We start from the raw sequence: 57,671 nt of genomic DNA on the forward strand, positions 1-57,671 counted from the left end.
GAACGGTTTGTATAATTAGTCTCATCGCGCAAATAATAGTACCCATTATCTCATTTTACATTGCTACCTATAATGCTAATAAATATATCGAGCAAAATCCAAATTCACTTAGATGCGGAATGGAGTTTGTTGGACTTTTTATGTTCACGCTTATTTTTACGTTTGTCCTGATAGTGGTTATAATCATTCAATACTTCATGAAACGATCTTACGAAAAGTAATTTTTTCATGATACTGCTAATTTACAAGCAACATGATAAATGTCATTTATTATCTTTTTATAACGCATTAATATTGCCCTTCATCTTAAACATTTAAAATTTTGAATGAAGTCTTGCAATAGTCTCGAGGGAATAATCCTGATTTCAACATAAATTACACAGCGGATAACCAGATTAGCTTCTTAAAAAAAACATAAATCTTCATCTGCTATTCATAAATCATAACTACCTTTGCACTGTCAAAAAAACATACTATGAACATACAACATATTCCACAAATTAAGCATACTGAAAGCGGCAACTTCTTTTTATTAGCAGGACCTTGCGCTATTGAAGGAGAAGAAATGGCTCTTAGAATTGCAGAAAAATTAGTTGGTATTACCGACAACCTTCAGATTCCTTTTGTATTTAAAGGATCTTTTAAAAAAGCCAACCGTTCAAGAATCGATAGTTTCTCAGGAATTGGTGACGAAAAAGCATTAAAAATATTACGAAAAGTTTCAGAGACTTTTAACGTTCCAACCGTAACTGATATTCATACCAATGAAGATGCTGCTATGGCCGCACAATACGTTGACGTTTTGCAAATTCCAGCCTTTCTGGTTCGTCAAACTGATTTGGTTGTTGCTGCTGCAAACACAGGAAAAACCGTCAATCTGAAAAAAGGACAATTCATGAGTCCGGAAAGCATGAAACATGCGGTACAAAAAGTACTGGATTGTAACAACGAAAATGTTATGGTGACAGATCGTGGTACTATGTTTGGTTATCAGGATATGATTGTTGATTATAGAGGAATCCCTACTATGCAACAATACGCTACTACAGTTCTGGATGTAACTCACTCGTTACAACAACCTAACCAGACTGCCGGTGTTACGGGCGGAAGACCGGACATGATCGAAACAGTTGCCAAAGCAGGTATTGCTGTTGGTGTTGACGGTATCTTTATCGAAACTCATTTCGATCCTGCTAATGCCAAAAGTGATGGTGCTAATATGCTTCATTTAGACTATTTCGAAGGCCTAATGACCAAATTAGTAGCGATCAGAAAAACGGTTAACTCATTTTAATTTCTTAATACCATTTCATTGAAAACAACTTATTTATTCTTCTTTTTGCTGTGTTTTTCAGTAAACACTTTCGCACAGGAAGAAATTACAGTACAAAGATATACTGCTCATAATAAAGGTAAGTTTTTTGTTTCCTGGGGAGGAAACAGAGAAAGCTACACTAAATCTGATGTAAATTTCAGAGGAAAAGACTACAACTTTACAGTTGATAATATGAGAGCTCATGATAAACCAAAAGGATGGCATATTGATTATGTTAACCCGGTCAACATGACGATTCCGCAAACCAACTTTAGAATGGGGTATTTTTTTAGTGACCATTACAGTGTTTCTGTTGGTTGGGATCATATGAAATATGTGATGGCTCAAAATCAGATAGCAAATGTAAATGGTTATATTAATTTACCTGCTGATCAGACCGGATCTATTTACAATGGTGTTTACAACAATAGACCTGTAGACATGTCTCAGGGCGGTGCTCAGGAAGGTGGTTTCGGAAAAGGTGAGATCCAACAAAATGGTCCCGCTTTTTTAATGTACGAACATACAGATGGCTTGAACTATATTAATACAGAGGTTTCCAGACATGACGATATTTCGCAATGGTTTGGCTTGCCAAATACTGACAAAGTACAAATTAACTTAACAGAAGGTTTAGGTGTTGGAGTTTTATATCCTAAAACCAATACGACTCTTTTAGGAAAAGAACGTCACGATGATTTTCATATTTCAGGCTATGGTCTTTCAGCAAAAGCAGGAATCAACTTCACATTCTTCAAGTATTTCTATGTACAGGGTGAGTTAAAAGGTGGCTACATCAACATGCAGGATATCAGAACTAGTCAAAGTAATGAAGACAGGGCGTCACAGGACTTTTTCTATTTACAGCGAATTATTGCGGTTGGAGGAATTTTCAGAATCTAATATTTCTTAAAATTATACTTAAAAATAGTTATCATTTTGGTAACTATTTTTTTTTGACCTTTATTTGTCCCGCTAATTAGTAGATGGGGTTTCAGGTTACAGATTTCAGGTTACAGGTTTCAAGTTTCAGGTTTCAGGTTTCAGGTTACAGATTGCAAGTTTCAGGTTTCAGGTTACAGGTTTCAAGTTTCAGGTTTCAGGTTTCAAGTTTCACATCTCACATTTTACATCTCACATTTCACCTTTACAAAATGAAAAAATCAAAATATCTCTTTCCGATTATTACTTTCTTACTCAGTTTTGGCTGTGCTTTGTTTGTTGCTCTGAAGGTTTTTCCTAACAATCCGTTTTCCCCTACCAAAACCAAGAAGGAAAACACTTTACAAACTAAAATTCAGGATGGAGATATTATTTTTCAAACCTCTCAATCTCCACAATGTGAAGCCGTACGAATTGCCACAAATTCTAAATTTTCTCATTGTGGCATCATTTACGATATCAACGGAAAATGGTTTGTTTTTGAAGCTGTTCAGCCTGTAAAACTAACTCCTTTTAACGAATGGATTCAGCACGGAAAAGAAGCCAAATATCTTGTGAAACGATTAAAAAACTCCGCTAAAGTTTTAACTCCTGTAGTGCTGCAAAAAATGAAAGAATACAGCCAGCAATTTGACGGAAAAGAATATGATGCTTATTTTGAATGGAGCGATACCAAAATTTATTGCTCTGAACTGATCTGGAAAATTTACAAAAATGCCGCAAACATAGAATTGTCAAAACTTAAACAGTTGAAGGATTTTAATTTAACCGATCAAAGGGTACAAAAAATAATCAAGGAAAGATATGGAAATAGCATTCCGCTCGACGAAAAAGTGGTCGCTCCTGTTGATTTGGCCGATTCTGACCTCCTAAAAACGGTAATTGACACCTACTAAAAGCCTTTTTTTGTCAGTATCGACGAATAAAACAAAAATACTTCGTTTCTAAAAACTTACATTTTTAACCCCCTGATAACTCTTCAACGTATTAAAATGTTTTTAAACGAATATTTAACAAAATAGTTAAAATCAAAACATAAATCTAACATTTTAATACTATTTTAGCAGAATAAATTTTAAGTTAGGTTTAAACTATGATCGATAGCGCACCTAAATATTCCCAAAATAATCTGCATTTTTTCCCGCAGTTCGAAGATTTTTTTGACTCTTCACCCGATTTATTGTGTATTGCCGGTTTTGACGGCTATTTTAAAAGAATAAACCCAGCCATGACTAAGTTACTGGGTTATACTGAAGAAGAAATACTCTCAAGACCTATAAACGATTTTATTCTTGAAGCCGATAAACTGACTACTACAAATGCCCGCAAAGAACTTACTCAGGATATTGGTTTGTATAATTTTGAAAATCGATATGTGACTAAAAGTGGTGCTATCGTTTGGCTTTTATGGAGTTCTTTTCCGGTTGCCAAAGACAGACTCGTTTATGCTGTTGCTAAAAACATCACTTTCAGAAAAGAGATGGAACAGGAAAGAAATCTTCATTTGGCAGAACTTACCAAACTCAACAAGGAACTCAGACAGCTTACTTATACTACGGCACATGATTTAAGGTCTCCAGTAAATAACATACTGGCCGTTTTTGATCTCCTGGACAAATCAACTATTACAGATCCCGAAACGCTCGAATTAATCTCCATTATTGAAATTTCTACACAAAGTTTAAAGAAAACATTAATTGATCATGTGGCACTTCTGGATAAAAAAAATGAAGAAGACGATCAGTTGGAAGTCCTGCATTTTGAAGTTGTATTGAAAGAAGTTTTAGACTCCATTAATTCCTTAGTCCACAATTCGAAAGCCACAATTTCAATTGATTTTTCGGAGGCAGAAACGATTCTTTTCAACAAAACCTCCTTAAAAAGTATATTCCTGAATCTGATTACCAATTCGATTAAGTACTCAAAACCCGGTTTTTTACCATTTATCCGTTTTAATTCTATCCATTTTAACGAAACCACACAGTTGATTATTTCGGACAACGGAATTGGTTTTGATATGGAAAAAGTAAAAGACAAAATTTTTGGGTTGCACCAGAAATTTAATTCAAATAAAGACAGTAACGGAATCGGTCTTTATCTGGTTTATAATCATGTAACGAATCTTGGCGGTCACATTGACGTGGAAAGTACCCCCAACAAAGGGGCAAAATTTACGATCACGTTTAAAAGTTAATCACATAAATTTCTAAATAAAAAAATTCCAAATTCCAATAAGGTCAGCCCTATTGGAATTTGGAATTTGAATTTGATTTTTGCAATTTAGTTTGCAGCCGGAAGAACAATTCCCCCCTGATCCATTAAATACATCAACGTTGTCATGGTTGCAGCTCCAAGCTCCAATTCTCTTTTATTAATAGCATCAAACTTATCGTTTGCCGCATGGTGATAATCAAAATAACGTTGTGAATCCGGTTTTAAACCTGCTTTCACAATCGATTTAGAGGTCAAATGATTGATATCTGATCCTGCATGTCCAATAGTGAAACTATGCACCAAATAAGGCTCAAAAAGGTCTTTAAATCCAGCTATTTTCTTAAAATTAGCGTCATCTGCTTCAATTGAAAATCCTCTTGGAGAAAATCCACCAGAATCGCTCTCTAATGCAAAAATATGATTCTCTTTCTTTTGTTTTGAAACTTCTTCATACTTAGCACCACCTTTTCCTCCATTCTCTTCATTCATAAACAAAACGACGCGAATCGTATTTTTAGGCTTATAGTTTAAGTTTTTCAAAATTCGAACTACTTCCATACTTTGAACCACTCCTGCTCCATCGTCGTGCGAACCATCTGCTAAATCCCAGGAATCTAAATGCCCTCCGACAACCATAATGTTGCCAGGGTTTTCTGTTCCGGTCATTTCTCCAATCACATTATACGATAAAACATCCGGCAAGGTCTCACAGGATTGTTTGAAATAAAATTTCAACGATGGATTTACTTTCAAAGATTTACTTAACAATTCTGCTCCATTGGTACTGATTGCGGCAGTTGGAATGTATTGATCTTTTGGTAAGTCGCCATAGCTTTGAGCTCCTGTATGCGGAAAATCGTCTAAACGCAAGTTCATCGAACGCACAATTGTTCCAACTGCACCTAATTTTGCCGCTTCTTTTGCACCGGCATACCTTTGATCTACACAGGCTCCGTAAGATTTAAAGGTTTCGATATTTTCCGGATCCATTGGTCTGTTATAAAACACAATTTTACCTTTTACTTTGTCGCCTAATTCTGCCAGTTCTTTGATTCCCTTTACTTCGATTACTTCAGCAGTAAGTCCTGTTTTAGGGGTAGCAACTGATCCTCCTAAAGCACAAATTGGCACTACCGTTTTCGTTTTATTATCTAAAATATAAGCGGTTTCTTTTTCGCCACGCACCCAATGCGGAACCATTACTTCCTGTAGATAAACTTTGTCAAGACCTAGAGTCTCCAATTGCCTTTTAGTATACTGCACTGCTTTTTCGGCACTTGCAGAACCTGATAAACGGCTTCCGATATCGTTAGACAAATATTCTAACCAGGTATAACATTTAGACTCGGTTAGGGCCTTTTTATAAAACAATTTAATGTTTTTCTCATCATTTGACTGCGCAAAAGATGTCAATCCGTTTAAAACTAATGCAGTTAAAAGAATCGTTTTTTTCATAGGTTGTATAGCATTTTTTGGTTGTTAAACAAAGGAACAAAATTCTTTAGAACTGCCATCGCTTTTATTTAACGATTTGAAAAAAAAATCTTTCACTTATAGAAGGAGTATGTATGTAAACAAAATAAAACCTCTTTTTTATAGATAGAGAACCTATAACACTCCTATGCTTACGAAATTATTACTAGAAACCAATTACATACGTAACAAACAGAAGCAAGACCTAACTTAAGAGTTTTGAAAAGTTGAAAATCAAGAATTAAATTCCTAAGTAGTCAAGAAAAAGAAATTAAGCTTGAAATTGCGGGAATTATAAAGGCCCATACTGAGTTAAATGCCGAAAAAAATCAAATAACTTTCACGCCCCGAATTGGAACATTAACAGTGGTTATTATTCTCTTAAAAACTAATGGTTTTAGATTGATACAAAATAAAAACAACTGATCAGCTATAGATGGTTTTTTCTTATTTAAATTACCCGATCTTTTTTTGCCTAATCCTTAACTTTTGAATAGGAGCCATCGCAGGTCATAAAAAATGCAGCTAGAAATAACTACCAGTCCACCTCTGCATCGTAACTAAAAAACAGGACCTTTTAATTATATAACTCAATCATCTACGGTTATTACACAGAACATACCACTTATTAAACATTACACTTTTTTTCTATGAATCAAGGATAAGTTTGCTTAAACTTTTTGGTTTAATTGTATAAAAAACAATTAAAGCAACAGTGGTTATTTTGAAAAAAGATTAGTCATAATCTACAAATTTTTAGTTTCGATATGTTAAAATTACCTGCCTTTTTTTTTAGAATCAATTATTACCAGATCAAATATCTAATTATACTTTTTTCTTTATTCGCTTCTTTTTTAAACCCTATATACGGTCAAACCAATTTGTATACGAACGCTGATTTTATTAAAAAACTGTATAACGATCCAAATTACTTGATTTTTAAAGAAAAAATATACAAAGAATTTAAACATTCGCATTCAGTATATTGGGGAGAATTTATAAAAGGTGTTAATGAAGATTTATACACTAAACAAAAAATAATAGCATTTACTTTTGATGCTTGTGGACGAGAGAAATCATACGCTTACGATTCACAATTAATAAATTTTCTTCGAAAGCAAAAGATTCCGTCGACTTTATTTATTACCGGTCAATGGATTGATGAAAATTATGAAACCTTTTTAGAACTATCAAAAGATCCATTATTTGAAATAGAAAATCATGGATTTTATCATAGACCTTGTTGTTCAAATGGAAAATCAATATACGGAATTCAAGGAACAAAAAATATTTCAGAAGCAGTTGATGAAATAGAAGCTAATGCTCAAAAGATAGAGCGAATTACAGGGAAAAAACCTCGATTTTATAGATCCGCAACTGCTTATACTGATGAAATTTGCACAAAAATAGCTAAAAAAATAGGTATTACTATTGTTAGTTATCATGTACTAGCCGGAGATGCTATTCCATTTGCACCAAAATCTGCTATTATAAAAAATGTTATTCATAATCTAAAATCTGGTCCAATAATCATTATGCATTTTAACCATCCTAAATGGAATACTTATGAAGCTATGCAAGAAATTGTTCCAGAATTAAAAAGACAAGGATATAGTTTTGTAAAACTTGAAAATATTTCCCCTAAAAAAAATAACACACAGAAACATAGACTCCCGATATAAAAAAAACTACAAAAGAAATAGGAATATTTCAGTGAAGTGGAACGTCTTTTTTACAGATACGAAACCTATGTTACTCTATGTGTTAAAATGAATTACAACCAATAAGACAAAATGAAAATTATTTTACTTCTACTACTTCATTTTTCATACCTATTCCGTTTTCATTAAAAGCTTCAATGGTAAAATAATAAGTGGTTCCTTTATCCAGACCTCTAAAATCATACGAACTTTCGTCATAAACCATAATGCTGTTATACAATTTGTCTGGTGCAATTCCGTAATAAATATTGTAACCGGTAGTGTTCGCCTGTTTTTTCCAGGAAATCATAGCGTTTCTTGCATCGGTAGTATTTCTGTCTACTTTAAAATCAAGAACGGGTTGTGGTTTTTCTGCCAATCCGTTTCCAAACACTCTGAAATCTGAAATCGCAAACAATCCGGAGGCATTATGAACGTTGACCATTTTAATGTAACGCGCTTTTATTGCTTTAGTCAGCTCGACATAATCATGCGGAACGTCTTTTGCATTTTTAGATTTATCGACTACCAATTTCCAGTTTACAGCGTCATCCGACATGAAAATTTTGTACTGATAATAGATATCCATTGCCTTATTGAACTGTGTTGCTTTATGATCGGCATAGTTGATCTGCAAGGCATTGATCTGCATTTGTCTGCCTAAATCAAGCTGTAACCATTCACCCGGATCGGCTGTTTTTGCAGACCAGTAGGTTTGAATATTTTCGTCGGTTAAATTCACAGCTCCGTAACAAAACTTCTCGTATACTTTTTTGCCTCCATTATCCATTCTGTGGGTTTCTACTTCCATACATTCTTCTGAAGTGGAAACAGTGACAGGCTTTTTATACGAAAGCAGCATCCAGCCGGAAGAGGCTCCTTTTTCCTGATTGCGTTTTTTGGAGGGAAGAACAATTGGAAAATCCCCATAAGAAGTAATAGAATACATCACATCGTCTTTATCAAATCCGGCAGGAAACATATCAATGCGACGCTCGAAACGGTCTTTGATTGAGATCTTACAGGTTCCCGTATTCCAGTAATTCCCATAATTGTCTGCGAAAGTGTTTCCGTGTCCCGCTCCGATTACAAATCCTCCCGGTTTGTATGACATGGGATTGTGTTTTTGATAGGTGAAGGGTCCTAACGGGCTGTTACCAACATGAACTCCATTGGCATAACCTTTAAATTCTGTGGCTGGAGCTCCGTATTGCATATAATATTTGCCATTGTGTTTGGTCATCCAGGCTCCTTCTATAAAATTCCCCCAGGGCGCGGGTTCCATATCATTATTGGGGCCAAAACGTTCCCAGCCGTGATTGGCAGGATCTAAACCTACTACCTCTTTGATCTCACCATAAGCACGCTGAATATCTTCTACTTCAGTGGCTTTGTACAGTTTTTCATAAGCTGCCTGATTGCCTTTCGGAAGCCAGGTATTATAATCAACTTCTACACCTACAAGTGGCAATTTTCCACTTGAGCCGTAATACATGTATACTTTTTTATCATCATCCTGAAAGATGGCAGGATCCCAGGTAGGCAGCATCGCTTTATCAACATGTCGCAGCCATTGTCCCGATTTTGGATCTGCAGTTTTCCAGATTGGATGATCTCTTTTCCAGGTTGACCCCACATAAAACAAGGTATCGTTGACTACCCAGGCGGCAGGGGCGCATTGATCGTCATCGGCTGGCTTGCGTTGGAAACTTCCGTATACAAATTTCCAGTCTGACAGGTCTTTACTCCAAAAATATCCCGCCTGATTAGTCGCGAACAAATAGTATTCGCCTTTGAATGTAATAATTACCGGATCGGCACTGGAACGTCTGGATTCCGGAATACCATTGTGATTTTCGGTGGTATAATTGTACCCAATATTGATTGGATTACAATAGGTCGTTGCTTTTTTATTGGGGTCAAACCATTCTGTTTTACCGGGAATTTTAGTATTTTGAGCGAGTATTGTATTGCTTAAACTAACTAGCATCAGCATAACAGTTACTATATGTATATTTTTCATAGGATGATTTTTATATAAAAGATTTTCTCCAAAAGAGAAAACACAGTTTCAATAGATCTATTTTTTCTGTTTTATCCTTTGTTCTAACAACTCAGGTTCGTTGGTAGTGATATAATTGAATTTATGATCAATTATCCAGTCCATATCGGCCGTTTCGTTTACTGTCCAGGCATTTAAAATAACCTTATACTCTTTAGCTTCTTTGATCCATTCCGGATGCTTTTTAAATACTGAATAATGATAATCAACGCCGTTTATACGGTCTGCTTTAACTTCTTTCGGAGATTTGTTTCCTTCGAGATACTGTAAACTTGTTCGGGAATCAACTTCTCTGATTTGTTTCAGAATTTCGTAATCAAAACTAATGTAGCAGGTGTTTTTATTTGCTTTAAGTTTTTGAATTGTTTCTACAGTCCTCAACGCCGTTTTTCTTCCTCTTTCTTTACTTATTTCCGAAGGTTTTATTTCGCAAGCCAAAAGTGTACGTTTATTATTTCGCTTACCTTCAGCAATATACTCGTACAAGGTTGGAAGCTTCTCTCCGTTTGAAAGTTTAAACTTTACGAGATCAGCATAATTGGTTTCCTCAATAGGCAATTTGTTGTAATGTGCGTCATGATTGATTACAAGTGAATCATCGGCTGTTCTCCATACGTCAAATTCTGAACCGGGAAGTTTTAAGTCGATGGCATGTCTTAGAGCGGCTATAGAATTTTCAGGAAGATTGTTCTTTTTCCATGCCCCGCGATGTGCCACTATTGCATTTTCTTTAACACAGCAGGACTGAAAAGCAATTGCTACTGTTAAAAGCCATGATATCCGAAATGCTTTAGTTGTATTCATTATTTTTAATTTATAGTAAACCTAATATTGTAAACTTCATTGACTATCCTGATACCCAAAAGGACTATTGATTCATCTGTTTGGGAAGATCGCAACTTCCTTTGAACACCTGATATTTTAAACTTTGATTGATACAAATAAATACCTTATTTTATAATTTGTAAGAAATAACTTGTTTTATTTATTTTATAACGTAATTTTGTAGTATTATTAATCTAAAAAAAAATAAAAAAATGAAAGATCAAGAGAATTTAGGAACGTATCCTGTTAAAACTGATGGCGACGATGGTGCAACTATAAATACCGTTTTTTCCGCATTAGTAAATACTACTCAAACAACATTTGACCCTCTGACCTATGAAGGGAAAGACTATAACTTTATTTTTGATGCCCTTAAAGTATACACTCAGTTTGTCATGCAACTTCAAAATAGCGAAGGCCAAACAATTCATGTGACCTATAAGTACGATGATGATAGTGGACTATGGAATCAGGATGGTGATCCAAATTATCCTGTTTACAATGATCAAGTTTATAATTCCAATAATGTGAATTTTATTTGATTATGAAAATAGCTAAAAAATAGCTCTATGATCAAAGGAAATAATCCAAAAAATCTGTCTTAATTATATCCAAAAATATAGTCATTGACAATACAATTGAAAATAGTGATAAATATCTTAAAAAAAGCCCTTCGCTAACCAATTACGAAGGGCTAATTACTAATCAATAAACCAACTTAATTAGTTAATACAAAACTAACTTTCTTTTCGGCATTTGAATTTCCACCAACGAAAACCTCAAACTGTCCAGGTTCTGCCACAAATTGTAAAGCAGAGTTATAAAATTTTAAATCTTCCACTGTGATCTCGAATGTCACGGTTTGTTTTTCTCCTTTTTTAAGAGTTATTTTTTGGAAATTTTTAAGTTCTCTTACCGGTCTTGTTACCGACCCTACTACATCCCTAATGTACATTTGAACCGTTTCTTTTCCATCATAATTTCCTGTATTAGCAACATCTACCGTCACTTTTAGCTTTTCGCCTGAGTTCATTTTATCAGATGAAACCTTCAGATTTGAATACTCAAAAGTGGTATAACTTAACCCGAAACCAAATGGAAACAACGGCTCGTTTCTTTCGTCAATATAGTTCGATCTGAACTTTTCGAACTTACCTTCTGTGTTAACCAACGGTCTTCCTGTATTTTTATGTGCATAGTAAATTGGCAACTGACCAACACTTCTTGGAAAGGTTGATGTTAGTTTTCCGGAAGGGTTTACATCTCCAAACAAAACATCAGCAATAGCATAACCCGCTTCTGTACCTGCGAACCAAACATTTAAAATAGCCGGAACAGTTTCGTTCTCTTCCTTAATTACTAACGGACGACCATCAAACAATACTAAAACAACCGGTTTTCCTGTTTTTAGTAAGGCGTTTAATAAATCTTTTTGGGCCTGTGGAATTTCCAGATTGGTACGGCTGCTTGATTCACCGCTCATCTCTGCAGATTCTCCAAGTGCCGCAACAATTACGTCCGACTGATTGGCTACTTTTAAAGCTTCTGCCAGTAATTCTTCTTTTGAACGTCCGTCACGGTGTAACGTTTTACCAAACATGGTTGCTTTAGTCTCAAACTCTTCATCGTAATCTAAGTTGCTTCCTTTCGCATATAAAACTTTTGTTGATGCTCCTGCCACTTCTTTGATTCCTGTCAAAAGTGAGATTGCATTTTCCATTCTTGTAGCTACACTCCAGGTTCCCGGCATGTTTTCTTTGGCATCTGCCAAGGGTCCGATTAAAGCAATTGTTCCTGATTTTTTAAGTGGCAACAATTGATTTTGGTTTTTTAACAACACCAATGATTGTGCTGCTGTCGAACGCGCTTCTTTTCTGCTGTTTGCAGTGAAAATTTCTGTTTTTGCTCTATTAGCATCACAGTACTTATAAGGATCGCTAAATAAACCTAAATCGTATTTTGCTTCCAGAATAAGTTTAACCGCATTATCGATGGTTTCTATCGTTACTTTTTTCTCGTCTAACGATTTTTTCAAAGTTCCTAAGAAACCTTCACCCACCATGTCCATTTCAACACCTGCATTTAACGAAAGTGCTGAAACAGCTTGTAAATCTCCCATTCCGTGCTCGATCATTTCAGGAATCCCTGTAAAATCGGTAACCACGAAACCTTTAAAGCCCCATTGTTTTCTTAAAATATCTGTCATCAGCCATTTGTTTCCTGTTGCAGGAATTCCGTCAATCTCGTTGAAAGAAGCCATTACTGAACCTACACCTGCATCAACAGCAGCTTTGTAAGGGGGAAAATAATCGTTAAACATTCGGATATGACTCATATCAACCGTGTTGTAATCACGACCTGCCTCCGGTGCTCCGTATAAAGCAAAGTGTTTTACACAGGCCATAATCGAATTGTTTTTAGAAAGATCGTTTTGCTGGTAACCGTTTACCATTGCTTTTGCGATCTGGCTTCCCAAATACGGATCTTCTCCTGAACCTTCAGAAACTCTTCCCCAACGCGGATCACGAGAAACATCAACCATTGGAGAGAATGTCCAGTTGATACCATCTGCACTCGCTTCCTGAGCTGCAATTCTGGCACTTCTTTCGATCAGATTCATGTCCCAGGTACAAGATAATCCTAACGGAATCGGGAAAGTAGTTTCGTAACCGTGAATCACGTCCATTCCGAAAATCAATGGAATTTTCAGACGACTTTTTTCCACTGCAATTCGTTGCACTTCTCTAATTTTTTGAACAGATTTAATATTGAACAAACCTCCAACTTTACCTTCAGCAATTTTTTTCGCCACATCAGAACTGTTTGCCTGTCCTGTAGTAATATCTCCAGAGGTTGGTAAATTAAGCTGCCCTAATTTTTCATCCAGTGTCATCTTTGACAATAACTCTGCTACAAACTCCGATTTTGGTTTTATTTTTACTGTATTCTTAGTGTTCTTTTTCTGAGCATATCCCAGAACAGCACATCCTAAAAACAGTAAGACTAATTTGTTCTTCATTCTACTATATTTATTTGTTTGTGTTCGTTTTTTATTGGTTTAAATGCCCGGCCATAAAATGCTGGACTGTCATAAGCTCCTGTTACTAGAATCCGTACTTTCCGGATTTAAAACCAAGCTTAACCAAACCTTGTTTTACTTCGGGAGCATTCATGAATAATTTCCAAAGCAAACCGGTACGATAATTTTCAATCATTACGACTTCAGGTCCCTGGTCAATAGCCAGGTAACGTTTTGCAACCCAATTATTCTGTAGACTAAGCGCATCATAAAAGCCTGCCTCTCCAAAAGTTTCCTTTTTATGATTTTCGTATAAATTTCTAATTACAGCGATTGATTCTTTTGGTGTATACACAATTGAACTAATGGCTGCAGTTGGAGAGATAACTCCTTTATCGTTGCTTGGCATGTGAGCATCGTACCCAATAGATCCGTCAGGGTTTCTGGAATAAGATGCAGTTAAACCCCAATAATCGGCTCCGTATCCTTTAAATTTCCCCGGATTTTCAATGCAATACTGGTAGTCTATTTTTACCTGATTGACATTCAGATCCCAATAGTTGGCATACTTGTCTGTCAGCTGGTTCGGATCAAGTCCTACATACGAATAATGTGCCCAGAACAGTGGTCCGCCAAATTCCTCGGCTCCATTGTGTTTTAGAATTAGAGGAATATTGTATTTTGTTTTAGAAGAAACTATTCCGCCGCTTCTCGCCCAGCCTTCGTGATACGCTTTTGCATCGATCGCGTGTGTTGGCGAAGAGGCTGCCATGACATAGGTAATCAAACATTCGTTGTAACCTTCAAGAGCAAAATTCATTTGCCAGTTGTAAGTTGGTGACCAATGCCAGTACAAAACATTTTTATTATTAGTGTACCACTGCCAGTCTACTCCTTTCCAAAGTGCATCGTATTTTTGAGCTACCGCTTTTTCTTTCTCTGAACCGTCTTTTAGATATTCGCGAACGGTAATCATTCCTGCAACCAAAAATGATGTTTCGACTAAATCTCCACCATTATCTTTGGTTCCAAAAGGTTTTACTTTTCCTGTATTTCCATCTATCCAGTGCGACCATGCTCCATGAAAACGATCAGCTTTGCCTAAAAAATCAGCAATTTTATTCAGTCTTTCAACTCCTTTTTCTTTCGTTACATATCCTTGTGACATTCCGGAAACAATAGCCATCAATCCAAAACCGGAACCTCCTGTGGTTACGATATGTGCATCGTTTTCAGGGTAAATTCTATCCGGATGGTAACGTTCTCTTGCTAATCCTGAATTGGGCTCAGCATAATCCCAAAAATATTTAAACGTCTCTTTTTGAACCACAGCTAAAAGCTGATCGTCTGTTAATTTTACTGCAGATGATGAGGCCTTTTCTGTTTCTTTTTTTTCTTGTGCATTACAGCCCAAAAAAGTAAAAGCTAATAGTAAAACTGAAATTTTAACCATTATATTTTTTTTAATATCAGTGAATAAAAACCACTTCCTTCAAAAAAAAGAAGGAAGTGGTTTTAAAAAATTATTTAGTAACCTCCCGGATTTTGTTGCGAAAGTCCACCCGCTTCTCTTAAGAATGTAGTAGGAATTGGAAATAATTCATGTTTACCAACAACAAATGTTTTTCCGTCGGCAGCCATAGCAGCCTGAGCTTGTCCCGTTCTTACAAGATCAAACCATCTGTCATGCTCGAAAGCCATTTCTAATCTTCTTTCTTTCCAGATTGCTTTTCTAACATCTGTTTGAGAAGTAAAAGGAGTATCTCCTAAACCTGCTCTTTTACGAATCATATTCACTAAAGGAATTGCTGCTGATGTTTGTCCCAATTCATTCAAAGCTTCTGCCTTCATTAATAATACCTCAGCATATCTTAAATATCTAAGATTGGTATCTGTAAATTCCTGATTGTAGAAATCCGAAGAATAAGCTTTGTAATTGTACATTGGATTTGCGACAGTAGCCGGTACCGGTCTTCCATCGTATAAAACGGAACCTCTGAAAATAATCGTTGCTGCTCTTCTTACGTCGCCTGCTTCATAAGCATTTGCTAACCCCTGAGTAGGTGTATTGAAACCCCAACCCCATCCTCCTGCACCACGTGGTGCCTGAGAAACAGAGTAGTTTCCAATTCCAAAACCAGGGCTTGAAGTTGAACCAATTCCATTAATTTCAAAAATAGACTCAGGACCAAATTCTCCTGCTTTTTTATATTGTAGTGCATAATCAGCTACTAAAGAATATCCTGTTACTTTATCACAATTGTCAATTACTTTTTGCCAATTTTTTTGATATAAATTTACTTTTGCTAATAAAGCATAAGCAGACCCTTTAGAAACACGACTTTTGTCTTCTGCTGCGTAAGCTGATTTCTCCGGTAAATTTGTAATGGCATCATTCAAATCTTTCTCGATAAATGCGTAAACTTCAGCCGGTGTTTTACGGGTTAATTGCATAATTCTGTCACCCTCTGAACCCGGAATTGGCAAATGATCAATAATTGGAACCCCACCATAACCTTTTACTAAAGTGAAATACATAAAAGCTCTGAAAAACTTAGCTTCTCCTTCTAATCTTACTTTTAAAGCAGGTGTCACCTTATCCAATTTTGGAAAAATAGCCAAAGCCTGATTACATCTGTTTATTCCGGCATACTGAGCATCCCACGTAGACTGAAATGAAGGAGTCGAAGCATTATACGTTAAAGCATCAACAATATCCTTATCGCCACCGGTGTCTCCGGGATCAGAACCTTTATCAGCATCATCAGAGATAATACTTGAAACTGCATTCCATCCAAAAGAGGACATCTCCCAACCTAAAAACTGATTGTAAATTGCCGTTACAAAACCTGAAGCTCCTGCATCGTTATTGACCAATTCTACATCGGCAGGAATTGATTCTGTAGGATTTACATCTAAAAAATCATCTGCACATCCTGCAAAAAGCAATCCGGACAGTACAAACATTGATATATATATTCTTTTCATGATATTAAAATTTTAAATTAGCACCGATAACAAATGATCTCAATGACGGGTACGCATCTAACTCAACCCCCTGAGTGCCTTCAACTAACTTACCATCTGACACTACATCAGGTGAAAATCCTGAGTATTTTTGGCTGATAAATGGGTTAATTGCATTCACATAGATTCTGCAATAGTTAAAAAACAAATCCTCTTTCAATGGCAATTTGTATCCTAAGCTCATGTTGTTGATTCTAAAATAATCTGCCGATTCCAGGAAAAAAGTAGAGGCATAAGGAATCTCATTAGAAGGCACCGGATTTGAAGCCGTTGTGTTAGTTGGTGTCCAGAAATTGCGAGCCACGGATGCTTCTATATTTTCACCACCAAAACGTTGTGCTTTTTTTCCATTGTATACTTTTGCTCCTCCTGTTCCGTAACCGTCAACAGAAAAATCAAAGTTTTTATAATTTATCCCTAAAGTGATTCCGTAAGTTGAAGTTGGTAAAACCGTTCCAACATATTTTTTATCGGTTCTCTCGTTTAATGCCGTCTGAACTACTTTATCACCAGTAGCGGTATAGTACAACATTTTACCATTTGACGGATCAATACCAGCAAACTCATACATATAGAAGCTTCCTAAAGGTTGTCCTACTGAAGTATTATCCAGTATTTTAGTATTTTGTCCATTTCCTAAACTTCCTCCAAGAGTTGGAGCAATTTGAACGTTTTTAAGACTGGAAAGTTCATTTTTGTTGTGAGAAAAGTTTCCTCCAACCCAATAACTTAAATTATCGCTTATTTTATCGTCCCAACGCAAAGAAACTTCATATCCTTTGTTTGATACTTCTCCGATATGTGAATAAGTTGAAATATTGTATCCTGAAGTTGCGTAAGGTCTAACATTCAAAATGGTATTGGTTGTTTTTTTGTCATACAAATCAAAAGATCCTTTTAATCTGCTGTTAAACAATTCAAAATCTAAACCTCCAGAAAGTTCCTCTACTATTTCCCAAGATAAATTAGGATCTATTTGCGAATTAATTGTTATTCCTGAACCAAGTCCCGGTAAATCAACTCCTGAAGTAAAAACCTGAGTATTCAATGGTACATTCTGATTTCCTAATCTACCCCATGATCCTCTTAATTTTAATAAATTAAGTGTTTCAATATTACTTAAGAAACTTTCTTTTGATATAATCCAACCTAAACCAACTGATGGGAATGTTCCCCAACGTTTGTCTTCGGCAAACTGAGACGATCCGTCACGTCTTACAGTACCTGTAAGTAAATATCTGTCCATTAATTTGTACTGAAAACGAGCAAAATAAGAAGCTAATCTTCTCTGATTCAAAGCTTCATCTTTATAACCTGTTACTGAACTTGCAACATTAATATCTTTTAAAGACCAGTAGTTTGAATTTGGATTTACATTTTTTCGGTCAATCGTTAATTTTTCTCTGGTTCCTTGTACGTTGGCCTCTATACCGGCAGTAACTTCAACATCATGAATTTCTGCAAAAACTTTATTATAAGTCAGGTAATTAGATAAATTCCAGTTGAAATACTGATCTCTGCCTCTTGTCAAAGTATTTGTATTTAAACTTTTAGTATCGTAAGCAGATACTACACGAGTAGGATCTCCTGATAACCAAAGTCCTAAATTATCTACATAATTATATTGTTTGTAAGTAAAAAACTCCCCATTAAACTGAGAGGTAAATTTTAATGATTTGATAATATCATAATCCAACTTTAAACCTCCTTGTAAAATAACAGTCTCTTGTCTCTCATTTGTAAAATCCAACTGAGCCACCGGATTCGCAACATTATTGAAAGATGCTCCTGTTTCGGCAACCACTCCATTTGAAACAAATGGCACTCCATATTTCCCATTAGGATAACGTACAGGAACAAGAGGAGATTGTCTGTAAGCATTTGTAAAAGCGCTTAAAGGCATTGGAGTATTTTTGATGGTACTCACACTCATATTCTGAGTTAATCTAACTTTATCCGAAATTTTAAACTCATTATTATTTCGAATCGTAGTTCTACCATAATCAGATCGGTTCAGAATTCCTTTTTCTTCATAATTTCCAACACTAAAAAAGTACTTTACATTATCTGAAGACCCTGAAATGGCAATATTGTTTTGCGTATAAGATCCTGTTCTTGTAATTTCATCAAACCAATTGGTATTGTAAGGCTGATTGGCAGAAAATCTTCCTTGTGGAAAATCACCACTGTAAGCAATATTACTATAACGAACATATTCGTCACTATTTGCCATTCTAACCTTTTTCAAAGGAGTTCTAATTCCGGCAAAGCTTTCTACATCTACCGTAAGTTTTCCTTTTCCGGATTTCGTGGTGATCATAATTACACCATTTGCACCTCTTGTACCATAAATAGCTAAGGAAGAAGCATCTTTTAAAATCTCATACGATGTAATATCATTTGCATTAATGTTATTGATATTCTCCGTTGGCATACCATCTACTACATACAAAGGATTCTTTCCTCCCAAAGCACTACCGGCTCCTCTAATAATTACAGAAGGTGTACTTCCCGGTGCATCTGAAGCAGATACCTGAACCCCTGCCGCCTTACCTTGTATGGCCTGAGAAGCATTTAGTACCTTCATTTTTGTAATCTCTTCAGATTTAATAGAGCTTATCGCTGAAGTATTATCAATTTTCTTTCTTGTTCCGTATCCAATTACAACTACATCTTTTAATACAGTATCACCTGATTCTTTTAAAGTAATAGTCATTGGTGCGGAAGTTGCTGCCACAGAAATAGGATCAAAGCCCAACATCGAGATTTTTAGTATCTCTCCCACTTTGGCATTTATGGCAAAATTTCCGTCGAAATCAGCATCAGCAGAAACTCTTGAGTTTGAAGCAGCAATAATTGCTCCGGGAACTCCCATTCCATTACTGTCTACTACTTTTCCTTTAATTGCTTGTCCAGACATATAAGCCGGCAATAGCAAAAGCGCTAAAAAGCTAAAAATAAAATTTTTCATACAGTTCGTAATCGTTTAAGTTAGTAGAGCCAAATTAAACAATTACAACGTTGTAGTACATCAAATACCACTACTACATAGCTACATCATTATGTTAAAAACAGAATATAAAAGTTTAAATTTCAGCATGTTAAATGTTAATTTTATTTTATTAACATAACGTTATGATGTAGTAATGATGTATTAGAATTATACAATAAAAGAAGTAGAAAAATATAAGATATTTAAAAAAATAATCTCAATCTTACAGACTTAATAAAAACTTTGAGAGGTTTTCATCCTGAGTAAGCCCTAATTTCTTTCTCAAACGATATCTGTGCAATTCTACGCCCCTAAAAGAGATGTTCATCATAGGTGCAATTTCCTTGGAAGAAAGATTCATTTTGAGGTAAACACACAGTTTTATATCCTTAGGAGTTAAGTTTGGAAACTTTTTAGAAAGGTTAATGATAAATTCATTGTGAATCTGATTCAGATTGGTTTCAAAAATCTCCCATTCGTGTTTGTTCACCTCATTGATTTTAATTGCTTTTTTGATTTCACTCTTCAGTTTATTGAAGTCTTTTTCAGAATTCAAAATGTTCTGAATGTTATCAATCATTTCACTTTGCTTGGCAATGGACAATGATTTTCCGGCAACTTCTGAGGATTTTGTTTGCAGTTCCAGTTCTAAAATGTGTTTTTCATACTCCTGAACATTCAATTCATTCTCCGCTTTCAATTCCATTTCCAGAATTTCACGCTGATGTTTTAACTCTTCAGCTTGCAGCTTCAATTTTTGCATATAGCGTAGCTTGTTCCATTTGTAATAGAAAAACAAAACCGCTCCTACTACAAGCAGATACAGTAAAATCATCCAGAATGAAAAATACCAGGGTTCAGCCACTTTAAAATCAAAGTCCGTTACTTCTTCGTAACTCGCACCATCATGTTTGTAAACCACTATAGCATGTGAACCACTGCTTAAATTGTTCAATACAATCAGTCCGTCTGAAATTGGCAGGAAATCGCCATTTTTATTGATTTTATAAAACAAATTAGGCTTACTTGCCCCGTAAATTCCCGAAATTACATTTATTCTTATCTCAGTGTTGTATTTGATCTTATCTTCATTTGATATAAGATTTCCATCATTAAAAGCTTCTATTTTTACATGAGCATTTTGCTTGTTTTCATAAGTGAGCTGAAGCGATATAAATCCATCATCAAGATTGAGTAAATAGTGGTTCTGAGTTTTGAAAATCCTCAGATTATCATTGATCAGGGTACCTTTATAATATTTCTCCTGAATAATGTTCCAAATGAATTTATTACCCTTCGCATATATATGATACAAAATTCCATTCTGCAGCACTACAAAATGATCTTCATCAATTGAAACGACATCACTTATGTTCTTAAAATTAGAATTAAACAGTTCATTTTCTTCAAGACTGCCGCTAATCGAATTATAGGTATACCAAACATTATTGATTAGGAAAAGGATTTCATTTCTAAATTCAAAAATCTTTACACCAAAATCATTCTTAATTTTGCTCTGCTGTGTTATATTTTCAACTTTTTTAGTCTTATAGTTATCATCGTACAATACCCGATACAATCCGCGGTAATTATCTGCAGCCCAGATTTCATTTTTCTGATTCTGAGCAACATACTTTATAGGTTTTGAAAGATCATTAATAACTTTGTTCTCAGTAGGTACTGCGATATCATTGTAAGCCACAACACCGCTGTAAGTCGATTGAAAATAAGTATTATTGATACTGCTTTTTGTCAAGTTCCATCCTCCGCTTCTGTTATTGATTTTAACCAGTGAACCATTTTCGTAACAAAAAGTTCCATCATTATGACCTATAATATATTTGGTCCCAATTTTACTAATATTCCAGGCCTGCCCCTGTGTATTGGGCAACATATTAAACTTACCGGAAACAAATTCGAAAACTCCGTGATTTGAAGCAATCAGATATCCCTTATCAATAGCTGCGACAGAATAAACAGAACCCAGTAGTCCTGAATTATCATAAAAGAAAGAAATCGGAGAGTTGATTTCGACATGCGTAATACCATTATCCAAACCAAGCCATAAATCGTTCTCTTTATCGAAACCGATACTTAATACCGAATTATTCATTAAGACATTATTCCGGTTGATGTTTTTATAGGTATTCGTTTGAAAGTCGTAAATAAAAACACCTCTGTTCCCGGTTCCTACTACCAGTTTATTTCCTTTAATAAACTTAGCAACATTAATCGTTGCCGATTTTAAAACTTCATTCAACGGATTATTCCAGGGTTTTAAACCTCCTTTTTCTACAATAAAAATTCCTTTTTTCTGTGTAAAAATAAAGGTCTCGTTCTTGTACTTTTCAATAGCGTGAACTACGGTCTTTTTTAAAATATTCCAACCTTTCGGATTGGCTATTTTTGAACCGTCCATTCGAAAAAGACCTTTTGCAACTGAAGCAACATAGACATCATTATCCACTACAAAGCAATAGGATATTAGAAAAGGGAATTTGATTTTCTTAATGTGTTTTCCATCATAAATAAAAACATCATTAAAAGACTGGAAATAGACGGAACCTTTAAACTTGAAAATTTTCCAAATCTCTTCATTGTCCTTTTCGTCAAACAAACGCAGTTTTTTAGTGATGGAAACGTAATGCATCTTTCCCTCTTTTCGGTACCAGTAACCAAACTCTTTATACGAGCCTGAATAGATCTTATCGCCTTCGATCATGATCGAACGGATGATCGTTTTATTCGGTAAGGTGTACTTTTCCCAAATGACACCATCATAACGCAATAAATAGTGATTATTGGCAAAATACATGGCATCGTCATTGCCCTGAACCACATTCCAAATTTGATTGTCACCTTGGTAATCAGATTTATTATAATTTTCTACGAATGGAAGTAATTCTTGTGCCTGGATTTGAAAAGCAATGAAAAAGAAGAATATAAATTTAGGAAGTATCGATTTCAAAATATTCGGTTTTATCTTCAAAGATACTGACAAATATTGAATCTGATGGCATAAAAAAAGCTCCTCAACAGAGAAGCTTTCCATATAATAGTAAGTCTATTCTAGCTTTGAAGCAGCTGATAAACCTGATGAGCAATTTCGTATTCTTCATCTGTAGGGATTACCAAAATTTTTGCTTTTGAATTTGGTACATTAATCTCTCTGATTTCTTTAGAACGAATCTGATTCTTTTCATCATCCAGTTCAATTCCAAAATAATCCATATCAGTACAAACCAGCTTGCGCATATAAGAAGAGTTCTCTCCAATTCCCGCAGTGAAAATAATTGCATCCAAACCGTTTAGAGCTGCCGCGTACGAACCAATCGTTTTTTGAATTCTATAGGCATTCATTAACAGCGCCAATTGACAGTCTTTATTTCCTTTTTCAGCTTCGGCTTCAATGTCGCGCAAATCGCTGTAGCCTGTAAGTCCAAGCATACCACTTTGTTTCAATAAAATTGAATTTACTTCGTCTGCCGAATACCCAAGATTCTTAACCATATAAAAAATAACCGACTGATCAATATCTCCTGAACGAGTTCCCATGATAAGACCGTTTGAAGGAGAGAATCCCATGGTATGATCAATACTTTTCCCGTCTTTTATAGCGGTCATACTGCAGCCATTTCCTAAGTGAATGGTGATTATTTTAGAATTCTTTTCTAAATAATCAATTGCTTTTGCAGAAACGTATTTATGACTGGTTCCGTGAAAACCATAAACACGCACTTTATGCTCTGTTAAAAGATAATTTGGAATGGCAAACTTATAAGCTACTTCTGGCATCGTTTGATGGAATGCAGTATCAAAAACTGCAATTTGCTCTGCATCACTAAAAATTTCTTCTGCGACATTAATTCCTTCTAAATTAGCAGGATTATGCAATGGTGCCAGTTCAAAAAGTTCTTTGATTTTTAATTTTACCGCTTCATCAATTTTCACTGTATCGCTAAAGGCACTTCCTCCGTGTACCACGCGATGACCCACCGCCGCAATCTCCGAGGTCGATTTAATCACTCCCTTTTCGGCATCTAAAAGCATATTGGCTACTTTTTGTAAACCAACCTTATGATTAGCAATCGGTAGTGTTTCTTCAATGGTATCTGACAGGGTTTTGAAAATTACATTTGAAGTTTCCAATCCAATTCTGTCAATCATACCGGTACAAATTACCTCGTTTGTAGGCATAACCATTAATTGATATTTGATTGAAGAACTTCCTGAGTTTATGATAAGTATTTTCATTTTTTTTTAAGATTCTAAGAGATTGAGTCTCTAAGTTGCTAAGTTTTTTATTGTTTTTTTGTTTCAGGTTTCAGGTTGTACAAACTAACGTTTGAAACGATTATTTTTTTTACGCTGATTAAACGGATTCGCTATCGCGAAGACACGGATAAAACGGATTTTTTGAATACCTCATACTTTAAAATGCATAATTAATAATTCATAATTAACAATTAATTAAAGTCCTTGTGCCTGAATAGCCGTGATTACTACTGTGTTAATAATATCATCTACGGTACAGCCACGGCTTAAATCGTTTACCGGTTTGTTTAACCCCTGTAACATAGGGCCGATAGCCAAAGCACCGGTTTCACGCTGGACTGCTTTATAGGTATTGTTTCCTGTATTTAAATCCGGAAAAATAAGCACACTCGCCTGCCCTGCTACTTCAGAGTCCGGCATTTTACTTTTTCCGACAGCACGATCTACAGCGGCATCGTATTGAATTGGTCCTTCAATTTTTAAATCAGGACGTTTTTGTTTTACGATTTCAGTTGCGGTTCTTACTTTATCTACTTCATCCCCTTTTCCGGAAGAACCGGAAGAATAAGAAAGCATGGCTATTTTAGGCTCAATTCCGAACGCTGAGCTTGATTCTGCCGATGAAATGGCAATTTCTGCCAATTGTTCTGCTGTTGGGTTTGGATTAATGGCACAGTCTCCAAAAACAGAAACTCTGTCTTCTAAACACATAAAAAATACAGACGACACTACAGATGAATTGGGCTTGGTTTTAATGAATTGCAAAGCGGGTAAAATGGTATGCTGCGTGGTATGAGCAGCACCTGAAACCATTCCGTCCGCATGTCCTTTATACACCATCATCGTTCCAAAATAAGAAACGTCTTCCATTAAATCCCTTGCGGTAGTAATGCTGATATTCTTGGCTTTACGAAGTTCATAATAAGTGTTAGCATAATCTTCATAAAGCTCTGATTCAATAGGGTTAATGATAGTGATTTTAGAAAAATCCAATGTAATTCCCAATTCATTGACCTTCCCTTCAATTTGTTTTTTATCGCCAATGATCGTAATATCGACAACGTCCATCGACAACAATCTCGAAGCGGCGATGATAATTCTCTCGTCGTTTCCTTCCGGTAAAACAATATGTTTTCGGTGCTGTCTGGCTCTCTTAACCATGTTGTACTGAAACATTTTTGGTGTCATTCCTTCTGCTTCAAATGTGATTAACCTTTCAGATAAATCATCCATGGCAACATACTTTTCGAAAGTACTGATTGAAGTTTCTATTTTATGGGTATTATTGGCGTAGATTTCTGATCTGATGGATCCAATTTTGTTCGTGATGCCATAAGTTCCGCCATCAACTGCTATAATAGGTACGATGGATGAAAGACCTTCTATAAGTTTTAAAATACTTTCTTCAGGAACTATATTTCCCGTTAGAATAATTCCGGATATGGTTGGATAATTGGCCGATTCGTTGGCTTGTAAAGCTCCCAGAATAATATCCGAACGGTCACCGGGAGTAATCACCAATGCATTATCATGCAAATGGACCAGATAATTGTGTAATTGCATTGCTCCAACACTAAAATGCCCGATTTCATTATTCAGATAAGCACCTCCAAACAGTACTTTGGCATCAAGCTGATTGACTATTTCCTGCATCGTTGGATTGTTCAAACTTGAAATCAGCGGAATGGTATTGATAAGCACATTCGCCGGCAAACTTTTTTGCAATCCTAGTGTCACCAATTCTATGTTTTCAGGCTGTACTTTATTGGCAATAACCGATAAAACCTCAACTTCTTTCACTTTAAAGGAATCATAAACTAAATAAAGGCTGTCTACTAATTCTTCTAAAGTTTTACCAACTCCGGATCCGATAATAATAGTAGGAATCCCAAGGTTTTTAGCGATCAAAACATTCAAATCAAGTTCGATTGAAGTTCCTTCTCCGGTAAAGCTTGTTCCTTCTACCAGGACAAAGTCAAAACGCTCTTCAAGCTTCTTATATTTCTCAATAATCAAATCGAGAACTTCTCCTATTTTTCCTTTATTCTTTTTCTTGATTAGTTTGCTTTTGGTGATCGCAAAGGCATCTTCAAATTTAATATCCAGATTAAAATGTGACAGTACTGTTTCGATATGATTGTCTAACTCGCCATCTACAAAATCCTCCACAATAGGCCTGAAATAACCTACTTTAGCCGTTTTTCCAATCAAAATACTCATCAAACCAAGTGTTACAATTGATTTTCCGCTGTTTTGATCGCTCGTAGCTATATATATTGCTTTACTCATAATTTATGTATTAACTCAACAAATGTCGTATATAATCTATTTTCTAAAGATAAATAAACGTTAAAACCAACGTCTTTTTTTAAAATAAATAATTAAGGCTATGACCAATAAAAACATACTTGCCATTACAATGAAATAGCCGTTTCTCTCCTTTAATTCCGGCATATATTCAAAATTCATCCCATATACTCCAACAATAAAAGTGAGCGGAATAAATATGGCTGAAATGATGGTCAGGGTCTTCATAATCTCATTCATTTTTCGGCTTTGCTCCGAAAAATAGAAATTGGAAGCGCTTTCTAAAGAACTCATATCAGACTCAATCTGCTCCAGAAGTTCTAAACTTTTCTGATGCAGTCTAATGAAAAAATTAAAGGTTTCCTTCTGAATAAGGCCATTATTTTCATCATCATCTTTAATGGTCTTCAAATAATAAAGCGAATCACGAAGCGGAGTGATGGAACGTTTTAAAAAATTAAAATTATCGCGATGATTTTCAATTTTTTCCAGAATAATCGGATCTGCTCCTTTTTTGGTTAAATCTATAAGTTCTTCAATATTATCTTCTTCATCTTCGATTGTAATATAAAAGTTTTCCATTACGGCATCAAGCAACAAATAAAGCAGATAGTCTACTTTTTTAGTTCTTACAATTCCGGCATGGGTACGAAGGCGTTCGCGTATGTGTGTAAAGAAGTCACTTCTTTTTTCCTGGAAAGAAATCAATATTCCGTCTTTTAAAATAAAACTGAGCTGCTCGACCTTAAGACCGTCTGAGTATTCTGAAGGCAACAACGATTTTATGTTGAAAAACAAAACCTCTTTTTGTTCCTCAAGTTTGGTTCTTTTGGTCGTATTTAAAATATCAGCCAGTAAAAAATCATCTACTTTAAAATGATCCCCGATTGTTTTAATAAGAGCGATATCATTTAATCCGTGAATATTCAACCAATTGTTTTTAGTATAATCAAAACATGAATTTATGGCCAAAACCGTAAATTTCTCGTATTCAACAACATCAGTATCATTATAAACAAAAAGCTGCATTTCTGTTTCATGGCTTTTATGTGTGCCTGTGTACTCCAGACTTGTATGCTGCAACTTTCTGCCTTTCTTGTATTTTATCTTTCTCATTCAAAAATGATTTACAAAGTAATATTACGAAAAAGAATCTGAATGGGAAATGACAAATGTCATTTTGATCAGAAGACAATGTTAAGATATTCATAATAATAATTACTTTTATAAACAGCAATCTGTCTATAAAATATAAAGCCAAAATGACCCGAAAAATAACCATTTCAATACCAAAACCTTGTCATGAAAACTGGCATGAAATGTCTCCAACTGAAAAAGGTAAGTTTTGCAGCAACTGTCAAAAAAATGTAATTGATTTTACAAAATCTTCTAACAGAGAAATTCTTCTTGCTTATAATAAAAATGAAAATTTATGCGGTCGATTCATCGTATCGCAATTGAACAGGGATATGATTATTCCCAAAGAAAAAAGATCTGTGTGGATGGTCGCAGCAGCATCAATAATTGCATTTTTAGGATTAGGAAATCAAACAATCAAAGCACAAGAAAAATCAAAAACAGAACAAACAGACCGTAAACAACTCAAAGACAGCATAAAGTCAAAATCTAAAAAAGACTTTGTAACCTATACAGGAACTTTATATGATTCTCAAGATAATCCATTACCCGGGGTTAATGTTAAAGTAAAGCAAACTAAAGTTGAAACCAAAACTAATTTTGACGGAGAATTTACAATAAAAGCAAAAAAAGGGTACATTTTAATATTCCAACATGAAAATTTCTTAACCACCGAATTTAAACTTAATAACGATATTAAAATTAAACCGAAAATGAGAGATTATTTTCTTACCGGAGATGTGGTTCTGACAGAAACAGAAGATGATTAAATATCATTTTACTAATTATAATCCATAAAAAAACCGGATCATTTCTGACCCGGTTTATTTTGGAACATATTTACATTGCACACTTTTGATTTCTAAAAGTCTTCCATGTTTTTTCGCAAAAGCCTGTTTTAAATTATTTGTTTCTGCTCCTGATAAAGGGTTTCTGGAACTCACAATAAAACCGAATCTTTTCTCTTTAGGAATTCTAATTACACTATCTTCAAAAATATTTATTGTACTTATTATTTGATCTAAAGCAATCTTAACATCCTTTCCTTTTAATTCTACAAAATAAAAATCATTGTTAAAGTATCGAACAAAACCAAAATCACATTTTTGAACTTGTTGCGAAGTTATTAAACAATTATCTATTCTAATTTTTGTAAAATCTTCTTTTGAATCAATTTCAAATCTTTTTCCATTTTCAGAAGCTACTTTACTTTTTGAACAACAACCTTGATTTGCTATAATTAATTCATCAAAACTATTGTGCATATCGTAACTCTGTTAATTTGTCAAATTCCTCAGAAATAATATCTGAAACTCCATCAATTGCATTTGTATCTATACTACGAAATTCTTCATTTTTAATAGAATATATTTTTCCATCATTTTTAACTTCATACACGGAAATATCATCATAATCTATCCATTTATCTTCCGATACAATTGAATTTATTTTTTCTCTTAGATCAAGATGCTCGTTAAATGTGTTTTTTGCAAGCATCAAGGTATCTAGAGACGAAAGTACATATGGACTATGAGTTGTAATTACGACTTTATATTTAGTAGGATTAACACCTGTAATTATATAGTCAATTAATTTTTTTTGTTTAATTGGAAATAGATTCAACTCTGGCTCTTCTATTAAAAAAGATAATCTTGGTTCAATTCTTCCTCCTAACAATTCAAAATCCAAAACTAAAAGCAACGGGATCAACGACTGAATTCCACTGGAAGCCTGAACAAGAGAAACTTCTATTTCTCTGTTATCCCCGATCCTTACAAAATCCTGATTATGTCCATTAAAAAAATAAGCAATATCAAATTCTGGATATTTTTTCGTTCGTATTCTCTTTCTGGCTACTTCGAATTTCCCAGCAAAATCTTTAAAACAATTTGGAAGAGCCACATTATTCGCCCAAAGGCCTGATATAGAAGCACCTACCAAAGAAGTCAAAATTCTCTCCGCAGGAATATATATATTTTGTCCTCTCATAGATAAGGAACGAATAGCAATCTGCATTTCTTCATTTGACTCTATAATATTTTTATCTTTTACAAAATATTCGAGATCGTCTAATGTCATTTTCTTTCGGGAATCATTCAATACTGAAACTTCATTTCTAAACAATCTAATATGTAAATCAGTATCAAAGTAATCAATTATACTATTTTCACAATTAAAATCAATATTATAATTCTCAAGTTGATCTCTAAACGATGCAAGAAATTCTGAATTGTCGACTCTGTTATTTAAAACATTTGAAAATTCTCTAAAAATTGAAATCAGCTTCGCCAAAACACTTTTTCCAGTAGAAGTATCTCCAATAAACACAACATATTTAGTCAAATCTATTTCAGCTTCTTTAATAGGTCCAAAATTTTTAACTATTAATTTTTCCATGTCTTATTTTGTATTTACAATGTAAATATAACAAAAAAACCGAGTCATTTCTGACTCGGTTTCTCAATACTTAGTACTAATTACTTAATACTTATTTCACTTCTTCAAAACTAACAAATCCTCTATATCAACAACTTACAAATATATGGTACAAATAAGGTACAAAATAAATCCAATTTATTTCTAGAAAACAGGTACTGAATAGAAAAAACAAAACTATTAAATGAAAGATTTTTCCGCTCATCTGACTTATATTAGGACAAAACTCTATTATTTTTACAAAGTTATTTTATAATAGTCCTTAAAACAATTTAAATGTCCTTAGAAAAACACATAGATTTTAATCAATTAACCCCTGATCAGTTCGAAGAGTTATGCTTCGAGCTTTTGATTAAGCATGGCTTTACATCGATAACCTGGCGACAAGGTGGAGCCGATAATGGCAGAGACATAGAAGCAGATTTATCCATTTCGAATGGGGTGCTTGGTACATTCAATGAAAAGTTCTTTTTCGAATGTAAGAGATATGAAAAAGGGGTTCCTCCTTCTGAACTAAATTCAAAAATAGCATGGGCTGATGCAGAAAAACCGCAACATATAGTATTCTTTATTTCTTCGTACCTTACAAACAATGCCAGAGAATGGCTTGAAAAAGTTAAGAGAGACAGATTTTACAAAATTCATGTTATCGAAGGAAAGAGATTAAGTAAATTACTTGCCCAGCACGATGACCTGATTTCAAAATATTTTATAAGAAACAAGTTTATTAATCTTTTAGATGAAACAATAAGTAAGTGGACTCTACATAACCTTACACCAAATTTTTGGACTTACTATTATCTTTTAGATAACCTCGACAAAGAGTCGCTGACTACCAACCAACTTGTATATCTTTATGTTTTATATTTCACTAACTATTCTAAATTAGAGGAACTGGAAAATGAAATTTATCATGGAATAGAAATTTCAGATCACATAAATGAACTAAGTGAAATACTAAAGAAAAAACATTCATGTGACCATTCGGTTTTGATTGGCGAATTTGATTTTGATACCCTAAGTGATGAAGGCTATCTAAAAGCGGACGAGGAAAGCAACTTAAAATTCAAATATGATTTTATTGCTTGTGAGGCTTCAACAAAACAACCAGATGGAAAAAGCTACAAATTATGTTATTATCTATTTAGACGTTTATCAGAAAACGAAAGTATTGAAATAATACTTCATCATACTTCGTCATTAGATTTTAAAATCCGCTACTCCAACAGCTATAATTTTGAGCAATTCAGGGAAGCTCTAAACCTTGTCAACTTACGTCAACCATTTCAAGATGAAGTTTTAGTACTTAGTAGTAATATGAAATAGAATTAACTTCAGACTTTTCATTACTTCGTTTAATTTCACTGTTAGCTAATTAAATACAGAACATAAGGCAGAAATATATGTTTTTTTTTATATTTACTTAACACATTTTCACCAATCAAAATCAATAAATGCTACACGATTACGAAAAAAAGACTTTTGAAAGAATACAAACTTTACCTCAAGGATTTTATCTTTCTTATGATAATGACGAAAATGTAGTTCTTTCGATTAAAGCAGTTGCCGGTGTAGTTACTTCTATTGTAAAGGGTTGCCCTATCACTTTATATTTAATTAAAGATGAAAAACTGACTACTTTGTACATTATGGATAATCCACAAATGCCATTATATTTTAAAGGCCTGGATTTTACGGACAAACACAAAGAATTCCCAAATTTCGAGGAAGTTGTAATAGAGCTGATCAAAGCAGAAAGTTTTACATTAGTATTGTTGAACGAAGCAAATTATCAAATTGCAAATTCAAAAATCAACAAAGCAAATTCAATTAACATATTTAAAAAATGGCTTGGAGAAAGTGAGCAAGTTTTTGAAATCACACTGTCAAACACTAGCTTAAAAACTGAAAACATGCCAATGTACATTGATTCATTTCAAAATAAAATATGGGATAACAAACTAATTCACAACAAAGCATATTTTAAGTTTGATGAGTACACTATAGATGGAAAACATGGATATCATCAAGAGTTTTCATTTAGAAATATACTTTCAATTTACTATGAACCAAATAAGGAATTATTTCATTCTATCAAAAAATCAAATGGAGAGGAATTTACAGATTTCGTTCTAATTTATGAAAAAGCGGTAGTACTAATTGAATCAAAATACACTATCAGCTCTAAACAAACTATGTTTAATAAAGCTATAAGTAAAGCAGTAAAACAGCTTGCAAATGCGGAAAAAACAGCAATAGAAAAGCCAGACTCCATTGCAGACCCAAACGTGCGACAGGGGTTGTCAAATTTTGAAGCCCTTTTAAAAATATGCATTTTTTATGACGATGGAAGAGATTTATCAAACTCTTTTAAAAACATTTCTACAAGTTTTACCCCTGAAACTTTACCTCTTTTTATATCTATAGATATTTTTTATCAATTTGCATCCTACCTACAAATTCATAATGAGAATTATAAATATTATATAATTAAAAATCTGCTGAAAATTAGGGCCGAGTACTCAAAAAGAAATCAAATCATTATAATTAATGGGTTTAATATTAACACCGGTGCAATCGAACTTGTTAGATAGAACTTACAGACCTGCTACTGCTATCAAATTTCTATCAATCTCCCAAATTCCGACTTTTGTAAGACATAACATATCTAAATATTTTTTTATATTTTCTTCAAAAACTACAAATCTTTTTGATATTGTTTTACTTATCTTCGACTTCATCAGATGAAATTTTATACTCTGTGTGATTAACATCGTATACTACGCTTTTAATTTTCACAGACTTAATGTGCGAAACTCTAATTGAATCCAAATCAATTGACAATGTCCCTTCTCTAAGATCAGTATCGTTTTTTCCCCATTCTTGTCCGGGCAAATCCAAAGGAAAATGTTGGGAAGCTTTATTAGAATCTGGCTTTGATGGCATTCGTACCCAAACTCTATAATCATGCACTAATTCCTCACCATCCCAATCCATAAGGCTTACTTCAATAGAAGAACCATTGATAACTTCTGGAGTAATCACTTTGGAAGCAGAGTGAAATAAAGTAACATTAAGCCCTCCATCGGATTGAGCCGAAGGAAATATTATTCCATCAATTCTAAACTCTGATGCTAAAAATTCTGCAACAACTTGCGTCGCTAAATATTCAGCATGTTCGTCATCTGGCATTACCGGTTTAGTCAATCGCTGACTTAATTTTTTTAGAAACATTATGTTCGTGATTCGACGAGCATAGCTTTCATCAAAATAACTTCCCTCTATGTTTGTCAACTTGAGAGCGCTTAAATCGAGTACCTGTAATGTTCGCTTAATTTCAAAACGTGCTACCGCTACCTTGCAACCTACTGGAGGTCGAATTTCTGCCAACGCGGTTTCAGGATTGAACGATCCATAAAAAACTGAAATGCCTCTTGAGTTCATTCTTCCCGCGGTGGCATATTCTGAAGGTGGTGGACCAATTTCTTTATCGGGAAACTCTAACGCGAATTTAAGCTTTTTATCAGATTGAAATGCCCTTGCCCTAAAGAGATATTTCAATTGATTTTTAGGTCCAATTTTACGCACCACTGGTTTTCTTTTATGAGTATGTAAAGATTCAATGTCTTCAAAAATTGATTTTAGAAGCTTCTCATGATTTTTATTAAAAAAGCGCGTTCTAGTCTTAAGAGTATGCTCAAAATTTTCCCACTGCATCTGCCATTCAAAATCATCATGACCTTTAATTTCGTATGATGAACCGCTTTCAAACTCACTACTTTCACCCATTTCTGCTGCTGAATGATCATAATGTCGATCCGCCAATATTTCTTGAACATCTGCCGCCATTTCTTCTTCAATTTCTGCGGCATCCATAATTGCTTCAATTACCGGCATACCATTATTTTCCCAACCAGAATTTTGGAATTGATAAAAAGGCCAGTTTTCTAGAGGATTTTCCGGTGATTGTATGAAATGATGTTCAAATGCAATCTCTATTTTATTAGCTAAATCAATTAGTGAAAAACCTTCAAGCCCATCATTTTCACAATAGGAACATCTGATTTCTGAACCAGTGTTTTTTATTATATTTTTTAAATGATTTTCACCTACACAATCATAACAAATATATTTTTCTGTACTAGTATCCGAATTCATAACTACTCACATTTTAGAAATAAATTGATATTGCGGCTTTATATATAAATAATGAGCTCTTGATAAAAGTACTCATTAAGATGCTGTAATTGCTTTAAAAAGCTGAATCCACTTTTCAATATATTCTTTTGGAATAGCATCTGTTTTTTTATTTTTTAATTGTGTCTTAGCAGCCATTGATACTACCACTTTCCAACCTTTTTCCAAGATAACTCCGTTAGCTAATGCAAATTCTTCAATTTGACTAACAATTGGTCTTGCCGGCGTGTAACTATCTTCAAAATCTACTTCATCTAAAGAATTAAAAAGTTTGTCAATAGCTTTTTTCAACAACTGATAAGGTATCAAATCTTCTACTTCAGTTTGCTCAGTTCCGGTATATGCTTTCACTTCCAGTATTCTAGTTTCGAATCCCTTATATAATCCATCCAACAGCCTTTTCTTTGCATCTTCTCCACTTTTATCAGAATCTAAGATTATATGTGGCAAGTCATTTGCTTTACTTGATATCATACTAACCACTCCTGGTACTCCTTTTACTCCACCTGACGGTATAAATACAATTTCCTGTTCAGGAGTTAAAAGCGATTCTCGAATCAAAAACCCTTTAATAGCACTGAGATAAAATTGGTCAGATGGCCCCTCAACCACTACACCCTGACAACCTTGTAAAAGAACATCTGAAACACTTAATCCTAAAGCAGCATGAACTGCATAAATGGATTTTTCATTCAGAGCATCACTACCTTGTCTTAAATTACTTGATACGACTGTATATCCATCTTTGTCCATATACACTACTCTACATCTGTCAATATTAGAAGTATCGACAATAAATGGAGAATGAGTTGTGTTAATAATTTGATTATCCTCAGATAAATTATTAAAGAAAAGAGCAAGATCCTTTTGTGCTAAAGGATGTAAAGTAAGTCCAGCTTCGTCAAGTAATAATATTGCATCTTTGTGTTTTTCTTGACTCTCTACGAGAAAAATCAGATAAAAACTAATAAACCATTGCAATCCTGTACTTCTAAGTTCTAATGCTACTTCATCTGTCCTGATACTATCTGAAACCCAAATTCGAAAATAATCGCCATCTGCTTCAAATCTAAATTTATATTCACCTTGTTTCCACCATTCTCTAAATTTCTTAGTTAAATCTCCAGACGCTGATTGTAAAAGAATACTACGTTCTTCTTTATCATTTTCTGCATCTTTAATTTCAGCGCTCGTGGGTTGTACATTTGTATGTCCTCCATTACGTTGAATTGCCATTTCTTTTGGATCTTTTCCTAATTCTAAGATTTCTTGTGGATCTAACTTAACAAAGTCAAAAAGTACTCTCAATGTTCTAACTTGGTCTTCATTTATTTCAATACCGCTTACACTTTGACCGTTAAGCCATTTAATTACATTTGGAAGATAGATTTTGGATGATAAATTGCCATAATTTGAATAATAAACGAAAGACGGTAATACATCTAGAATTGCCTGATGTAAATCTGCATCTTTATATGGAATAATAGTTAATTCTTCTTGTTTTAGTTCTTCTTCACCCTCTACTTCTGCAGCTTCTTCTCCTTCAAAAATTTCGATGTTAGCTTTTTCCATTTTCGTTGATATTGGATTACCGCTCGGAAACTCGAATGTATAATGTCGATCATAATAACGTCTCACAATAACAGATTTATCTCCTTGTAAATTACATTCAATTTTGGATTCAATATAGGCTATGCTCTCATCATCAATTTCAAACTCAGCAGTTATAAATCCTATGTCTTGCGGAGTTTTTCGAAAGGTACTTAATTTAGAAACTGGCATATCGTGCAAGATATCAATACTTCCTTCTCTAGCAGGGTTTAATTTCCATAACGCTAAAAGTAAATTTGACTTTCCTGCTTCATTTATTCCTACCAATGTGGTTACATCATCGCAATCAATCCAACCACTATCAACAACTGACCGGAACTTTTCTACTTTATATCTTTTTAATATCATATTTAATAAATTTTTGAACAGGTTTGTTTCTTATTTTTAATCCAGAAGGATTGATCTTTTTAGAATTTATATCTTTTTTGTAAATGGCAAGAAAGGTAAAAGGACTTTTTCTACGAAAGAAATCGAAACAAGAAAACAAATTTTACAATCACACACAATACGTATTTTTACTTGATTTATTCTAAAATAAAATTTTCACATCAATATCTTAAAGAGTTGCAAAAATTAATTAGGAAAAGAATCGAGACATCCATTTATTGTCAACTCAAAAAGAATGTCCGATTCTTACTTAATTGTTTGTTTGACTTTACACTTCTTAATTTAGACTGCGTAACAAGGTACTATTTATAGGTGCTTTTCGAACTTGGTCCGGTACGGTTTCCCGGTATCACCGCTGAAATCACGAAATCAGGATAACTGACGGCCAGATTTGTTGAGGGTTTCAGGTGATGGATTCTAAACCAGTCTTTAAAATTAGCAGGCGCTTCTTTGGCTTTATCACTGAGCTCAAGGAGAACAAAAATTCCCAGCTGGTCATATCCGGAGGTATAGGTCTGGGCCTGTGCAATATAATTCTGCTCCAAAGCGGCCTGATCGGGTCTGAAGAGTGATTTCTTTAATTCGATTGGGATGGTAATAATGTCTTTTTGATAAAGTATATCCACACGCCCTCCGTCAACAAATTTTGCTCTCTCGTGCCCAAGCCCGTCCGCAATCTGGGAATGCTCGAAAAAAGAAATCATGCTCTCCTGCAAATCCTGCTCGCTGGCATCCTGTCCTTTTCCGTTTGTTTCTAACTTACTGTAAAGGAATGGAAAACGGCTTTTATCATTAGCTACAAAAGTGAGTCTGGCATATCTGATAACCTCTTCCAGTATTTTCAGAAATGCCGTTTTTCTCTCCTGATCGTAATTTGTAAGAAGGGAATCTATCTCTAATGACAGGGCAAGATAAACCTGCTCTCCATAAATGCTTCCGGTCTTAAAAGGCAGCTTATTGCTGATGTCATTCTTGAGAAGCTCCGCAATTGCTTTCTCCCAAGGCAGGTTTTTATTTATTATCTTCTGGTAGGCGGCAATTCCGTCGTCTCCAAATTTCTGCTGCAGGGAAATCAGAAGCTCGTAATTTTCTGGATTGGACTGCTCAGCATCGGGGAAAAACCCCGTTATTTTATCTATAAATTGTATAAGGTCTTCTTTAGCTGCGGATTTGAGCTTATTGAGCCTTATCTTTTCTGCCTGAAGATGGACTTTATAAATATGGGCTTCTACTGTACTGAAGAAATTGTCATCAATAGTTTTCATGAGCCCTTTGGCGTTACCATTGAAACTCCGGTATAAGCCGATCTCTGCATTGAGATTCATCAGAACGCGAACATTTGTGCTGAAGTCCAGCCACTCTTCTGATGAGCGCAGCATATCATAACTGGATTTGATATTTCTGATCATTTTAAAAATCAGAAAATCAAGCTCAAGCCCGTACCTTTCATAAAGGTTTCTGAGGAGCAGTGACTTTTCAAGAGCCGATAATTTTTCATCTGAATCTGTGGCATTATCAGCTATGGCGGCCAGTATCCATTGTAGCAGCAGCAGATAATAAGCCGCATCGTCACGATTTTCCACTGAATCTAATGCTGCCTGAAAATACCGCTGTGCCTGCTGAAGGTTTTCGATCAGCTCTTTTATATCATCGCCGTCTATATTTTCCGAAATGACGAACAATCCCAGACATATCAAACACTGGCTGGCTATATCAGCATTGGGGCTATCAGAAAGCCTTTTAAGGTTTTCCTTTGTCTGAGCCGTGAATACTTCTGGAAAATAGGGCAGATATTTCAGGCTTATAACCAGCAGTTCCTCCTGATCGCTGTTCAAAAAATCATCAACCAGCCCGGCAGTTTTAAATCTGTTGGCCAGCATTCCCGTTAAGGTCAGGTCACTGATAATTTTAAAGCAGGAGCGTCTTACATAGAGGTTTGGAGAGTTCTCTGCTCCCAAAAACAGAACATCGGACAGCTCCGATGCGCTTAACTGACTGGCCTCATCACCGGTGTAAAAGTTATCTAAAAACAAAACCTGCTCAAAGATGCTTCCTGTTTTAAAAAGGTCTGAGTGTTTCTGATAATTATCCATTAAAAAACAAATTCATCTGCGTTTTTCATAAAAGTGCGCTTTTTATCGGTGATCTCAGAGAATTCCCTTAAAGCAGAGCCCACAAATATCTGCAGTTCATTTTCAAATCTGTCATTCACATTTTTAAAAATTTCCGCTAGCCCTTTAAGATGCTGGGGCACCATTTCTTCGCTTCCGGGCGAGTCAAATATCAGAAAGCGCGGATGTCTTCCCAGACTGTGTTCAATATCGAGCTGGATCAGACTGAGATAAAAAGCCAGTTTTGCCCTGAGTTTTTCCCCTTCGCTTAAGTCATTAAAGCCGATCTGCACTTCATTCTGGGTGTATATCAATTCATATTTTTCATTAATGCTGACCTTTGTAATGCTTTTCAAACCAAAGGCATTCACTTCTTTGAGTATGAGTGTCTCCAGTTTTTCTAAAATATCCTGATTTAACCTGCTTCTTTTTTTTTCCAGCGAAGAGAGTGCAAACTCCAAAACAGCTCTTTTTAGATTCAGGCTTTCAAACTCTTCCGAAACTGGGCTGATTTCGGCGCGCTTTATTTCTTCAAGCTGGAAATCCAGCACGGCCTGTTCCTTTATAAGCTGTTCCTTCTTTTCGAGCTGCTCTTTGTGCTTTTCACGTTCTCTGCCTATCTGGGCAATATGTTCTTCTATTTCACTCATTCTTTTGTTGTCTGCTTCGGCAGATGGAAGCGAAGAAATCTTTTCATTGTAATTTTCCGCATTCTTTTTTGCCTCGCCTATAAGTACTTTTTTCTCATCGAGACTCTTAATTATTTTTTCCAGACGCTGCTGATGCGTTGTAATTTCCTGCTGGATCTGAGCTGATTTCTGGTCGATTTCATCCTTCTCTATCTTCTGATCCTTTGGTTCTTCTCCACACAGGCTGCAGACATGATACTCTTTCTCCTTTTCCTTTTTAGTCTCGCTTACTGTGATTTCACAGTGCGGACAAGACTTAATATCCAGATTGGTAAAGAAGCTCTGAGACTGGCTGTAAAGCTCCATGTTCAGGACCTGCCTTTGAAGCCTTACAATTTCCGCTTCCACTTTCTTCCGGTCGCTCTTCAGGTTATCAGATTCATCTTCAATACGGTTTTGCCTTGATTTTTCCCCTTGATAGGACTCAGTAAGTTCTCTATGCACTTTTCTGACTCTGGCAACCCTTTGCTGAACTTGGGCATATTCCTCCAATAAAGGGCGCTCCTGAAAAATAATTGCTACATTATCGATTCCTGTCTGCAGTTCCGCTGTTACTTCGTTATATCTTTTCTCAAGTCCCGCTTTCAAAGATTTGGCCGTATCGGCCTTTGTTCCGCTGACAAGCTTTAGTTGTCCAAGACTCACATTCACGAGGTCCTGCTGCACTTTTAGCATATTTATAGGATAAGTGAGTGGCAGTCCCAGAACCATTTCGAAGATTTTTTTTCCCTGCAGTCCAATGCCTTCCTGTTCGAAGAATAAATGCTTGTAATTACTGGATTCCAGATAAATTGATTTAAAATAGGTCGCCCAGCTCAGACTTGAAGTATTTAGGTCAACTGAATCCTTTGCGCTGTTTTTCTGGGTAAATTTCAAGACATAATATGAAAACTGCTCAAAAAAGAAACTCTGGAGTTTCTCTTCAAGTTCCAGTGCGCTTCTAAAAGAAAATTCAACCTGTTTATCCAGCGTATCGAGCTTAAATCCGCTTTTATAACTTTTGTACTGGTCAATGCTAAAACGGTAAAGGCTCCCCCTGTCGCGCCCGGTGCGATCAATATGGCAGGTATAAGTCACTTTACCTACGGTAAACTCCAGCAGAATTTCCTCTATCCAAGGCTTTATGTCTTTTTTGATGCTATCCTTTCCGGTAAGGGCAAATTTTATGATCTTGAATACGGTTGATTTTCCTTTCTGGTTATCGGCAATCCAGATATTAATTCCGCTGTGGAAAGGCTGGTCAAAATTTAACACAGCTCCGGAATTCCTTATCCCTGAAAAGACAAGCCTGTTCAGACGGAGCGCTTTACCTACAGAAGCCGGACTGTCTTTGTTGTAGCTTTCTTCCAGAAAAAGTATATCTTCTATTTCCTGAACAGATAATTTATCCTCGAATTGTTTGTAAACAAAAGCAACAAAGTCCCTGTAATTAATATCTGTACTGCTCATAATAACTGTTTATTAAATCTCTGCTCATAGGCGTTCCTTACTTTTGCATTTATATTCTGAATATGGCTCTTATAGGAGATATTGCTGTACTCTGCATAATTATATTGTCTGGTTTTGAGCTGGGAGCCCGTAAAGTGTCCGAAATATTTTTTAATAAGTTCACAGCGCTGGAAATACCACTGCACTGCAGGAATTGTCTTCAGATGGCTTTCGATCCTTTCGGCACAGTAACGGGTAACGTAATAATTTTTATCATATGTTTTTCCATCAGTTCTTCGTCTACTTTCGTGTTTAAGAAAACCAATGCTGACATGAAAGGCTACCGCTTCATCAATGCTTTCATAAGCCCCGTGGAAAAATTTCTCCATTTCTTCCACCCTTAGCTGGGGTTCATTATTTAAATAAATGCCTTCAATAACAGAACTTACTTCCTCTGAGGAAATAACATTATCGGTATCCGTCAGATCCATGAGTTCCATTGAAAGGAAATCGGGATATCTGAGCAGAAAATCCAGCGCCTGAATTTTTATTTCAGTGCGGAACAGTCCAAAATAAGGGGAACCGCCATCCTGGCTGCGCTCGCAGAAAACATACAGGATTATTATGATGCGCAGCCTGTCCCTGTATTTTCTGAGAAAATCCTCCATAAGATAAATAAATTACAAATAGTGTTTTTAAATAAATTAAGATTTTTCGCTAATATATAAATTATTGGCTATGTATTTAAAAATTAAATGTGTAATAAATCACACCAAATCGAGTGCCCAGTTTTAAAAAAGCGAAATTGAACAGGATGCTATTCCGACATAGAGCGCCTAAACACCATAATAAACTGAAGGCGCTACAAAGCGCCTTCATCTACAAAGGAATAATAGGTTTCGGGAGTAATGATAATATGATCCAGCAGTGTGATATCCATAATTCTGCCTGCTTCTTTTACTTTATTAGTTATCTGCTTATCCGCCTCAGAAGGCTTCACCTGTCCTGAGGGATGGTTATGAATCATGATCAGTGATACTGCATTGGCTTTAATTGCTGCAGCAAAAATCAACCTGAGGTCAACTGAAGTGCCGGCAATTCCTCCCGATGATACTTCGTACATGCCCAATACCTTATTGGACTGGTTCAAAAGCAGGATCTTAAACTCCTCAAAAAATTCGATTGTATCTGGATTCCAGAACTGGAGCACCAGCTGGTAAACTGTTTTGGAGGAACTAATATAAGGTCTGTCTGATGCTTTTACTTTTGTTTTGTAGACCAACTGTATTTCTGCCACCTGATTCCAATTTTGAAGTGTTTTTGAAGTTTCCATGATTTCTTAAGTTTAAAAATTAATAATGGAACCTGCACCGGGAATGAGAAAGCGAGCGAAAAAAGCAACGCAATAAAGCAGGTTTTTCCGCCTGCATTTATGGGGGAATTTTTTTCGGCGAACCGACTTTCCTTCCCGAACTTTGTTTCGGAATTAAGCCTGAACCCCTAAGGCAATATCCCCGCCTGTAAGTGTCTGCTCGCCGATATTGCACAAAAAAGCCGAAAACTAAATTTCGGCTCTCTTTTCTTTTTTGTTTTGAAGTCGCTTCTTTATCTGATAGAGGTTCTGATGAAGAAGCTTCAAAATCTGCTTATGATGCGGGGAAACCCTGTTTTTGTCTCCCCTGCACTGCAGAACCTCAAGTGAGGGAAGCGCCACCTCTATGGTCTCCACAGGCTTGTTCTCGAATCTAGCCGACAGGATAAGGGAGTTTCTCTTCTTGTAGTATTCATTGGCAAATACGCAGTGGCGGAGCATATCGCCCTGTTCGAGAAAATCTTGCACACTTTCCATCACGCAGATGGAAAGATTCTCACGAGTGAACTCCAGTCCGAAAAACTGTTTCTTCTGCTCTTTATAGCCAATCTGGGCCTGCTGTATTTCTTGGCGAAGCTCTTTTATATGCTGACGCCTTTGGATTATGCGTTTTCTCTCCACAAGCCTGTCGTGCACCTTTTCCAAATTCTCAGGACATACATTATCTGCATTATTCAAATCCTTTTTGAACCATCTGAGCAGGGAGATGTAATCTTCCCACATTGTAAAATCCTTTACCTTGTAATGGTTCTTAGCGCAGGTTTTGACTGCCTGCCAGTTCTCTCTTATGTGCTGTGAGTGCGAAACTAAATAATGGGCAAGAAAATCGGTCTGTCCTGTCTTTAGGAGCGTCTCTGCATGTGAATCTTTCAAAAGGGCGGTAAAGAGAATCTGCGGAGCAATGCCGTAGAAACTGCCCTTGAAGCCGTTTCTTTTCAATACCGAAATCGCCTTTGAAGATGAATAAACCTTATAAGGATTAATGCGGTATTTTGGGGAACTCTCAAAACTTTTCGGGCGGATTTCAAGGGAAGTATAATATTTCCATGCATCATAGGCCTGCGAGAAAACATTGGTGCCGAGAGAAAGCGTTCGTACCTCCGCTTTCACGTTTATCCAATGCTGCATCACTTCCTTATGAAAATAAGTCGGCATACAGTTCTTTTTCATGTCCTTGTGCGAACAGATGATGCGCACCACCTGAAATCCTCCGCACACATCCAAAACAGCAAAATATTCTATTTCTTTGAAATGCACCTGATTATATTGCTGCATTTTCAGCCTGCCTCTGCATGCTGTACAGTTGATATACTTTTGGCAGGATGCTTTCTGAGCATCAGGCTTCCACGAGTGTGCACAGTCAAGGCAGTGGAATTTCCCTCTTGAAGGCACGCCCCATTTGATGAAAATATTTCTCTCTGCCCAAACCTGCATCTTTTGGGTTATAGGGGCAAGGGTCTCACTCAGGGACACAATCTGCTTTTCGATGATGGTTTTAGGTATCATAGGTCAAAAAGTGTCAATGTTCTTGATTCGGCTTTGGGAGCAATGACTGCCGTTTTTACTACGGCAGTATTCTGCGGAAGTTCGGGCATAGTAGTAAACAAATCAGCCTTTGCAGGCGGACTAGCCACTACCCTGCAAATAATTGGATGAGGCTGTCCGATGCTGTCATCGGTGTAGTATTTGACCGCCATGTCAAATATTTCCTGATTGTCAAAGGCGCACAGTCCTGTTTTTTTTACCTCGCCGAAAATGTAATTGCAACAGTTTTCCAAGTTTTTGGATTCCTTGGCGAAGTCCTTTGCAAAGACAGCATCGGCAAGGGCGGTCTGATTGAGGTAATTTTCTATAGCGGTCTTAAAGTTTTCTGAAGCTTTCATAAGACATGATTTAAGATGAAACAAAAAGTTTATTCAAAAGAGGTTCTGTAGATGTCATAACAGTATTCTTCAAAACAGAGCCAACACATAAAGGTGTAGTGAGGCAGATCGTAGCGGTCTTTTACAGCTTCCCCAAGGAAATCTTCCATTTCTTTTCTGATGTCTTCCAAATCGTCTAGATGTTCGATGTAGAATTTTTTACAGTCGGCATGATAAATAAACTGGGATATCATACCGCTGATGCATCCCCCTTTCTGCATGTCTTCAAGGAATGCTTTTAGCTGTTCTTTTTTTGTTCCTTCATAGGACTGCATTTCTAAAAGGACAATCCTTTGGAATGCATCGTGAACTTCATACTCGGCGTATATTGATTTTTTCAAGGCTTTCATAACTCATTTCTTTAGGCTTGTATAATTGATTCGAATTAAAAAGGCAGGTCGTCAGGCTGTTCCTTTTTGCTATTTTTGGCGGGAACGGCAGAAGCCTGCAGGGGCTGAGAATCTGAGACAAACACCAATATTTTGATGTTGCTTGTGTGAAAAGTGAGGCTTGCTACAGCCTTGCCCTCAGAATTTATATAGGCGTTCACTCCTACTCTTCCGTAGAGTTCCACCATTGCGCCTTTTTTGAGCCATTGTGCAACACCTGCGCTGAGCCAATACGAGCACTCGATATAGGTGACTATTTTTGTTGTTTCTGTACTTCCTTTGGCTTTGTAAGTATCGTTAACTGCTATAGAGAAGTTTACCACCTCCCTGTCTTTTGCTGTTTTGGCAACAACTGCATCCCTTGTCAAACGTCCCGTGATTTCCATGATTTCTAAATTTTAAGTGATTACTTGTTTTAAAATTCTTTTCCCCTGCCTTTCCCACAAAATGTTTTCAAAAGAAAAACGGAAAAAAAGAAAGCAGTAATAAAGCGGGCATCAAGGAAACGGAGGGCTATAAGTCCCGGAGGGCGGCAGCGCCGTTATGCGCCTGCAGGATCCGGCGCACGCTAACTTGGCTGCCTTTTTATCCGTTTCGAATGAAAACTGTAATCTCTAAAAACTTGATTATATTTGATTTCAAAAAGATTGTGCAGGCAGTAAAAAACTGCAGAGATTTGCTAACTAAAATGCAGGATATGGATAAGGGAAGCCAGAAGAAAATACATTTCAGAAGTGGTATAGATACTTCTTTACTAGCGGAAAAACCAGAACATTCATGGACCAACATCCTGCCGCAAAGGTATTTTAACCTTATAGACCGGGATATCTATTTTACCCGGATTCTTGAAAACCAGAAAGAAGGCAAAGTCGAACTCCAGAAGATGCTTGATGAGGCAAGAAAGGTTATCTTTTCGAAAGAAGAGCTCATATACTGGTTTCATAAGATTAAAGAAGATTCCGTACACGAAGCTGAAAACATACTTATCAAACATGAGGCGTCCTTTTTTTCGGAGGAAAAAGACATTGATTTTGAAAGGATAGGATTTCTTATAGGCACTTATGAGGAAGCTGAAAAATTCCTGTCGATAATGACTGCAATTGAACCTATAGAAGACGAGAGGGCGCATTATTCCCTACTAGACGAACTTGAAAAAATTGATGAACAATTTCTCGAGACAGATGAGATCCCTGGCTACTATAACGTCCAGACCCATCCAAAAATCAAGCTTAGAACGCATCAGCTGAAAGATTTAAGGCACGACTGGGATGAAATGCTGAAAAAGCATGCTGATTCTGAAAATACATTTGAAGGATTTGGAAACATTGCCTATCTGCTGGATCAGTATCATACCGAATTTGTATGGGCAATATATCAAACAAAGCCAAGAGGAAATATTAAAGCGCTTCTGGACTTCCACTACAATTCATTCAGCAGGGAGAAAGTCCTATTTCTTAACCATATAGAATTCAGGATACTCCCGAGATTGGTAAATATTACAGGTACGAGCCATAAATTGTATGAGGGATTATTTTATGAATGGCTGAATGAAAAAAGAGAAAAACTCACAATTGAGGAGAAGGATTTTTTATTAAGATCCGTGCTCAGCGTATGCATGACATTTCTGGATAATGTTTTTGAATATAGAAAATCCAAAAGTGAGAATAAATATAATATACTGATACGCAATTTTTTGAAGCACGCACTCAGCAGCCGCAATTGGAGTGTAAAAGACCAGTCTATGGGAGGAACGACGGATCCAGCAACTGAATCCAACACTTCGGGAATTGCCTTCAGAGACATTATAATTGAGAATGAACATTCAGATCATATATCGGCTATGGAATGCCTGAGAATAAAATCTATTCCAAGAGATGAATCGACAGATACAATAATAAGGGACCATCTGGTAAAAATTTTCCGAAATGAACCTCTTGGAATCAGCCCTCTATTTATAGTGGTGTACTGCGAGAGCAAATCTTTTGAAGAAACCTGGAAAAAATATCAGACTTATATTGAGCAGATAGATTTTGGAAAATATCAGAGTCTGGGCATTGATAAAGAATTTGAAATAGATACCCCAGCTAATTTAAAAATTGCAAAAATAAACCACTTCAGAAGTTCAAAAAATGTTGAAATTTATCATTTATTCATAAATATGAATCCTTAATGAGAGATCTTAATTAATTTTTTATCTGCAAATCAAACACTCCAGCGATAATAAAAACCGGCTATGAAATCTAATCTTTTAGTGTTTTAAGCAGTGTACTGTAGATTGCCGCAGTCAGATTTTCGTTTACTCCATACTGCAGGACGTGTGGCTTCCAACGGTTGACGGTCTGGAATACATCGGCTATGATACCCAACATCGATGTATTCGTAATTGTATGATATAGCATTCTTAATATACATAATTAAGGGCTTAATGCGTAAAATATCATTCAAATTTAAAAAATTTTAAATAATATTTTTAAATGAATAATCATTACAGTTTAATTTTTTATCATTGCCTACTAATAGAAAATTCATCTACGGATCTTAAAGCTATTAAATCAGATTTAAATGTTTATTAAAATATTTAACCTGCAAACTACCATCATCCAAAAATTTCAAATAAAATAAAACTATTTTTTTAAAACCAAATACACCAGTGCGGGATCATTCAGTAGGCGTTCCATTTCGGAATGAATTATATCCTGAACATCCTGTTTTATCTGCAGATAATTCCGCTGAATCATCGCATTATTAAGTTTACGAACCGGGGGGATTTCTTTGTAGTTTTCCATTTCTTTTTTGAGCGCTTTATGATCATTAATAATTTCACTATGAAAAGTTTTAAGCTCAATTTTACAGTCCGGGTCATCTGCTACCATACCCACAAATTCACCAGAACTCAGCCCTGATATTTTCGAAGGGGGCACAGCCGATTCCAATTGTTTTGAGCGGCTGACAGAAGTGTCGGCACTGTTAATGGAAAGGCTTTCCCTATCCTGCATAATTTTTCCGAAACGTTCTGATAATTGTTTGGATGTATCCCCTGTAACCTGCCCGCTTATAATATTTCCAACAATATTCATAATTACATCTGCCTGCTCGCGCCCGTAGTCTTTTCGAAGCTGGCTGAAATCCTGGATTCCTAAACAAGCCGCTACTTTGTTACTTCTGGCTGTTGCGATCAGGCTGTCCATATTGTTAAGATAAATTGTCGGGAATTCATCAAAGATGAGACTGGATTTCATTTTCCCTTTTTTATTTACAAGTTTCACAAGACGGTTTACATATAGAGATAAAACAGCCCCGTAAATCTGTATTTTCTGAGGGTTGTTTCCCATGCATACAAGCTTAGGTTCATCGGGGTTATTGATATCCAGAGTAAAATCATTTCCTGATAAAACATAGTATAACTGTGGGGAGGAAAGTCTCGCCATAGCGATCTTTGCAGTAGCAATCTGCCCTTCCAGCTGGTCTGTGGCTTCTTGGAGGTAAGCATTAATAAAAGGGTTTATCAGAACCTCAATTTCCTTCTCTGTTCTGAGCAGCGTAAAGAGACTGTCGTAATCAATCTGCATGAGTTCAATGACATGAGGCAGGGTGCAGAACTCACCATCTTTATATTTCCTGAGATACCAGATTACGGCCGATAAAAAATTGATCGGAGACTCTACAAAAAAGTCCCCCTGCCTTTTAATCCATTCCCTGTTAAGCCCCATCAGAATAGTCCTTGCTGATTCCGAAGCATCTGTTATATCTTCCATGCTCTGAGGATCCAGCGGATTACACCTGTGCATAATCTTATCAAAATTTATAAAGTAACATTTGGGCAGGATTTTATAAGCCTGTTTATTATTTTCAAAAGTATTATAGACGATCTTTGACAGGTCATCGTACTTGAAATCATAGACAAACATACTGAAGCCTTTTTTTATATGCTGGGTAATAACATGACGGATCACAAAATAAGATTTTCCAGATCCAGGCGTACCCAGAACCAGCAGCGCACGAAAAGGATTTATAATATTTATCCAGCTGTTTCGAAGTTTCTCTTTTAGATAATATCTGGCAGGCAGATTAATAGAATATTCATTCTCCAGTAGTCTTTCTTCCTGGGGAAAAGTCTCATTGAGCTTATTGAAAATATCCTTGGGGTTCAGCCCGTTTTTTATAATCCGAGAAAGTAGGGTCCCCCCGGAAAGCATCATCAGAAATCCCGTCGAAGTAATTACAATATAAACTATTGCTTTATACGTCTGCAATGAAAATAACAAAAGTGCAAAATAACTTATAAAATAAATGAGCATTCCAGAAATACAATAAGCAAAAGCAGTTTTGTAACTGAGCTTTTCATTTTTTCTTCCTTTTGCACCAATGAGCGAAATCGCGAGAAATCCAAGGGCAAAAAATTTCGATTTATGAAAATTATCAAATAATCCCGCACGATAAATACCTGCTAAAATTTTATCGGTAAACTCACTTACCAGCTGCCACTGGTTGAAGGCTGAATAACAATAATAGTAAAAGTGAATCATCAGAATGATAATCCCTATGAGTCTTGTCATATCAAGAATCTTTCTCAGTGCCTGTTCATTTTCTCCCGTCTGCATTCCCATGATATTAAATTTTTATTGATTATCTGACTGCCCTTTTCTTTTTCTCTTCCTGCGTTTTGATTTAAGCTGATTGGGCAGGTAAGTCTGTACGGATTCCATCCGGGTCAATACATCCAAAACTTTAGCCAGAGCAGTATCGAAATTATCCGTTTTACTAATTTCAAATAAATCTTTATTCGATATATTTCCCTGTATTTCAACTTTGGATTTTATCTTTATGTCCTTATCGGAACCCTGCAGAGTTTTACCCCTTAAATTACAGCGTTCTTGTACTGCCTTTGCGCTGTACTGTTTGCCTAAATCACTTCCATTAAACACACATTTTGTAGTATGATCCACATAGGTGATGCCGTAAATCAATCCGGCAGCACTTTTTCTTGAAACAATATTAATCCCTTCTTTTTCGAGCAATTTTCCGAGCTCGGAAAATGAAATACTTTTATTAAGAAACGCCAGGTCGACAGCATTCTTTATCCTGTTTTTCATCGATATATCACCGTTGCCGACGGACATAAATTTTTGTTCTAAAAATTTAAGAGTCGGCTTATTATAAAAGTCACTGGCTTTAATAGGAACCCCGATAGGTTTTCCATCGCTGTCAAGTATGCGGTACACCAATCCTTCTGCTTTAAAAATCCTTGAGTCTTCAGATCCCCGATCAGCAAAAACATTGTAAAGCTTGAGCACAGCATTGAGTTCAGAAAGACTTGAATATTTATAGGTTGAAAGCACTCCGTCAAGCACTGCTGCAATCGCTTTTTTTGACTGCATTTTTCCGTATGCAATCTTCTGAAGACTGACAGGTTTAAGTACTTTATTTATATTATTTTTACGGCCCTGAGCGGCCACTAAAGAGAACATCTTCTCTATTTCTTTGCGGGCTGTTTCAGACTGGTTCCTGCCAATATTGTGCATATCGATCCTGCTTCCATCCTGCTTAACCTTTATGGACACCAGATGAATATGCGGGTGCCCCGCATCATGGTGGCGGTATACCAAGTAGGGCTGCTCGCCAAAACCAATTTTCTGCATATAGGCATCTGCAATCTGCATTAATTTTTGGTTGGTTAAGGAAATTTCAGAGGGATCAAAATTCAGCGAAATATGTACACTATTGCGCTTTACATTCTCATTTAAAGCATTTTGATTGAGCAGTCTGCTGAGCTTCATTGTAATGCTCATTTTATCGGCTTCAAGAGGATAATTCCCCTCACCTATGCACTCCGCTGCACCTTGTTTTACCTTATTTTCATTATAGTTGAAAATGTTATGCAGTGAATTTCCGGTCTTAATTACTGCAACCATTTTCGGGAGATTTTCTCAATATATTTATTTATCTCTTCTACCTTATTGAAAAGTATTCTGCGCTCCAGTTCATAAGTGATAATCCAGGTTTTAAATTCCGCAATCTGCTGCAATGTATGGAGCTTTTTTACGGCCTGATTAAAGTTGTTTCCTAACGCTTTAAGTTCAGTTCTTAGTCTGATAATCTCAAACATAAATTCATCTAAGGACTGATTGCGGTAGTTCGATGTGATGGGTTTATTGAATATAATTTTCCTTAGATAATCACTAAGTTTTCTGCAGGTGCTTGCCTTCCATTTTTTTTCTATTTCTGCATACTCCCAAGGTGTAAAACGCAGGCCTACAATGCGTGTTCTGTTTGAATTTTCCTTTTCCATCATCTTTCATTTTCATTATTTTCAAACTCTTTTTCTTCTTTCAGTTTCACTGCTCACGAGTTCCGAGTAAAGAGCAGCCAGATTCGGTTGTTTAACAACCGGACATCTGGCCGATTGCAGGAACGTGGCAATCTTTAAACTATTTTAAATATCATTTTAGAATTTCTGCATTTCTGCAGATCACTTAAATCAAATCACAATAGACACATTCTTAGAAAACATCTAAGGACTGTTTCTAAAACTATACGAAGTTAAGTAAGCTCTAGCTATTCAGCCCATCATGGACATATTATGTCCATGATAATTAAAAAGTCTATTTATACTTTTGTGTTAATAAATATTAATTTAAAAACGTGAAAATTATGATGACAACAAATGATGTAGCAAGGGTTTTTGATACTATACTTAGTATTCCCGGGATGAATGAGACGGTAAAGATTGATTTGAAAATTTCACGCAAAAATGTACTGCTCCTAAATCATGTGATTGAGCGTGGGCTCACGGCGCCGGATGATGAAAAATCATCTATTTTGGTTTCTGCAATCCCTAAGGAAAACCTTATGGATTTAAAACAGCTTGCAGAGGAGTGCCTTCAAAAAGCAGGTCTGGCAGAACTTCGTGAAAAGCTGCAGAACCTCAACCAATCCGGAAAATAAACTGATTTAAAATTTACCGGACTTAATGCCAATAAAGAGAAATCTTATTGGCATTTTTTTTCGTTCTTTATCTATCTAAAACTTTGCTTTTTTTTGTTTTTAACTCACAATTGATTGTTTTTGAAAAATACCGGCTTGTTTTAGGTAACAATTACAACCTGTTGTAATTTTGCCTCAGTTCTATTAAGTTAAATATTTATCCTAATCAAATAAATTCGAACTACTGCAGAAATCTCCAAACAATTGTTTTAAATATACCTACAGAAATCATGAAGTTAAACAGCAACCTAGGCACTATTGCCAAAGAAATAATCTGCCTCCTGTATGTGATGCTTTTTGTGTATGCAGCTGTAAGCAAATTATTGGATTTTGAGAATTTCCAAGTACAGCTGGGACAGTCTCCATTATTAAGCGCTTACGCCTCTTACATATCATGGATGGTGCCCACGATCGAGCTATTAGTTGCCTTTCTGCTCTTTATTCCGAAATGGCGCGATTACGGTCTTTATGCCTGCCTGTGTTTAATGACTATGTTTACGGCATATATTTATATTGTCTTGAATTACAGCTCTTTCGTTCCCTGTTCCTGTGGTGGGATTTTAGAGAAAATGAGCTGGAATGTTCATTTAGTTTTTAATTTTTTTTTTGTTGGATTAGCTGTCGTTGCAATTGTTTTGAATTATAGATCTAAAACTGAAAAAATTAGTGTAAAAAACAAATTCTCACCAATTAAAGCTATTCCGATTTTCATATCCTTAAGTATAGTTATTATTATCGCTTTATTTGTCTCTTCGGAAGAAATCATGGAGCACAAAAATCCATTTATCAGGCGATACATCAAACGAACTGTACAGCTTGTCCATTCCAAAGATTTAATTTATAATTCTTATTATTTTTCCGGAAGCAGTCCAGATAAGCTTTATTTAGGAAATTACACCACGCCATTGCAAATCATCTCGATTGACACCTCATTCAAGTTTCAGGATACACACTATATAGAAAATAGTGATCCTAAAATTCATTTTCGCTCTATCAAGATTTTAGTTAGGGAAAAATATTTTTATCTAATGGATGGTAGTGTTCCAAGCATATCAGCGGGCAGTACTGAAGACTGGGAGATTTCCATTAAATTAAAAGGGCTTCCTTATTTTACGACGGCGGAACCCATTGACACATCATCTTTTATATTCCGCAACAACAATGGGATAAAATCGGCCAACATTCTCGGCATTTACACTGCAAATAATGAAAGGAAAATTCAGTATAAGCCAAGTCTGCTGAAAAAGCAGATCGATGGAATTTTTGACACCGACGGCATACTACATTACAGCAGTAAAATGAAAAAGGCTGTGTATGTTTATTTTTATCGTAATGAAATTATAATGGCAGATAAAAATGGAAATTTAGCCTATCGCAGCAAAACAATTGATACTTTTTCAAGAGCAAAAATCAAGGTGTCCTATCTCAAAAACGAAACTGTCCGTAAGATGTCCGCACCACCTCTTACGGTTAATTCACTAAGTACGCTTCATAATAATCTATTGTTTATAGAATCGAAGATTCCAGGCCAATATGAAGATCCTGCTCTTTGGAAACACGCTTCGATAATAGATGTTTATGACATCTCAAAAAAAAGTTATGTTCTGAGTTTCCCAATCTTTAAAATAGGAGATGACAAGCTTAAATCCCTATACTTAACTGATAAGTATCTTTATGTTTTAATTGGCACAAAAGTTTTGATGTACGAGCTGAAAGAGAACCTTAAAAATGCTATGCAAACCGATCAACACACATCCATTGAATAATTTATAAAAGTATACCGGCCGGTGCCAGGAAATAAGATCGAACACCTGTAGAAAATAGTAGATCAAATAACCTTAATACATATTATTATGAAAACCACATTTTTAAAATCGACAATGCCATTTGCACTTGTTGCAGTAATGGGAATTTCGGGCGCTTTTTTGACCACTTCGATGCAGAGCGCATCAAAGCCGCCTGCTCCGGGATACATTAACAGCACTACAAAGCCTTGTGATGTTCCTGTAAACTGTGACAGTACTCCCAAGCCACAAATTTGTGAAGCCAGTGGGCAACAGGCTTTTGGGAAAGCCAACAATTGTCAACAGGTGCGTTATCGTTTAAATTGATTAACAAGATCTCTAAATGCAATGCAGTTCTATATAAGAACTGCATTGTTTTTTTTAGTTAACGGCCTCTTTTGGCCACCCAACTGACTGGTCATTTTTCAGATAGTAATCAAACCACTGATTAATTCTCAAACTCAAATCTTTTTGATTTTTTTCTTTCATTAGGATATGTTTTTCATCCGGATATAGCAGCATAGTCGCTGGTTTTCCCAACCTTCTAAGTGCCATATAAAACTCTACACTCTGGTTCCAGTTTACGTGCCAATCTGATTTACCTGCCCATATTAAAATAGGAGTCTTGATAGAGGTGGCATTAGTTATAGGAGAATTCCTGGAATACAAATCCGGATCCTCAAAAGGGCTTTTTCCCAGGCGCCACTGCTCGCTTTGAAAGCGGGTCATATCAGAAATACTAAGATCCCACCCGACAGTCAGATAAAAACTGGTCAAATCAGCAATAGAAGCTCCCGAAACTGCTGCTGCGAAAATGTCTGTCTGAGTGATTATGAAATTGGTCTCATATCCTCCAAAGGATTCTCCCATTAAACCTATCTTCAATGGATCTACGAAGTTTTTGCCTATTACATGATTGGTTGCACTAACAACACAGTCAACTGTGTTTTCTCCAACTGTGCCAGTCTCATGTTCAATATCTGGACATAATATCAGGTAGTCTTTTGTTGTTATTACAGATTCATTAAAGCCATTGCCCGACAACAAAGTAGGGTTGATATATTTATGAACATTATGCGACTGCTTTTCATAAATATAGACAATCATGGGATATTTTTTATTGGTATCAAAATTGGAAGGAAAATACAAAATACCTTTTAACTCTTTACCTGCTGCATTGCGGTATGTAATAAGTTCAGAAGTGCTATGCTGGAACTTCTCGTAATGCGCATTGCTCTGAAATGTGATTTTTTCCATAGAAGAATTGTTCTTTGCAACTAGACGTGGAGGAAGATCAAATCTTTGTTCCTGATATATATACAGCTCCGATTTTTTTATGTAATGCATATGGTTTAAAAAACTGCTGCGGCATATAATCTGTTCTATTGCACCTGTTTTTTCTAAACTGCAATATCCTGTCTTGCCATCATCATACTGCGTACGAAGAATGAGTCTATCATTTAAATCAACAACAATGCTTTTAAAGCCGTCAAAATTTCGCAAAAGGAGATCATAATCTCCAAGTGTATTAATTCGATATATAGTTTTATCTTCTCTTCCTTTGGTGAGTCTTCTGCTTAATGTGCCGTTGTTCTTTATTCCCCAAATATCATATTGGTCATATAATAAGATTTCCTTCTCGTCCGGAGTCCATCCAGGATTTCCGTATGCTGCATCTCCTCCTAATCCATTCACTCTGCCAAAAAAGGGAACTTTTATATGCTGTGTAATGTTGATATGAATTTTCATCTTAACATCATAAATCCACCAGTTCTTGTCCTTATAGTACGCAACAAACCTGCCAGACGGCGATGGCAGCAGATCTGTATGGTATCCGCTTTGTTTTTTAACCATAATTTCTTTTTGACCAGTATCAAGATCCACTAAATAATAATCCCTTGGAGCCACAATTTCAAACTGGGGTTCGTATTGTTTAGGGTTCGATATTATCGCCAAAGTTTTATTGCCATTTAGCATTACACTGGGAAATTCCGAAGAAGAAATTTTCACCACGCAACCATTTGAAGGATGCCAAACCGCCAGATTAGCCTTCTCATAAAATCTCCCAGATGATTGTTCCAGGGGATAGATCCATTTATCGGCGGTATTCCAAACTTCCACCCCGTCCCCTGCTTTTTGTTCAACCTCTATATTTGTGGAATTAAGTCCAAAAAAGACTTTATCCAAATCGGACGATATGGTCAGGGGATAACTATCCGTTTTATCAAAAATTTTATCAGATGCAAAATTGTTAAGTTCCTTTTGATTAAGCCTGAGTATTTTTTTTGTCTCCAGCTTATATAAACAAAGATCAGTACTACTACCTATGGAATCTGATGAACTGTAAAAAGCAACTGCTTTTCCATTCTCCTCCCATGCGAAATTATAAAACACACCATTTCCCTGCCTTGCGATCCATTCTATTGCCGAATTCCGAAGATTTAGAATTCCCACAGAATATTTTTCTTTTTCTTTTATCGAAATAATAATCTCTTTTTGGGTTGGGCTCATTGAAAAATCTGCTACATCATTCACTAAGCTGATTACACCAGTTGACAATTTTTGCAACTGCAGTTGTTTTTCCTTCCGTAAAAGTGTAATAATCTGGTCCGTTTCCGTGGAATATTCGATATGCGTATCCAATGGATAAGACTGGTGCATTCCTGTTTTCAAACTTAAGGATTGGATGCTGTTTTTGTCGTTGACAATAAGGTGCTCATTTCCGGCAAAACGTGGAAAAATGCCACCAGGCATATTAAAGGTTTCTCCGTTTATGGTATTTCGCACAAACAGCGTATCACTTCCGCTTTCATAACGCATTCGATAAGTGATCCATCGGCCATCCGGGGAGGGATTTCCAACGATGAGCTCTCCCCATTTCATATAATCGGATTCTGTCAGCTGTTTTTTTTGCACCACCTGCCCCCATAAGGGACAGGCTACTAATGGCAAAATAAAAAATAAAAATAAAGTCTGTTTCAGCTTCATACACAGAGATTCCTGTTTCTTGCTTCCATAAGGAAAAATATTTTGAGTTTTCATATTTAATAACCGCTGTTCTGCGGGCGTATATTAGGATTAATGCTCAGTTCGTTTTGAGGCAGAGGAAACAGAACATCTGTTGAATTCCAGCCAGTCTTTACAGGATCAAGGACATTATCAATCTGTCCGGAGCGCTTGAGGTCAAAAAAGCGATGTCCGAATTCTGTAAACAGTTCCCATCTCCTCTCCCTTAAAACCGCATCAACAATCTGCTGAGCAGAAACCGCATCTGTATCCAAAAGCCCGGCGCGTTTCCTAATTCTGTTCAAATCTTCTTTAGCGCCTATTAAATCTCCCTGATGCGCCCTTGCTTCTGCCCTTATAAGGTACTGTTCGGCAAGGCGGAAAATTATAGAGTACTCCATTGAAGCGGCAGTATTTTCAAACTCCTTGTATTTGTATGCATGATACCATGTATCAGTCCCGTCGCTGAGAGCCTTTGTCCAGTTTGCTTTTCGAAGGTCATTTTGATCAAAGGATTCGATCAGATTATTAGTTAATGCCACAAAGGGCGGAGGACCAGAAGAAAATATGAAAATACTGGCCTCATCTGTATTTTTTCCGGCCACAGATGGCTGAAACTGCCATATGGTTTCCTTGGAATCTTTTAAGAATACCAGAGAAGCATTATCCTCGATGGTATAAAGATTTGAAGCATTTAGGACCGCTGATGCGGCATTTGAGGCTTCTGCCCATGACTCATTGTACAGATATACCCTTGCCAATAATGCTTTTGCCGCAAATTGGTTGGGGCGTACCCGCCCGGCATTTAAATAATCCTGCGCCAGCATGGCTGCTGCATTTTCCAGATCCGCAATTATATTCCTGTAGATATCTTTTACCGGAATTTTCGAAGCTTCATTATTTATCTTTCGGTCTGTAGATACAATATAAGGGATTTCCCTGTAGAGATTAGCCAGATAAAAATGCACGATGGCTCTTATAAACAGGGCTTCTCCTTTTAGCTGTTCTTTTTCCTTTACGGTGAGTTTGTTGCTTAACTCCACTCCTTCCTTGACGGCATTAGCAGCATAAATCTGATTATAACTAAGATTCCAATATTCTGTAATAGTGGAATTTGCAGGCAGAAGTGCATTGGTATAAAAAGGGAGTGTTGGATCGCCGGGACTTGCAAGGCAGTATAGCTCGTCTGCATAATTACCCAACAGATTGGAAGCGCCTGATGTCGAACCTGAAAGCAAGCCCTGCTCTCTCATTTTAGAATAAATATCGGATAATGCTGCGTTTGCAGTGGAATAGTTATCAAAAACTGAAACTGTAGTTAGTTGTGATTTGGGAAGATCAACTTCTACAAAAGAATCACATGAGGTCAACAACACCATTGCTATTACCTGAAACAGCAATAAATAGTGTATAGAATTATTTTTAAGGGATAGTGTTTTCATGACAAAGTATTAAAAAGTGAGCTGGATTCCAGCAGTAATAATTTTCAATGGTGGCAGAGATCGCGAACCAATAAATTCAGGATCCCCATCCTTGTATTTTGTAAAAGTGAGCAGATTTTGTCCCTGCAGGATTATCTGGCACTGCGTGCTTTTCATATTTAAAGGCAGGTCATATGAAAGGGCTATATTCTTTAAGCGTATAAAAGACCCGTCTGTTATGGAACCTGTACTCTGCCTGAATAGATAGTTGGCTGTAACTGCATCCCCGTTATAACCACTGGTATAAATCTGCTGAGATGCAATATCTCCGGGCTTTGTCCAGCTGACTGCTACGCTTTCCGGTTGATTAGACATCTGTCCGGTGACACCATTATAGTAACTTCTGGTATCCTGTTTTACAAACTGAAAAAGAAAATCAAGTTTTAATCTTCTGTAGGATAGTACATTTTGCAGCCCTCCAAAATACTGCGGGTTGAAATCTACAACACTCTGCCTGTCTTCGGGAAATGAAATGATACCGTCCTTGTTTATGTCTTCGAAAAGATAAACGCCCTTTTGATTGTCAATTCCTGTATAGTTGTAATTCAGTTCAATATTCAAGGGCTTGCCAATACGATATTGCTCT

The 57,671-nt window shown here is 36.0% G+C and carries 44 protein-coding genes (2 of these 44 running past the window's edge); 14 read left to right on the forward strand and 30 right to left on the reverse strand.

The window, feature by feature from the left end:
- The 5 genes from LNQ34_RS21625 to LNQ34_RS21645 form a co-directional block, all read left to right on the forward strand.
- Positions 1-221, forward strand: partial view of a hypothetical protein gene (locus LNQ34_RS21625; RefSeq protein WP_230001193.1) — the 3' portion only. It extends 100 nt beyond the left edge of the window; 221 of the gene's 321 nt are visible here — the last part of the coding sequence; the start codon falls outside the window, past its left edge; its stop codon occupies positions 219-221.
- Between the two features lie 254 nt (positions 222-475).
- Positions 476-1,294 (forward strand): 3-deoxy-8-phosphooctulonate synthase, encoded by an 819-nt coding sequence (kdsA, locus tag LNQ34_RS21630; RefSeq protein WP_017496575.1) that lies wholly within the window; start codon positions 476-478, stop codon positions 1,292-1,294.
- A gap of 18 nt (positions 1,295-1,312) precedes the next feature.
- Positions 1,313-2,218: a hypothetical protein gene (locus tag LNQ34_RS21635; RefSeq protein ID WP_202702973.1), complete on the forward strand. Its 906-nt coding sequence runs from the start codon at positions 1,313-1,315 to the stop codon at positions 2,216-2,218.
- 251 nt (positions 2,219-2,469) lie between these two features.
- A complete protein-coding gene (locus LNQ34_RS21640; RefSeq protein WP_230001194.1) occupies positions 2,470-3,153 on the forward strand; it encodes a YiiX family permuted papain-like enzyme in 684 nt (227 codons plus the stop codon).
- A 197-nt stretch (positions 3,154-3,350) separates the two neighbouring features.
- Positions 3,351-4,451 (forward strand): PAS domain-containing sensor histidine kinase, encoded by a 1,101-nt coding sequence (locus LNQ34_RS21645; RefSeq protein WP_202702975.1) that lies wholly within the window; start codon positions 3,351-3,353, stop codon positions 4,449-4,451.
- Positions 4,452-4,537: 86 nt separating this feature from the next.
- Here the strand turns inward: LNQ34_RS21645 and LNQ34_RS21650 are convergent, their stop codons facing one another.
- On the reverse strand, positions 4,538-5,926 hold the full coding sequence (locus LNQ34_RS21650; protein ID WP_070908577.1) for a M20/M25/M40 family metallo-hydrolase: 1,389 nt from the start codon (positions 5,924-5,926) through the stop codon (positions 4,538-4,540).
- 785 nt (positions 5,927-6,711) lie between these two features.
- Between LNQ34_RS21650 and LNQ34_RS21655 the strand changes: the two genes are divergently transcribed.
- Positions 6,712-7,626, forward strand: coding sequence for a polysaccharide deacetylase family protein (locus LNQ34_RS21655; RefSeq protein WP_230001195.1), 915 nt, complete (start codon positions 6,712-6,714; stop codon positions 7,624-7,626).
- Positions 7,627-7,744: 118 nt separating this feature from the next.
- Here the strand turns inward: LNQ34_RS21655 and LNQ34_RS21660 are convergent, their stop codons facing one another.
- Positions 7,745-9,667: a family 43 glycosylhydrolase gene (locus tag LNQ34_RS21660; protein WP_230001196.1), complete on the reverse strand. Its 1,923-nt coding sequence runs from the start codon at positions 9,665-9,667 to the stop codon at positions 7,745-7,747.
- A gap of 57 nt (positions 9,668-9,724) precedes the next feature.
- Positions 9,725-10,510: a glycerophosphodiester phosphodiesterase family protein gene (locus LNQ34_RS21665; protein ID WP_230001197.1), complete on the reverse strand. Its 786-nt coding sequence runs from the start codon at positions 10,508-10,510 to the stop codon at positions 9,725-9,727.
- Between the two features lie 233 nt (positions 10,511-10,743).
- Between LNQ34_RS21665 and LNQ34_RS21670 the strand changes: the two genes are divergently transcribed.
- Positions 10,744-11,073: a hypothetical protein gene (locus tag LNQ34_RS21670; protein ID WP_230001198.1), complete on the forward strand. Its 330-nt coding sequence runs from the start codon at positions 10,744-10,746 to the stop codon at positions 11,071-11,073.
- A gap of 176 nt (positions 11,074-11,249) precedes the next feature.
- Here LNQ34_RS21670 and bglX read toward each other — a convergent pair whose 3' ends face one another.
- The 8 genes from bglX to corA all read right to left on the reverse strand — a co-directional run bounded on the left by bglX (position 11,250) and on the right by corA (position 27,267).
- Positions 11,250-13,550: a beta-glucosidase BglX gene (gene bglX, locus LNQ34_RS21675; RefSeq protein WP_202702981.1), complete on the reverse strand. Its 2,301-nt coding sequence runs from the start codon at positions 13,548-13,550 to the stop codon at positions 11,250-11,252.
- A gap of 85 nt (positions 13,551-13,635) precedes the next feature.
- Positions 13,636-15,003 carry a glucoamylase family protein gene (locus LNQ34_RS21680; protein ID WP_230001199.1) on the reverse strand — a complete coding sequence of 456 codons (1,368 nt, stop codon included), beginning with the start codon at positions 15,001-15,003 and terminating at the stop codon, positions 13,636-13,638.
- Positions 15,004-15,077: 74 nt separating this feature from the next.
- On the reverse strand, positions 15,078-16,538 hold the full coding sequence (locus tag LNQ34_RS21685; protein WP_202702983.1) for a RagB/SusD family nutrient uptake outer membrane protein: 1,461 nt from the start codon (positions 16,536-16,538) through the stop codon (positions 15,078-15,080).
- A gap of 4 nt (positions 16,539-16,542) precedes the next feature.
- Positions 16,543-19,548, reverse strand: a complete 3,006-nt coding sequence (locus LNQ34_RS21690) for a SusC/RagA family TonB-linked outer membrane protein (protein ID WP_202702984.1) — start codon at positions 19,546-19,548, stop codon at positions 16,543-16,545.
- Positions 19,549-19,792: 244 nt separating this feature from the next.
- Entirely contained in the window at positions 19,793-22,537 is a 2,745-nt protein-coding gene (locus tag LNQ34_RS21695; RefSeq protein WP_230001200.1) for a helix-turn-helix and ligand-binding sensor domain-containing protein, read from the reverse strand.
- Positions 22,538-22,638: 101 nt separating this feature from the next.
- Positions 22,639-23,823: an acetate/propionate family kinase gene (locus tag LNQ34_RS21700; protein ID WP_230001201.1), complete on the reverse strand. Its 1,185-nt coding sequence runs from the start codon at positions 23,821-23,823 to the stop codon at positions 22,639-22,641.
- A gap of 216 nt (positions 23,824-24,039) precedes the next feature.
- Positions 24,040-26,133, reverse strand: a complete 2,094-nt coding sequence (gene pta / locus LNQ34_RS21705) for a phosphate acetyltransferase (RefSeq protein WP_230001202.1) — start codon at positions 26,131-26,133, stop codon at positions 24,040-24,042.
- A 60-nt stretch (positions 26,134-26,193) separates the two neighbouring features.
- Positions 26,194-27,267: a magnesium/cobalt transporter CorA gene (corA, locus tag LNQ34_RS21710; protein WP_202702987.1), complete on the reverse strand. Its 1,074-nt coding sequence runs from the start codon at positions 27,265-27,267 to the stop codon at positions 26,194-26,196.
- A gap of 146 nt (positions 27,268-27,413) precedes the next feature.
- Between corA and LNQ34_RS21715 the strand changes: the two genes are divergently transcribed.
- Complete coding sequence (locus LNQ34_RS21715) at positions 27,414-28,058, forward strand: carboxypeptidase-like regulatory domain-containing protein (RefSeq protein WP_230001203.1); 645 nt, start codon at positions 27,414-27,416, stop codon at positions 28,056-28,058.
- A gap of 54 nt (positions 28,059-28,112) precedes the next feature.
- Here the strand turns inward: LNQ34_RS21715 and LNQ34_RS21720 are convergent, their stop codons facing one another.
- Both LNQ34_RS21720 and LNQ34_RS21725 read right to left on the reverse strand, forming a co-directional pair.
- Positions 28,113-28,553, reverse strand: coding sequence for a hypothetical protein (locus LNQ34_RS21720; RefSeq protein ID WP_230001204.1), 441 nt, complete (start codon positions 28,551-28,553; stop codon positions 28,113-28,115).
- Positions 28,543-29,685 carry an AAA family ATPase gene (locus LNQ34_RS21725; RefSeq protein ID WP_230001205.1) on the reverse strand — a complete coding sequence of 381 codons (1,143 nt, stop codon included), beginning with the start codon at positions 29,683-29,685 and terminating at the stop codon, positions 28,543-28,545. Before LNQ34_RS21725 ends, LNQ34_RS21720 begins: the two co-directional genes overlap by 11 nt.
- A 315-nt stretch (positions 29,686-30,000) precedes the next feature.
- Here LNQ34_RS21725 and LNQ34_RS21730 point away from each other — a divergent pair, with 315 nt between their 5' ends.
- Together LNQ34_RS21730 and LNQ34_RS21735 are read left to right on the forward strand one after the other, a co-directional pair.
- Positions 30,001-31,050, forward strand: a complete 1,050-nt coding sequence (locus LNQ34_RS21730) for a restriction endonuclease (protein ID WP_230001206.1) — start codon at positions 30,001-30,003, stop codon at positions 31,048-31,050.
- Positions 31,051-31,178: 128 nt separating this feature from the next.
- Positions 31,179-32,318, forward strand: coding sequence for a hypothetical protein (locus LNQ34_RS21735; protein WP_230001207.1), 1,140 nt, complete (start codon positions 31,179-31,181; stop codon positions 32,316-32,318).
- Between the two features lie 127 nt (positions 32,319-32,445).
- Here the strand turns inward: LNQ34_RS21735 and LNQ34_RS21740 are convergent, their stop codons facing one another.
- The 10 genes from LNQ34_RS21740 to LNQ34_RS21785 form a co-directional block, all read right to left on the reverse strand.
- Positions 32,446-33,882, reverse strand: coding sequence for an RES family NAD+ phosphorylase (locus LNQ34_RS21740; protein WP_230001208.1), 1,437 nt, complete (start codon positions 33,880-33,882; stop codon positions 32,446-32,448).
- Positions 33,883-33,957: 75 nt separating this feature from the next.
- Positions 33,958-35,880: an AAA family ATPase gene (locus LNQ34_RS21745; RefSeq protein WP_230001209.1), complete on the reverse strand. Its 1,923-nt coding sequence runs from the start codon at positions 35,878-35,880 to the stop codon at positions 33,958-33,960.
- 341 nt (positions 35,881-36,221) lie between these two features.
- Positions 36,222-38,012, reverse strand: a complete 1,791-nt coding sequence (locus tag LNQ34_RS21750; RefSeq protein ID WP_230001210.1) for a hypothetical protein — start codon at positions 38,010-38,012, stop codon at positions 36,222-36,224.
- Entirely contained in the window at positions 38,012-40,168 is a 2,157-nt protein-coding gene (locus LNQ34_RS21755; RefSeq protein ID WP_230001211.1) for an AAA family ATPase, read from the reverse strand. Before LNQ34_RS21755 ends, LNQ34_RS21750 begins: the two co-directional genes overlap by 1 nt.
- A complete protein-coding gene (locus LNQ34_RS21760; protein WP_230001214.1) occupies positions 40,165-40,815 on the reverse strand; it encodes a hypothetical protein in 651 nt (216 codons plus the stop codon). The genes LNQ34_RS21755 and LNQ34_RS21760 overlap by 4 nt, the downstream gene beginning before the upstream one ends.
- Before the next feature lie 194 nt (positions 40,816-41,009).
- Positions 41,010-41,480, reverse strand: a complete 471-nt coding sequence (locus LNQ34_RS21765) for a JAB domain-containing protein (RefSeq protein ID WP_230001216.1) — start codon at positions 41,478-41,480, stop codon at positions 41,010-41,012.
- 228 nt (positions 41,481-41,708) lie between these two features.
- On the reverse strand, positions 41,709-43,025 hold the full coding sequence (locus LNQ34_RS21770; protein ID WP_230001217.1) for a PcfJ domain-containing protein: 1,317 nt from the start codon (positions 43,023-43,025) through the stop codon (positions 41,709-41,711).
- Positions 43,022-43,402, reverse strand: a complete 381-nt coding sequence (locus LNQ34_RS21775) for a PcfK-like family protein (RefSeq protein WP_230001218.1) — start codon at positions 43,400-43,402, stop codon at positions 43,022-43,024. The genes LNQ34_RS21770 and LNQ34_RS21775 overlap by 4 nt, the downstream gene beginning before the upstream one ends.
- Before the next feature lie 29 nt (positions 43,403-43,431).
- Positions 43,432-43,791: a DUF7222 domain-containing protein gene (locus LNQ34_RS21780; RefSeq protein WP_230001219.1), complete on the reverse strand. Its 360-nt coding sequence runs from the start codon at positions 43,789-43,791 to the stop codon at positions 43,432-43,434.
- 35 nt (positions 43,792-43,826) lie between these two features.
- Positions 43,827-44,216: a single-stranded DNA-binding protein gene (locus LNQ34_RS21785; protein ID WP_230001220.1), complete on the reverse strand. Its 390-nt coding sequence runs from the start codon at positions 44,214-44,216 to the stop codon at positions 43,827-43,829.
- Positions 44,217-44,428: 212 nt separating this feature from the next.
- Between LNQ34_RS21785 and LNQ34_RS21790 the strand changes: the two genes are divergently transcribed.
- Positions 44,429-46,000: a hypothetical protein gene (locus LNQ34_RS21790; RefSeq protein ID WP_230001221.1), complete on the forward strand. Its 1,572-nt coding sequence runs from the start codon at positions 44,429-44,431 to the stop codon at positions 45,998-46,000.
- 70 nt (positions 46,001-46,070) lie between these two features.
- Here the strand turns inward: LNQ34_RS21790 and LNQ34_RS21795 are convergent, their stop codons facing one another.
- The 4 genes from LNQ34_RS21795 to LNQ34_RS21810 all read right to left on the reverse strand — a co-directional run bounded on the left by LNQ34_RS21795 (position 46,071) and on the right by LNQ34_RS21810 (position 50,122).
- Positions 46,071-46,229, reverse strand: a complete 159-nt coding sequence (locus tag LNQ34_RS21795) for a hypothetical protein (RefSeq protein ID WP_230001222.1) — start codon at positions 46,227-46,229, stop codon at positions 46,071-46,073.
- A 225-nt stretch (positions 46,230-46,454) separates the two neighbouring features.
- Positions 46,455-48,431: a conjugal transfer protein MobC gene (gene mobC / locus LNQ34_RS21800; protein ID WP_230001341.1), complete on the reverse strand. Its 1,977-nt coding sequence runs from the start codon at positions 48,429-48,431 to the stop codon at positions 46,455-46,457.
- A gap of 18 nt (positions 48,432-48,449) precedes the next feature.
- On the reverse strand, positions 48,450-49,742 hold the full coding sequence (locus LNQ34_RS21805; protein WP_230001224.1) for a relaxase/mobilization nuclease domain-containing protein: 1,293 nt from the start codon (positions 49,740-49,742) through the stop codon (positions 48,450-48,452).
- Positions 49,730-50,122 (reverse strand): plasmid mobilization protein, encoded by a 393-nt coding sequence (locus tag LNQ34_RS21810; RefSeq protein ID WP_230001225.1) that lies wholly within the window; start codon positions 50,120-50,122, stop codon positions 49,730-49,732. The genes LNQ34_RS21805 and LNQ34_RS21810 overlap by 13 nt, the downstream gene beginning before the upstream one ends.
- A gap of 359 nt (positions 50,123-50,481) precedes the next feature.
- Here LNQ34_RS21810 and LNQ34_RS21815 point away from each other — a divergent pair, with 359 nt between their 5' ends.
- The 3 genes from LNQ34_RS21815 to LNQ34_RS21825 all read left to right on the forward strand — a co-directional run bounded on the left by LNQ34_RS21815 (position 50,482) and on the right by LNQ34_RS21825 (position 52,925).
- Positions 50,482-50,775, forward strand: coding sequence for a hypothetical protein (locus LNQ34_RS21815; protein WP_230001227.1), 294 nt, complete (start codon positions 50,482-50,484; stop codon positions 50,773-50,775).
- Between the two features lie 269 nt (positions 50,776-51,044).
- Entirely contained in the window at positions 51,045-52,580 is a 1,536-nt protein-coding gene (locus LNQ34_RS21820; RefSeq protein ID WP_230001228.1) for a MauE/DoxX family redox-associated membrane protein, read from the forward strand.
- Between the two features lie 87 nt (positions 52,581-52,667).
- Entirely contained in the window at positions 52,668-52,925 is a 258-nt protein-coding gene (locus LNQ34_RS21825; protein WP_230001229.1) for a hypothetical protein, read from the forward strand.
- Positions 52,926-52,979: 54 nt separating this feature from the next.
- On the opposite strand, the gene LNQ34_RS21830 is transcribed toward LNQ34_RS21825, so the two are convergent.
- The 3 genes in view from LNQ34_RS21830 to LNQ34_RS21840 are tightly spaced (at most 9 nt apart) and all read right to left on the reverse strand, a layout consistent with a single transcriptional unit that may run on beyond the window.
- Complete coding sequence (locus tag LNQ34_RS21830; protein ID WP_230001230.1) at positions 52,980-55,640, reverse strand: S9 family peptidase; 2,661 nt, start codon at positions 55,638-55,640, stop codon at positions 52,980-52,982.
- Between the two features lie 2 nt (positions 55,641-55,642).
- Positions 55,643-57,046 (reverse strand): RagB/SusD family nutrient uptake outer membrane protein, encoded by a 1,404-nt coding sequence (locus LNQ34_RS21835; protein WP_230001231.1) that lies wholly within the window; start codon positions 57,044-57,046, stop codon positions 55,643-55,645.
- 9 nt (positions 57,047-57,055) lie between these two features.
- Positions 57,056-57,671, reverse strand: partial view of a SusC/RagA family TonB-linked outer membrane protein gene (locus LNQ34_RS21840; protein WP_230001232.1) — the 3' portion only. The gene runs 2,408 nt beyond the window's last position; the window shows 616 of its 3,024 coding nt (coding positions 2,409-3,024); the start codon falls outside the window, past its right edge; the stop codon is at positions 57,056-57,058.

Origin of the sequence: Flavobacterium lipolyticum (assembly GCF_020905335.1) — a bacterium.
Classification (GTDB): domain Bacteria; phylum Bacteroidota; class Bacteroidia; order Flavobacteriales; family Flavobacteriaceae; genus Flavobacterium; species Flavobacterium lipolyticum.

Bases quoted from the DNA above. Each gene is read 5' to 3' on its own strand.
- LNQ34_RS21690 (WP_202702984.1), bottom strand. From the start codon at position 19,548: ATGAAAAATTTTATTTTTAGCTTTTTAGCGCTTTTGCTATTGCCGGCT.
- LNQ34_RS21810 (WP_230001225.1), bottom strand. From the start codon at position 50,122: ATGATGGAAAAGGAAAATTCAAACAGAACACGCATTGTAGGCCTGCGT.
- LNQ34_RS21770 (WP_230001217.1), bottom strand. From the start codon at position 43,025: ATGATACCTAAAACCATCATCGAAAAGCAGATTGTGTCCCTGAGTGAG.
- LNQ34_RS21655 (WP_230001195.1), top strand. From the start codon at position 6,712: ATGTTAAAATTACCTGCCTTTTTTTTTAGAATCAATTATTACCAGATC.
- LNQ34_RS21785 (WP_230001220.1), bottom strand. From the start codon at position 44,216: ATGGAAATCACGGGACGTTTGACAAGGGATGCAGTTGTTGCCAAAACA.
- LNQ34_RS21815 (WP_230001227.1), top strand. From the start codon at position 50,482: ATGATGACAACAAATGATGTAGCAAGGGTTTTTGATACTATACTTAGT.
- LNQ34_RS21685 (WP_202702983.1), bottom strand. From the start codon at position 16,538: ATGAAAAGAATATATATATCAATGTTTGTACTGTCCGGATTGCTTTTT.
- LNQ34_RS21765 (WP_230001216.1), bottom strand. From the start codon at position 41,480: ATGGAAACTTCAAAAACACTTCAAAATTGGAATCAGGTGGCAGAAATA.
- LNQ34_RS21725 (WP_230001205.1), bottom strand. From the start codon at position 29,685: ATGGAAAAATTAATAGTTAAAAATTTTGGACCTATTAAAGAAGCTGAA.
- LNQ34_RS21730 (WP_230001206.1), top strand. From the start codon at position 30,001: ATGTCCTTAGAAAAACACATAGATTTTAATCAATTAACCCCTGATCAG.
- LNQ34_RS21715 (WP_230001203.1), top strand. From the start codon at position 27,414: ATGACCCGAAAAATAACCATTTCAATACCAAAACCTTGTCATGAAAAC.
- LNQ34_RS21790 (WP_230001221.1), top strand. From the start codon at position 44,429: ATGAAAACTGTAATCTCTAAAAACTTGATTATATTTGATTTCAAAAAG.
- LNQ34_RS21745 (WP_230001209.1), bottom strand. From the start codon at position 35,880: ATGATATTAAAAAGATATAAAGTAGAAAAGTTCCGGTCAGTTGTTGAT.
- LNQ34_RS21820 (WP_230001228.1), top strand. From the start codon at position 51,045: ATGAAGTTAAACAGCAACCTAGGCACTATTGCCAAAGAAATAATCTGC.
- LNQ34_RS21830 (WP_230001230.1), bottom strand. From the start codon at position 55,640: ATGAAAACTCAAAATATTTTTCCTTATGGAAGCAAGAAACAGGAATCT.
- mobC (WP_230001341.1), bottom strand. From the start codon at position 48,431: ATGCAGACGGGAGAAAATGAACAGGCACTGAGAAAGATTCTTGATATG.
- LNQ34_RS21795 (WP_230001222.1), bottom strand. From the start codon at position 46,229: ATGCTATATCATACAATTACGAATACATCGATGTTGGGTATCATAGCC.
- LNQ34_RS21835 (WP_230001231.1), bottom strand. From the start codon at position 57,046: ATGAAAACACTATCCCTTAAAAATAATTCTATACACTATTTATTGCTG.
- LNQ34_RS21650 (WP_070908577.1), bottom strand. From the start codon at position 5,926: ATGAAAAAAACGATTCTTTTAACTGCATTAGTTTTAAACGGATTGACA.
- LNQ34_RS21645 (WP_202702975.1), top strand. From the start codon at position 3,351: ATGATCGATAGCGCACCTAAATATTCCCAAAATAATCTGCATTTTTTC.
- LNQ34_RS21640 (WP_230001194.1), top strand. From the start codon at position 2,470: ATGAAAAAATCAAAATATCTCTTTCCGATTATTACTTTCTTACTCAGT.
- LNQ34_RS21825 (WP_230001229.1), top strand. From the start codon at position 52,668: ATGAAAACCACATTTTTAAAATCGACAATGCCATTTGCACTTGTTGCA.
- LNQ34_RS21755 (WP_230001211.1), bottom strand. From the start codon at position 40,168: ATGAGCAGTACAGATATTAATTACAGGGACTTTGTTGCTTTTGTTTAC.
- kdsA (WP_017496575.1), top strand. From the start codon at position 476: ATGAACATACAACATATTCCACAAATTAAGCATACTGAAAGCGGCAAC.
- pta (WP_230001202.1), bottom strand. From the start codon at position 26,133: ATGAGTAAAGCAATATATATAGCTACGAGCGATCAAAACAGCGGAAAA.
- LNQ34_RS21680 (WP_230001199.1), bottom strand. From the start codon at position 15,003: ATGGTTAAAATTTCAGTTTTACTATTAGCTTTTACTTTTTTGGGCTGT.
- LNQ34_RS21665 (WP_230001197.1), bottom strand. From the start codon at position 10,510: ATGAATACAACTAAAGCATTTCGGATATCATGGCTTTTAACAGTAGCA.
- corA (WP_202702987.1), bottom strand. From the start codon at position 27,267: ATGAGAAAGATAAAATACAAGAAAGGCAGAAAGTTGCAGCATACAAGT.
- LNQ34_RS21775 (WP_230001218.1), bottom strand. From the start codon at position 43,402: ATGAAAGCTTCAGAAAACTTTAAGACCGCTATAGAAAATTACCTCAAT.
- LNQ34_RS21720 (WP_230001204.1), bottom strand. From the start codon at position 28,553: ATGCACAATAGTTTTGATGAATTAATTATAGCAAATCAAGGTTGTTGT.
- LNQ34_RS21670 (WP_230001198.1), top strand. From the start codon at position 10,744: ATGAAAGATCAAGAGAATTTAGGAACGTATCCTGTTAAAACTGATGGC.
- LNQ34_RS21805 (WP_230001224.1), bottom strand. From the start codon at position 49,742: ATGGTTGCAGTAATTAAGACCGGAAATTCACTGCATAACATTTTCAAC.
- LNQ34_RS21700 (WP_230001201.1), bottom strand. From the start codon at position 23,823: ATGAAAATACTTATCATAAACTCAGGAAGTTCTTCAATCAAATATCAA.
- LNQ34_RS21760 (WP_230001214.1), bottom strand. From the start codon at position 40,815: ATGGAGGATTTTCTCAGAAAATACAGGGACAGGCTGCGCATCATAATA.
- LNQ34_RS21740 (WP_230001208.1), bottom strand. From the start codon at position 33,882: ATGAATTCGGATACTAGTACAGAAAAATATATTTGTTATGATTGTGTA.
- LNQ34_RS21735 (WP_230001207.1), top strand. From the start codon at position 31,179: ATGCTACACGATTACGAAAAAAAGACTTTTGAAAGAATACAAACTTTA.
- LNQ34_RS21780 (WP_230001219.1), bottom strand. From the start codon at position 43,791: ATGAAAGCCTTGAAAAAATCAATATACGCCGAGTATGAAGTTCACGAT.
- LNQ34_RS21660 (WP_230001196.1), bottom strand. From the start codon at position 9,667: ATGAAAAATATACATATAGTAACTGTTATGCTGATGCTAGTTAGTTTA.
- LNQ34_RS21750 (WP_230001210.1), bottom strand. From the start codon at position 38,012: ATGGATAATTATCAGAAACACTCAGACCTTTTTAAAACAGGAAGCATC.
- bglX (WP_202702981.1), bottom strand. From the start codon at position 13,550: ATGAAGAACAAATTAGTCTTACTGTTTTTAGGATGTGCTGTTCTGGGA.